Consider the following 57,671-nt stretch of genomic DNA (forward strand, 5'->3'; position numbering starts at 1 on the left):
GACGATGCCCTCGGTGCGGGCGAACTGCACCGCCGCCTCGAAGCAGGCGGTCTGGTCGACGCTGGTCGCCGTCATCAGGCCGAGCTCGTAGACGTGGCTGATCAGCGGCGCCATGCCGTGGTAGCGCAGGCCGCCGGCGTGGATCGGGTCGGGCACGAAGTCGTGGCCGAGGGTGTGCATCTTCATCAGGGGGGTGAGCCCGGCGGTGTCGCCGAAGTCGTACCGGTACTCCCCGCGGGTCAGGGACGGCGCGGAGGCCGGCTCGACGGCGCGGATCTCGGGGTTGATGCGCCCGGCGAGCTTCTCGCGCAGGAACGGGAAGCACAGCCCGCCGAAGTTCGAGCCGCCGCCGGTGCAGCCGATGACGAGGTCGACGTCGTCCTCCCCCGCCTTGGCCAGCTGGAGGAGCGCCTCCTCGCCGATGACCGTCTGGTGCAGGAGGACGTGGTTGAGCACCGAGCCCAGGGCGTAGTTGGTGTCCTCGCGCTGCGCGGCCACCTCCACGGCCTCGGAGATGGCGATGCCGAGGGAGCCGGTGTGGTCCTCGGGGTAGGCGCGGCCGGCCTCGGTCAGGCGCGACGGCGAGCGGTGCACGGTGCCGCCGAAGGTCTCGATGAGGGTGCGGCGCCCCGGCTTGGCGTCGTAGGAGCCGCCGACCTGCCACACCTCGCACTCGAGGCCGAACAGGGCCGACGCGAAGGACAGGGCGGTGCCCCACTGGCCGGCGCCGGTCTCGGTGGTGAGCTTCCTGATGCCGGCCTTGGCGTTGTAGAAGGCCTGGGGCACGGCGGTGTTGGGCTTGTGGGAGCCGGCGGGGCTGACGCCCTCGTACTTGTAGTAGATGCGGGCCGGGGTGCCGAGGGCCTTCTCGAGGTTGACCGCCCGGTGCAGGGGCGAGGGCCTCCAGAGGCGGTAGACGTCCTGGACCTCCTCGGGGATGTCCACGTACCGCTCGGTGGTGACCTCCTGCGCGATGAGGTCCGCGGGGAAGAGGCCGGCGAGGTCGTCCGGGCCGATCGGCTCGTGCGTGCCGGGGTGCAGCGGCGGGGGCGGCGGCTCGGGCAGGTCGGGGATGATGTTGTACCAGCGGGTGGGCATCTCGGACTCGTCGAGCACGAACTTGCGCTGCTGGCCCGGCTTCTTCGTCGCCATCGGCGCAGCGTAGTGAGCGGCCGCTCCCACACTGCTGGCAGGATCAGGGGCCGTGTCCAAGGTCCTGACCTCCCTGCCCGTCGGCGAGCGCGTCGGCATCGCCTTCTCCGGGGGTCTCGACACCTCCGTGGCCGTCGCGTGGATGCGCGACAAGGGGGCGGTGCCCTGCACGTACACCGCCAACATCGGCCAGTACGACGAGCCCGACATCGACGCGGTGCCCGGCCGCGCCGGCGCGTACGGCGCGGAGGTCGCCCGCCTGGTCGACTGCCGCGACGCCCTCGTCGAGGAGGGCCTGGCGGCCCTGACCTGCGGCGCCTTCCACATCCGCTCCGGCGGGCGGGCGTACTTCAACACCACGCCGCTGGGCCGCGCCGTCACCGGCACCAAGCTGGTCCGCGCGATGCTGGAGGACGACGTCCAGATCTGGGGCGACGGCTCCACCTACAAGGGCAACGACATCGAGCGGTTCTACCGCTACGGCCTCATGGCCAACCCCTCCCTGCGGATCTACAAGCCGTGGCTCGACGCGCAGTTCGTCACCGAGCTGGGCGGGCGCAAGGAGATGTCGGAGTGGCTGGTGGCGCACGACCTGCCCTACCGCGACTCGACCGAGAAGGCGTACTCCACCGACGCCAACATCTGGGGCGCCACCCACGAGGCCAAGTCGCTGGAGCAGCTCGACACCGGCATCGAGATCGTGCAGCCGATCATGGGCGTGCGGTTCTGGGACCCGTCCGTGGAGATCGAGGCCGAGGACGTCACCGTCGGCTTCGAGCAGGGCCGCCCGGTCTCCATCAACGGGCGCACGTTCGCCTCCGCGGTCGACCTGGTGCTGGAGGCCAACGCCGTCGGCGGGCGCCACGGGCTGGGCATGTCCGACCAGATCGAGAACCGCATCATCGAGGCCAAGAGCCGCGGCATCTACGAGGCGCCCGGCATGGCCCTGCTGTTCGCCGCGTACGAGCGCCTGGTCAACGCCGTCCACAACGAGGACACCGTCGCGGCGTACCACTCCGAGGGCCGCCGCCTGGGCCGCCTGCTGTACGAGGGCCGCTGGCTCGACCCGCAGGCCCTGATGATCCGCGAGTCGCTGCAGCGCTGGGTCGGCACCGCCGTCACCGGCGAGGTCACCCTGCGGCTGCGCCGCGGCGAGGACTACTCCCTGCTCGACACCACCGGCCCGAACCTCAGCTACCACCCCGACAAGCTGTCGATGGAGCGCACCCAGGACGCCGCGTTCGGCCCGGTCGACCGCATCGGCCAGCTGACGATGCGCAACCTCGACATCGCCGACTCCCGCGCCAAGCTGGAGCAGTACGCGGCCGTCGGCCTGGTGGGCCCGGACGCCCCCGGCGTCGGCCTGGTCGGCGGGCTCGAGGCCGCGGCGCTGGAGCCGGGCGGCGCCGAGGAGATCGCCTCCTCCGGCCAGCCCTCCCCCGACGACCGCCCGCTCGACCGCGCGGCCATGGAGTTCGGCACCGACTGACGTCCCCCCACCTCGCAGCCGGGCGCCCGGTTGCGGTTCCCACCCCCTCCGGAACCGCAGCCAGGCGCCCGGTTGCGGTTCCGACCCCCACCGGAACCGCAGCCAGGCGCCCGGCTGCGTCACGGGGGCGAGAGGCGGGAGACCCAGGTCGCGAGGTGCTCCCTCAGGGCCGCCGGCTCCACGTCGCTGACGTCGCACCGGGCCCGGACGAGGGCGAACGCCGCCCAGTCGAGGTCCTCGGTGCTCATGAGGAGCCGGCACCGCTGGGGAGGGGGCCCGCCGTCGTCCTGCGCGGCGAGCGGCTCGACGTGGGCCCAGCCGCCGAGCCGGCTCCGCGCCTCGTCGGCGGAGCAGTGCAGCACTGCGGTGACCGCGTGCAGCGCCGGCGCGGTGCGGATGCTCCGCTCGACGACGGCGGCCGCGTCCGGGCCGGGCAGCTCGCGGGGGCGGAAGCGGCCACCCCGCGCCGCGGCGTCGCGGACGCGGTCGACGCGCAGAGTGCGCCAGTCGCCGCGCCCGAGGTCCCACACCACCACGTACCAGCGCCTGCCGAGGCGCACGAGGCCGTGCGGCTCGACGCTGCGCTCGGTCCGGGCGCCGTCGGCCGCGGTGTAGGCCAGCGCCAGCCGCTCGGCGTCGCGGCAGGCCTGCGCCACGGTCAGCAGCACCGCCGGGTCGGGGCCGGCCGCCGCCGCCCACGGCGCCCGCACGGACGCCGCGCTCAGGGCCTCCACCCGGCGGCGCAGCCGCGGCGGCATCACCTGCACCACCTTGGCGAGGGCCCGCAGCGCCGGCTCGGCCGCGCCGTCAGCGCCGTCGGCCCCCTCGCTCCCGCTGGCCGCGCCCTGGAGGGCGACGGCGAGCGCCACGGCCTCCTCGTCGTCGAGGGCCAGGGGCGGCAGCGAGGCGCCTGCGGCCAGGCGGTAGCCGCCGTCGGGGCCGGACGTCGCGTCGACGGGGTAGCCCAGCTCGCGGAGCCTGTCGACGTCGCGCCGCAGGGTCCGCGGCGAGACGCCGAGGCGGTCGGCCAGCTCTCCGCCGGGCCAGTGGCGGCGCGCCTGCAGGAGCGACAGCAGGCGCAGGGTGCGTGAGCTGGTGTTCGCCACGGTCCTCATCGTGCCGCCGATCGCGGACGAGAAGTGACCGCAACCCCTCCTAACGTGGTGCTCACCAGGGCGGGGACACCGCCCGAGCAGCAGAGGAGACCACCGTGTTCGCTCCCGGCACCCACTCCGAGTCCGAGGCCCTGGCCGGCTTCCTCGACGACCAGCTCGCCGCGCTGCGCACCGCCGCGCACGGCCTCACCGACGCGCAGGCCAAGCAGCGGCCGTGCCGCAGCACCCTGTCGGTGGGAGGGGTCCTCAAGCACGTCACGCACGTGCTGCGGGGGCGCACCCAGCCGCGGGTGGTCGACGCCGACGGGTACGCCGTCTTCGCCGACAGCTTCGTGCTGCGCGACGACGAGTCCCTCGAGGGTGCTCTGGCCGCGTTCGACGAGGTGCGCACCGCCTTCCTGGCCGACGTGCGCGCCACCGACCCCGGCGCTCCGATGACCGAGCCGCCCGCCCCCTGGTACGGCCGCCACGAGCCGACGCCGTCGGTCCAGCGGTACGCGCTGCTGCACCTCGTCGAGGAGCTGGCCCGGCACGCGGGCCACGCCGACGTCATCCGGGAGGAGCTCGACGGCGCTCAGGCCGCGTCGCTGCACCTGGCCGTCGTCGGCGCTCCGGGCAACGACTTCGTGCGCCCCTGGCAGCCCGCCTGACCCACCCCCTCGTGATCATGGGCGTCCGCCACCCCGCGAGGGGGAGCGGACGCCCAGGACCACGGGAGCCGGTGGTCAGTCTCCGGCGTCGCGGGCGCCCGCCCACAGGTCGACGCCCGACTCCACCGCGTGCTCGTCGATGGCGGCGAGCTCGGCGTCGGTGAAGTCGACGCGGGTGGCGGCGGCCACGTTGTCCTCGACCTGCTCCACGGAGCTGGCCCCGATCAGCGCCGTCGTGATGCGCTGGTCGCGGAGCACCCAGGAGAGCGCCATCTGCGCCAGGGTCTGGCCGCGGTCGGCGGCGATGGCGTTGAGCCCGCGGATGCGCGCGAGGTTCTCGTCGGTGAGCGCCGACCTGTCGAGCGAGCCGCCGCGCGAGGCGCGCGACCCCTCGGGCACGCCGTCGAGGTACTTGTCGGTGAGCAGCCCCTGGGCGAGCGTGGTGAAGGGGATGCAGCCGACGCCCTCGCGCTCCAGCACGTCGAGCAGCTCCGGCTCGACCCACCGGTTGAACATCGAGTACGAGGGCTGGTGGATGAGCAGCGGCGTGCCCAGCTCGCGCAGGATGCGCGCGGCCTCCGCGGTGCGCTTGGGCCCGTAGGAGGAGATGCCCACGTAGAGGGCCTTGCCGGCGCGGACGGCGTCGGCGAGCGCCGTCATCGTCTCCTCGAGCGGCGTCTCCGGGTCGGGGCGGTGGTGGTAGTAGATGTCGACGTAGTCGAGGCCCATGCGCTGCAGCGACGCGTCGAGGCTGGCGCGCAGGTACTTGCGGGAGCCGTGGTCGCCGTAGGGGCCGGGCCACATGTCCCACCCGGCCTTGGTGGAGATGACGAGCTCGTCGCGGTACGGCGCGAGGTCGGTGCGCATGAGGTGCCCGAAGTTGACCTCGGCGGCGCCGTAGGGCGGCCCGTAGTTGTTGGCGAGGTCCATGTGCGTCACGCCGAGGTCGAAGGCGCGGCGCACGATGGCGCGCTGCACCTCCAGCGGCCGGTCCTCGCCGAAGTTCTGCCAGAACCCCAGGCTGACCAGCGGCAGCTCCAGCCCGCTGCGCCCGGTGCGGCGGTAGGTCATCGACTCGTAACGGTCATCAGCAGCGATGTACGTCATGCGTTCCATCGTTGCAGGACCGCTCGCGGCGGCTGCGCGGCCACCCTCGCGCCTCAGCGGGCGGTGTGCTCCGCGAGGACGTCGACGCCGGTGAGGGCCGCGCTCGCGCGCCACAGGTCGGCGGCCAGACCGAGGTCGCTGGCCAGCTGGGTGCGCCCCACCAGGCGCGGGGCCCCGCGCACCTCGCCCGGGCCCGACGGACCGGTGAAGCTGCCGCCCGGCAGGTCGGCCGTGGCCGCCAGCAGCGTCGGCTGCGCACCCGCCGCGGCGCTTTGCGCGAAGACCCGGTTGCCCACGCCGGTGAGCCGGTCGGCCAGGGCGTTGCCCGAGCGCCCCTGGAGGTTGGTGGCGGCCCAGCCGGGGTGCGCCGCGAGCACCCGCACCGGCGAGGAGGCGGCGTGCAGGCGCCGCTGCAGCTCGAGCACGAACAGGAGGTTGGCCAGCTTGCTCTGCGCGTAGGCCGCGGCGGCTGAGTAGCGGCGCCGCTCCCAGTCCAGGTCGTCCAGGTCGATGCGGCCCGCCTTGTGCACCAGCGAGCTGAGGACGACGACGCGGTCGCCCACGTGCTCGAGCAGCCGGCCGACGAGGGCGTGGTGCCCGAGGTGGTTGGTGCCGAGCTGCGACTCGAAGCCGTCGGCCGTACGGCCCAGCGGCACCATCATGATCCCGGCGTTGGCGACCAGGACGTCGATGCCGCGGCGGTCTGCCGGGCGCTCGGACCACCGCTGCGCGAAGGCCTCGACGCTGGCCAGGTCGGACAGGTCGAGGCGCTGCACCTCGCTGCTGCCGGGCAGACCGGCGGCGACGCGCTCGCCCTTGGCGGTGTCGCGGACGGCGAGGACCACGTGCGCGCCCCGCGCCGCGAGGACCCTCGACGTCTCGAGCCCCAGCCCGCTCGTCGCTCCGGTGACGACCACCGTGCGGCCGCTCTGGTCGGGGATCTGGGCGGTCGTCCACGGGGTGGCCATGGGGTGACGCTAGGCGTGTCGGGTGCTGACCGCTGACCACGGGGCGTTCGCGGCGCTACGTTCCGGCGTGGCTAGTGAGAAGACCTACACCGTCGAGCGCCGGACCGTCGTCGCCGCCCCGCCGGAGCGGATCCGCGCAGAGATCGACGACCTGCGCCGCTGGCAGGGCTGGTCGCCCTGGGAGGGACTCGACGCCGACCTCCAGCGCACCTACACCGGGCCACCGTCCGGCCCTGGCGCCGCCTACGCCTGGAGCGGCAACAAGAAGGCCGGGCGCGGGCGCATGGAGGTGCGCTCGTCGACGCCGGAAGCCGTGGCCATCGACATCGTCTTCGAGAAGCCGTTCCCCTCCACCAGCACCTCGACGTTCTCGCTGCTGCCGTCCGGAGGCTCGACGGAGCTGGTGTGGAGCATGGTCGGGCCGCGGCCGCTGGTCCTGCGGCTGCTCGGACCGGTCATCAGCATGGACAAGATCGTCGGCAAGGACTTCGAGCGCGGGCTCGCGCAGCTCAAGGCGCGAGCCGAGGCTGCCCCGGCCTGAGCGCGGTCCGGGACGGGCCGAGGTGCCCGACCGTGGGACGATCGGCGGGCCAGGGCCTCTAGCTCAACTGGCAGAGCAGCGGACTTTTAATCCGCGGGTTGTGGGTTCGAGCCCCACGGGGCCCACCGTTTGACCAGTACTTTCACGCCCTCGCGGCCGCCGCGAGCCCCCGGGGACGGGCGATGTGGTCACACGATGGTCACGATCTTGGTCACGGCGGCGCGGGACCAGCGCCGCTGCGCGCTCGGCGGCGTCACGGCCGACGCCCGGCAGCAGGTGGCTGTACGTGTCGGACGTGAGGGTGATCGAGGAGTGCCCGAGCCGCTTGGAGACCACGGCGATCGGGACGCCAGCGGCAAGCATCAGCGAGGCCTGGCCGTGGCGAAGGTCATGCAGGCGGACCCGGCGGAGGCCGGCTGACGCGGTCAGCTCCGCGAAGCGCGTCGTGACGTGGTTGGGCAGCACCGGCGTGCCGTCCTCCCGGGCGAAGACGAGCCCGTGGTCGTTGTAGGCGTCGGCCCACAGCGCCTTCTCGGCGTCCTGGCGCAGACGGTGCTCAAGCAGCACGTCGAGCGTGGCGGAGTCGAGGTCCACCAGGCGGTGGTCGCCACTGGCGGTCTTGGGAGGGCCGAAGGCGATGCCTCGGTGCCCCTGGGCGCAGGAGGGACAGGGGTGCTGCCGCCCGTCCTCGACCTGCAGCACTTGCTGGCGGACCGTGATGACGCCACGCGGGATGTCGAGGTCGGTCCACCGCAGCCCGAGCGCCTCACCGCGGCGCAGGCCCGTCGCTGCCATGACGTCGAAGAGCGCCCCTAGCCGGTCTGCGGCGACATGGTCGAGGAAGGCCCCGAGCTCAGCTGGGTCCCACGGCACGACGCGGGGCCGGGTGACCTTGGGCAGCTCGAGGTCAGTAGCAGCGTTGAAGGCGACCAGCCGCCTGCGCTTGGCGCTGGCCAGGGCTGAGCGCAGGGTGGCGCGCACCCGCTGCACGGTGGCCGGCCCGGCCGGCGGGCGCCTGGAGTCGGTCGACCGCATCACCAGGGCCAGGGCCTCTTCGACGTGGACGTGCCTCAGGTCACCGAGCCGAAGGTGCCCGATGGTCGGGACGAGGTGGGTCCGGACGTGCTGCCGGTAGGAGCGCAGGGTGGTGGGGCGCAAGCCGCTGGCTTCCTTCACGTCGAGCCAGCGCAGGAGGTAGGCCTCGACCGTCAGACCGGTGTCGTGGGTGGCAGTCCCCCCGGCCACCCCGTCGACAAGAGCGGCGAGCGCGGTCTCGGCCTCTCGACGCGTCGCGAAGCCGCCTCGCTTGACTTGGCGCCGCAGCTGCCAGCGACCGCCCGAACCCGCCCCGGGGCCAAGGTCAGCGACGAAGCACCAGGAGCCGTGGTCGATGCGACACGACTTCTTACGACCCCGAGCATCTGATTCTTAAGGGCACGCACACCGCTTGAAAACAGACCCCTTCACGCCGACCCTCCTCCGCGCTTTGCACTACACGCCCATGCCCTCTGACCAGCGACGACCTACCTTGACGAAGTCACCGCGGATTTGCAAGGTGTTCTCGTGACACTTTCACGAAACGCCTCCCCGACTTCCTTGTCCCTGTCGTTCCACTTCGCCTCTCCTCGCCTCAGGAGTGTCCTTCTCGTCTCACTGAGTCCGGCCTCGTCCGGCTGCGTCCGCCTGGTCCGGCCGTGAGCCGACACGTCGCGCGCCTGCCGCGGCCGCACGATGCCGGCCGCCGGGGCCGCTTCACGGGTCTCGTGCTGCCCCGCCCTAGGCCTGAGCGCTTCGCGATGGTTCCCGAGCAGCTGCTCGAGGCCGATCTGCCCGCCACCGCCGTGCGGCTCTACGGGCTGCTGCTGCGGTGCCCGGTGGTCGACGGCGCTCACGTGCAGTCCCGGGCACGCCTGGCAGAGCGTCTTCACCGCTCCCTCGACACGGTCGACCGGGCGGTCGCCGCCCTGGCTGACGCAGGCTGGATCCAGGTCGCTCACCGCTTCTCTGACGGACAGCAGATCGCCAACGCCTACGTCGTCATGCCGACGCCCACGGGTGGCCCCGATGAGGTTGCCGCACCAGGGGCCTCCATCACGGCCGCGCCTTCGGCGCCTGTGGACAACGCTGCGGCGACTGCGGGGGTCTACGCACCTGTGGACGTTGGGCAAGGCAGTAACGACGGAAGCGCTCCGCTCAGGGGTAGCCGCACATCTGCGGCCCGGGGGGCCGCACTGATGCGGCACGGAAGAGAGTCCTTGACCCGAAGAACCTCCTCCCCCTCCCCTCCTCACCACCTGCACCGCGACGTTGGCGACTCCTCGGCGGCGGTACAGCGGCTCGAGCAGCCGGCGCAGCTACGGCTATCGATGGACCCCACAGACGCCCGCCTGACACAGCGCCTTGTTCGCCGACAGGCGTGGGAGGAGCTGGCAGCCAGTGGGTTGCCGGTGTCCCGTGCGGCGGTCACTCGCCGCGCTTGCGAGTTACTCGGCGCCCGCGTCGCACCACCGTGAGTTCCAACGACCCTTGTCGCCGCGGCTGCTCACGCGACCGGAAAGGCGGGAGCAAGATATGCATCTGGTACCCAGATGCGACGGCGCTGCAGCGCCAGAGTCCGCTCGCTACGCAGCGGGCCCCGGCGGGGGCGATGGTGACCGTGCGCGGTCGCCATCACGAGAGCCTCCGAAGCTTTCGCGGTCATGGGTCGGGTCGTCCACTTAGAGGTCTTCATAGGAATGCGTCGGAATTGATGCCTCTCGCCCGCCGCCCAGATGGCGATCCGAGAAGGAGACGGCTCGCGGCCCACGTCGTCGAGGACCGGTGGGCGCCTCTAGGCGCCCGGTCGACGGTCCCCAACCGGGCGGCGAGGCCGGTGGTGGCGGCCGCTGCTACCCCTCGCACCACGGGTCAGACGCGGGACCGTCGGCCTGCCACTTCTGAGGCCGGGGTGACTCTCGATCCCCTCACGCCTGTGAGGCTCACATGGATGCTGGACGGCTTCGCAGCGCGTCGCGAACGACGGGGAAGAGGTCTCCCCAGCAGTTGACGATCTTGCCGTCGGTGACGCGGTAGACAACCAGCTCCTGGACCTCGATCCGCCGTCCGGTCGGCGCGACACCGCTGAAGAGACCGGTGTGCGTGCCCCGACCGGTCAGGCGGACCGCGATGGTGTCGCCCTGGACGATGCGGTCCTGCACGTCCCAGCGGTAGTCGGGGAAGGCCTTGCACACCTCCTTGACACCTGCGGTATAGGCGGCCAGCCCGTCCACGGGCCCGGAGCCGCTGACGTCCTCGGAGATGAACTCGCCGAGGTCGTCGACGCGGTGCTCGTTGCACCGGGACAGGTAGCGCGCGTACAGGTCGACGACGGCGTCCTCGTGGGGGGAGGTCACCCGACGATGGTGCACCGGAGGGCGTCGGCCGGCGAGGTGTTCTGAGAGGACAGGTCCTTGCGGGGCCAGGGCTGCTGATGGCCCTTAAGTCGTCAGGCCCCCTGAGTCGTCGTTCGAAAGCCGACAGGGGGTGAGGTGTCGCGGGGCCGCCGCAGGGCTGCCTGTTGCTCGTGATCCTGCTGCGGCGACCGGTCGACGATCGTCTGCAAAGCAGCCCGGAGAGCAATTCCGATTGACACTCACCGGCACAGCACCCACTCGATGCCAGAGTCACGATGTCGTGCTTGTGATCGCCTGACTCCAGTCGCCGCGCAGGTAACTGTCGACCGCGCGCGAGAGAACCGGGGCGCCTACGGTCAGCAGGCTCCCAAGGGCTGAAGAAGCACCGGCCGGTTGGGCCGCACCCTTGCAAAGGCGCACCAGTGACTCCTCTCCCCCGCATGGCCTCGGCCGGTCAGCGGTGACCGCCTTCGTCGTCTTCCTGCTCGCCGGAGCCAGCGCCCTGCTGGCAGCAGTGCTGCCCCGCGTCCTCCGAGGCCGGGCCTTCAGCCTGCCGATGGCCTTCCTGGGCCTGGGCGTGCTCATCGGGTTCCTGCCCGGCCTGCCGAGCGTCGACCCGCTCGAGCACGAGGCGGTCACCGAGCACCTCACCGAGGTCGTCGTGATCATCTCTCTGATGGGCGCGGGCCTGGCCATCGACAGGCCCGTGGGGTGGCAGCGCTGGCGCACCACCTGGCGGCTCCTGGCGGTGGCGATGCCGCTGACGATCGTCCTGGTCGCCCTCACCGGCAGCATCCTGGGCGGGCTGCCGCTGGCCGCGGCCGTCCTGCTGGGCTCGGCGCTGGCGCCCACCGACCCGGTGCTCGCCGGGGACGTCCAGGTCGCCGAGCCGAGCGAGGACACCGACGAGGACGAGGTCAGGTTCGCCCTCACCAGCGAAGCCGGTTTGAACGACGGCGCCGCCTTCCCCGGCGTGTACCTCGCCATCGCCCTGGCCGCCCACGGCGGCCTCTTGGGCGGCTGGCTGTGGGGCTGGGCTCTGGGTGACCTGGTGATACGCCTGGCTGTCGGGGTCGCGGTGGGGTTCGGCACCGGGTGGGTGCTGGGTCGGGTCTTCTTCCACTCCCGCGTCGAGGCGCTGCGCCTGTCCCAGCAGGTGGAGGGGTTCACGGCCCTGGCCGTGACGTTCTTGGCCTACGGCGCGGCACAGCTGTTGCACGGCTACGGCTTCGTGGCGGTGTTCGTGGCCGCCGTCACCCTGCGCGCAGCTGAGCGCTCCCACGGGGCGCACCAGGTGGCGCACAGCTTCGTGGAGCAGACCGAGCGGATGCTCACCGCCTGGGTGCTGCTGCTCCTGGGGGCCGCGATGAGCGACGGCTTGCTGGGCGGCTTGACCTGGCAGCTGGCGCTGGTGGCGGTGCTGCTCGTCGTCGTGGTCCGGCCCGTGGTGGGGATGGTCTCAACGGTCCGCACCGACGGCGGGTGGCGCGAGCGCGCGGTGATCGCCTTCTTCGGCGTGCGCGGCATCGGTTCGCTGTACTACCTGGCGTACGCCCTCTCCCATGGTGACTTCCCGGATGAGTCGCTGTGGGCGGTGGTGGCTCTGGCGGTGGCCTCGTCGGTGGTGGTGCACGGGGTGCTGGCCACGCCGGTGGTCGGGTGGCTGGATCGCCGTCGCAGCGAGCACGCCCACCGCGTGCACGGTCGGGAGCAGGGAGACCCCGCCGTGGATGTTCACCTGTGACGCACCTGCTGCAGGGGCGCCTGCGCTGATGTGCGGGACCGGGTCCGGGTGTGGATCGCCAGCCGAGACCAGGGCGTCACCTCCCGGGACAGGTGAGGCGGTACCGCCTGCTGTGACCACACCCCGGGTGCGGGGTGAGCGGCGAGGGTGAGGGGTCACCGACGGCACCGTGGCGTCGTCGGTGACCTGGCGTCCTACAGGCCGAGCTTGCCCTTGAGGCCGCCGAGCCCACCGGCTGCCCCCCCGCCGTTACCTGCACCGCCGGAGACCATGCCGATCAGATCGGTGGGGTTGACACCGAACTTGCTGAGCAGGCCAGCGTCCTTGTCGGTGTCGACCTGGTCGGGGAGCTCCTGGCCGGCTTGGTCGGCCTGCGGACCGCCGATCTTCGACATGATGAACTGGATGACGAGGTCCTTGGGGATCTGCATGGTCGCTCCCGAGTTCGTGGGTGGGCTGCTCTAGCCCTGTACCCGGCAGCTGGACGTTGACGCGGCGACTCGCGGGATGGGCTGTCCCGGGTAGCCATCGGCGAGTGACACACCATCGCGGCTGACGCACTGGCTCGTCCGCGAGAGTCCCGTTGTGGGTCTTCTGATGCGACCGGCCGCCGAGTGGCTCGACGCTGCAGCATCATGGAAGCCCGAGTAGCGGCCTACTCCTGACCCATCAGCTGTTGACGGTGGGCGGGCAACATCACCGCATCTCGGAGGCATCCGAGCGCGACCACCGCTGTTCCGAGGGTGGCGTGGGCCACTGCCATCGGCATGCCGGCAGAGCAGTGCGCCCCCTTGTTGCGGACTGCCCCACCAGAAGCACCGCCCAAGAACGGCTGCGCTGCGGTGCAGAGCCTCACCACGGTGCACCGGTGCGCTCAGGGTCGGAGCTCGCCCAAACGGTCTCGCCGCCACTAGTGCGAGCTCCAACACCCCCGAGGCGCCCATTGAGCGGTCGGTTGTGAGACGAGTAGCCCTCCACGACACGTGCCCGACAGTCGCCCGTTGCGGCCTGCTCCCTACATGCCCTTCGCGGTCGGCACCAGCAGCTGCCGTCGCCGACCGAGGCACCTCTCAGACGCCGAGCTACGTCAGGACCGACCTCGTCGTGGCCACCTGCTGGGTCAGCACCCCAGCGATGATGGTCTGCGTAGTGTTGATCTCATCAACCACCCCGGTGATCGAGACCAGCCGCTCGACCACCGCAGCCACCTGGGCCTGGATGTCCCGCACCCGCTCATCAACCTCCGTGGTGGCCCGTGCGGTGCCCGCGGCGAGCTCCTTGACCTCGTTCGCCACGACCGCGAAGCCCTTGCCGGCCTCTCCTGCCCGAGCAGCCTCGATGGCGGCGTTCAGCGCCAGCAGGTTGGTCTGCGCGGCGATCGCCGAGATGGTGGAGACCACCTTGGAGATCTCCTCGCTCGACGTGCCCAGACCAGCGACCTCTGCGTTGGCCTGCTCGGTCAGCGCGTGGCCACGCCCAGCCACCGCTGAGGCCGCCTGCACGTTGCGCTCGACCTCAGCGATGGACGTCACCAGCTCGCTGCCAGCCGCCGTCAGACGCTCCTGCGCGGAGATGCGCGCCAGCGCCTGCCCAGCAGGAAGGCGGTGTTGGTCAGTGCGCTGCGGCGGCTGTCGGACATGGTCAGGGTCCGCGTGGCGAAGAAGTCCACCGTCCCGACCACCTGCTCGTCCACGACGATCGGCAGGCACACCCCCGACCTCACCCCGGCGCGCTGGGCGGCCGGAGCGCGCACGCAGTCGGTGACCTGGGACAGGTCCTCCACGAACACCAGGCCCCGACTCGCCCAGGCTCGACCCGCGACCCCGACCCCGCGAGCGAAGGTGGCACTGGCGGTCACGCGGCGGAACTCCTCCCCCGCTGAGCCGACCTCCTGGTCGAAGCGCAGCACCGGCTCGGAAGACCCGGTGGTGTCCAAGGCCCAGAAGGAGCCGTAGTCCCAGTCGAACTCAGCGCGCACGACCCCCAGGGCAGCCCGCACCGCTGCGCCGGCGTCCTGGGCGCCGGCGAGCTGTCGCAGCACGGTGTTGACCGCTTCGACGTCCTGGGCCGCCCGTCGCTGGCGGTGCTGCTCACGGGTGCGCTCCAGTGCCTGGGAGACCAGCACGCCCACCGAGCGCAGCGCGCCCAGTCGCCCGGCGCAGGGCGTCAGCGTGGAGGTGGTGAAGAAGTCCATGGTGGCGACCACCTGGCCGTCTTCGAAGATGGGGAAGCAGATGCCGCTCTTGACTCCCGCGCGCTGCGCGGCCGGGGCGCGCACGCAGTCGGTGACCTCGCCGATGTCGGGGACGAAGACCAGGTCGCGAGAGGCCCACGCCCGCCCGGACAGCCCCACCCCCTGGCGGAAGGAGGCTGCCAGAGTCACGCGGCGGAACTCCTCACCGGCATCCCCGGTCTCCTGGGCGAAGTGCAGCGCAGCCGACGGCCCGCTGCCTTCGATGCGCCAGTAGGAGCCGTAGGCCCACCCGAAGTGGGAGCGGACCGCCTCCAGGGCGGCGTCAATGGCGGTCTCGGGGTCGCTGGCACTGGAGAGGGCTTGGACGACGGCGACCACGGCGCGCAGGTCGGCTTCGGCCTCGGCCACCGTCCTGGTGGGTGTGGGAGCGGGGCGGCGGGAGGCTCTGGTGAACACGGTGACCTTTCGGTGGTGCGATGCGCACAGGTGCAGCGCAGTACCAGTTGCATCGACAGCACCGCAATGAACTCAAGGGCGAAGGCGCACGCATGTACGCCCGCACCGGCGGTGTCACAACGAGTCAGCTGCTACCACCAGCCGCGGTGGGCCAGACGCTGTTGGCACACACGACGTCGCTCGAGCCGCGTCTGCCGCGCTCGAGCCGGGAGGCTGCCTGCTCCAGGCACTGGAGAGGTTGCTCGCCGATAGGAACCGGTGGCCGTCGAACACACCGTCGGCGGGTGATAGGCCACGAACAGCGCTCGGCGTGTCGTGCTGCGTGGCGCCAGATGGGTTGCCGATGGAGCACCATGGCCACGCGCGCTCTCCTGTTCACCTCCGACATCCGCTGCCTGGCCACAGGCTTGGTGGCCTTGGCCTCCGGCGCGCTGGCGTTCCTGCTGCTGGCTGCACTCGCCCTGGTGGCACCCGCCGTGAGCGGGACCTGGCTGATGCTGCCGTGCTTGGTGATGGTGGTGGGCCTGGCTGCGGCGGGTGCATGGCTGGTCTTCGGAGAGGGTGCACGGCGCTTCGACCCGGTACCGGTCACCGCCGAGCAGTGGCCCTGGAGCCCTACCGAGCGCTGAGCGAAGCTCCGCGCCAGCAAGCCTTGCAGGTACGACTCCTACATGGCCGTCTTGTGCCGGTGATGTCGACCTGAGGAGGCCTCTGGCGATGAGCGGCACCGACAGCACCTCACACATCGGGCTGGCAGAGGAGCCGGGTAAACCAGGTGCCGCCAGGTGGCGCGTCGGTGAGCCATGGGGCCATCACGCCAGCGGCGCTCAACCCTCTTGAGAAGATGCCGATGGCAACGTATGCACCTTGATGAGCCGTCTCACCCACCGCTTGGTGCTGACCCGACCCAAGGCCGACTGCTGCGGCCCGTCTCCCGAGCCCGGGATTTGTGGAACGCCTTGATCCTGCGCGTGGGACTAGCCGCAGCGGCTGGCCTCGGGCTGCTGCTGAGCACGGGGCTGATCGTGGTTGTCACCGCGCCCCTGCAGGCTCCCGGCCACCATGGTTGGCACGCGGTGGGCGCTGTCACGACAGCCATGACGGCCGTCATCGTCGTGGCCGCCCTCGTCCCCTGGCGACGTCTTCCGGCGATCGCCCCCTTGGCTTTTCCCGCCGCCACGCTCCTCGGCGTGTGCAGCCTCAGCGTCTACGGAGACGGCCTGGGTGCCGCCTACGTGGGCGTCTACGTCCTGGCCTTCGTCTACGTCGGGCTCTACACCCCCCCGCGCACGTGCTGGTGGCTCCTGCCGCCTGCGCTGCTCCTTTACGGCCCCACTGCCGGGGGTGGAACAGAGACATCGCCGTGCGCCTGGTCGTGGTCGCCCTGGTGTGGGTGCTGGTCGCTGAGGTGCTCGCGGTGCTGACCGCACGCCAGCGCTCAGCCCTGTGCTCCCTGAACGCCGCGGCCCGCACCGACGCCCTGACGCAGCTGGACAACCGACGTGCGCTGCACGACCACCTCACGTCCGTCGCCGCGGGCACGGTCGTCGTGGTCTGCGATCTGGACCACTTCAAAGTCGTCAACGACACCCGAGGTCACCTCTACGGCGATCAGGTCCTGGCCGACTTCGCCGCGGTGCTGAGCGAGGCACTGCGCCCCGACGACCACGCTGCCCGCTACGGCGGCGAGGAGTTCGTGCTCCTGCTGCACGCTGACGAGCGCGCGGTGCCGGCGGTGCTGGCGCGGCTGCGCCAGCGCTGGGGGCTGGCCTACCCAGCCATCACGTTCTCCAGTGGGTGGGCCATCCACACCGAGTCTCGCCAGGCCCACACCACGGTCGGCGCCGCGGACCGAGCCCTGTACGAGGCGAAGACCTCCGGGCGCAACCGCGACATCCGGGAAGCCGACACCGCACGCGTCAGCCACCCACCTCACTCAGCCGCACAGGCGTCGGCTCCGCCGGGGGGGCCCTTGCACCCGAACCGCGCAGACCGGACGACCCCGTCTGTCATGACCACCGGCCGCACGCCAACGCCTACCGCCGGTGCCATCACCGCTGCAGGGCATCACCGCCCTACCCCCGTGTTGGAGGACATCAGCTCATGACCGCTCTCGACTTCCCCAGCCCGATGGACGCTGCGGGTGAGCTGATGCACCCGGCCCCACCCGTGATCCCGCACGACTCTTTGGGCGCTGGTGGTCCCGCGGCTCCTGCGCAGGTCCTGGCTCGTCACCACGTCACCGAGCACGGCGACCCCAACGGCCCGGTGCTCCTGCTCGCGCACGGCTTCGGCGCCGGGCAAGGCGCCTGGGGACGCCTGCTGCCCCACTTCCCCCGCCACCGCATCATCACCTTCGACCACGCCGGCTCGGGGGCCACAGACATCGCTGACTTCGACCATGACCGTCACGGCTCCCTGACCGGGTACGCCGAAGACGTCCTTGCCATCTGCGCAGCCCTCGACCTGCATCAGGTCACCTACGTCGGGCACTCGGTGAGCTCCATGATCGGTGTCCTGGCGGCCGCTGCAGAACCCGACCGCTTCGCCTCCCTGGTGCTGGTCGCCCCCTCGGCGCGCTACATCGATGACCCGGGGTCCGGCTACATCGGCGGGTTCTCCTACGAGGACATCACCGAACTGCTGACCTCCCTGGACAGCAACTACTACGCGTGGTCCTCAGCGATGGCACCGGTGGTCATGGGCACCCCGGATACCCCCGAGCTGGGCGCTGAGCTCACCAAGAGTTTTCTAGGCACTCACCCCGATGCAGCACGCACCTTCGCCCGCGCCATCTTCCTGTCCGACACCCGCGCCGTCCTGCCCCGCATCGCCGCGCCGGTGCTGGTGCTGCAGTGCCGTCATGACGCCCTGGCACCAGAGGCCGTCGGTCAGAGCGTCGCAACGGCACTACCCGCAGGTGAGCTGGTGCACCTGACGGCCACCGGGCACTGCCCGCACGTCAGCGCCCCCGCCGAGACCGCCGCCGCCATCCACCACCACCTGCTCACCCGGCCTGAGCGGCCAGGCATCACCGAGCTGACGCCACCGACCACGCAGCTGCCTGCCCCTCGGCAGGCCTGAGCGTGGTCCACCCACCAGCCAGTACAGCCTCCAGCACCGTTGCTCCACCCCCGGCGGGGCAGTCCGCCCGCCCAGACGCTGCTGCTGGTCTCACGCAGACAACCGGAACCGGGCCATCCACCGCCGTGGAGTGGTGGCAGAACTCACCGTGCCCACAGCTGGTCCTGGACGCCGACGCCGCGACCGTCGAGAGAGCCAACGACACCTTCTGGGCCTGGAGCGGGCTGCGCGAGGAGGACATCCTCGGCACGTCCTTCGCGCGCCTGCTGCCCGTGGGTGACCGCATCCTGTGGAGCACCCACTGCTTACCCAAGCTCGAGAGCAGCGGGCGGGTCAGCGAGGTTTCTCTGCAGGTCATCGGGGCTGGCGGTGTGCGCCGAGCGGCCTTCCTGACCGCATCGCGCCTCCCCGCAGCAGCGCCCCCTCCAGTCCCTGGCCTCGTTGAGACTGTCGACGGTGATGAAGCGCACCCCGAGGCCGGCCAGGTCCTGGTGGCACTGTTCGGTGCCGCTGAGCGACGCCGCTATGAAGAGGACCTGCTGGAGACCACGAGGCGCGCTGAGGCCTCTGAAGCGCGGCGCGCCCAGGCTGAGGCGGGTCTGCAGCACCTGGCCCACCACGACCCGGTCACCGGGCTGCTCAACCGCCGCGGCCTCCAGGTAGCGCTGCTGGGCCTGCTGACCGGTAACGCCACAGCCGGGGCGACCGGCCACCACCCCGACACCGACGAGGTTGTCACCTCGCTGGGGTGCCCGGTGGTGTTCTTCATCGATCTGGACGGCTTCAAGGCCGTCAACGATGCCATTGGCCACGCCGGCGGGGACACGCTGCTGAACACCGTCGCCGAGCGCCTGCGCACCAGCGTCCGCGCGCAGGCGCTCCTTGCGCGCTTCGCTGGGGATGAGTTCGTCATCGCCGACCACCTCGCCACCCGCGACGACATCGACGCGCTTTGTCAGCGGCTGCTCGCCGCGCTGGCTGAGCCGGTGGTGATCGCTGGGGTAGAGGTGGTCGTTTCGGCGAGCATCGGTGTCGCACGCTGCGCCGATGACCCCACCGGCCGGCTCGGTGAGACAGCCACCCGCGCTGAATCGCTCCTCCACCGCGCTGATGCGGCGATGTACCAGGTCAAGCACGGGAGCCGGGCCGGTGGTGCTGGTGGCTGGGCGGTCCACGACCCCGGTGCCCCTGACCCTGCTGCCGACCGGCTGAGGCTGCTGGAGCAGCTGCGCCACGCCGTCACCAACGGCCAGCTGCGCCTGCACTACCAGCCCCGGATCGACTTGTCCGACGGGTCAACCAGCGGCGTAGAGGCCCTGGTGCGCTGGGCCCACCCCGAGCGGGGCCTGCTCTCCCCGGCCCACTTCATCGAGGCCGCTGAGAGCTCCGGTCTGATCCGTGAGCTGGGGGCATGGGTCATCGACGCCGCGGTGGCTCAGACCGCGGCGTGGAACGCAGCAGGCCGCCGTCTACAAGTGGGAGTCAACGTCTCCGCTCGCCAGCTCAGCGACCCCGCCCTCGTGGGGGTGGTCACCGCAGCGCTGGCGCGTCACGGTGTCCCCGCCAGCCAGCTGGTCATCGAGATCACCGAAACGGCGCTCATGGTTGACCCCGAAGCAGCTGCGGCGAACCTGCAGCAGCTAACCGACCTGGGCACGTTGGTCGCGGTGGACGACTTCGGCACCGGGTACGCCAGCTTGACCTATCTGCGGCGCTTCCCGGTGCACGAGTTGAAGATCGACCAGTCCTTCGTCGCGGGCGTCGTCGTGAGCCCAAGGGACCGGGCGATCGTGGCCGGGTGCATCCAGCTGGCCCACGCCCTGGGCTTGGTGTCGGTCGCCGAAGGGGTAGAGACCAGTGCTCAGCGGGACGTACTGATCGATCTGGGGTGCCAGGTGGTTCAGGGCTACTTCTACGGGCGACCGCAGTCCCCGGACTCACTGCAGCCCTGATGAGCCGGTACTAGAGGCCTGATGAGCCCGCACTTGAGGCGCAGACACTCGCCCTAGATCGCGATCCCCGAGTGACATGGCCGACCTCGCCGCGACTGTCGCTGCCAACGCCCCTCCTGGCACGCGATGAGCGGTCATCGTGACGGGCATACCGGAAGCCGGTCCCCTTGCGCAACGCCATATCCGTCCAGCTGCGGAGGCGCGCGGCGCCCTACCCACGACGGCGCCGCCTTGAAGGCGGCGCCGGGACATCGCCGCGCCGGTGTTGTGCGGTGATGTCCCGGCGCGGGTCGGCGGTGCACTAGGCCGCCGGTGCGGCGCGAGTGACCACGTCGCAGGGCAGCGGGCGCACGGTCACTGCACTGGAGGCGTTCCCGGTCATGCTGTCATCCACGTCAAAGCCGAGGAACGTTCGCCGCAGTTGCGCCGGCGTCGACCTCTTGCACAGATCACGCGGTCTTCGCCCAGTCCATACGTCTTCCTCGACGCCGAGCCCCGCGTCCACTCGACAGTCCGGGCCATGGGTCCCCCGTCGGGTGGACTTTCCGCTTGCCTGGGCTCAGGTGGTCACCACCTGCGTCGCCTCGGCGCCGCGCTTGTTGGCGAACATGCGCTGGTCAGCTCCATGCATCAGCGCGATGACGCTGTCCCCGTCCACCGGGTGCACCGCGATACCAGCACTGACCTGTACCGATACGCATGAGCCGCCGGCAGCTGCACTCAACTGCACGGGTCGAGACATCTCGACTCGCAGCCCCTCGACGATCGACCTGGCCTGTGAGGCGGCATCTGCTGCTGCCAAGCCGGTCAACGCCACGATGAACTCATCCCCACCCAACCGGCACACCAGGTCACTCCGCCGCAGTCGCCGCCGCAGACGCTCGGCGACCGCCACCAACAACTCATCACCGGCAGCATGACCGTGGGTGTCGTTGACCGCCTTGAACCCGTCCAGGTCGCACACCACCACCGCCAAAGCCTCCCCAGCTGCGCGGGCACTCCACAGCGCAGTCTCGGCGTGCTCCTCGAAGCGACGCCGGTTGGCCAGCCCCGTCAACGAGTCGGTGTAGGCCAGCTGCTCGATGCGGGCCAGGTACACCGCTGAGCGGTCCCGCTCGATGAGCAGCTCCCGCTCGGCACGGACTCGGTCGCTGACGTCGGTCTGGATGCCGATGTACTGCACCAGCACCCCACTCTCGTCGTGCACGGGGGCCAAGTGGATCTCGTTCCACCACGGCGTGCGCCCCGGACCGCGGTGGTTGAGCAGCACCCCGGTCCACTCCCGCCCGGTCTTGATCGCACTTCGGATCGCGTCCACGGTGCGAGCGTCCGTGTCTGGGCCCTGCAGGAAGCGGCAGTTGCGACCCAGCACCTGCTCCGGAGTCAGGCCGCTGAGGCGGTAGAAGGCGGGGTTGACGTAGATCAGGGGCTGGTCGGGGCGTCGGACGTCGGCGATGGTGACACCACTGGTACTGGCAGCTAGTGCCCGGTGCAGCAGCTCCTCTCGGGCGCTGCCGGGGGCAGCGGCCGTGGCAAGCAGGTCACGGACCTCATCAGCCAGCTCGCCAGCTCCACGGCCTGGGACGGTGACCATCAGACCGGTGCCTGCCAAGCTGGCTGCCGCGCTGGTGGTCGGTGCCTCGACGGCCTCAGCAGTGCGGTCACTGGCTTGGCCGTCGGCGGCGCTGACGCGCGCCAGCAGCGCTCGACCGGCAGCAGCCACGGTGGCGCGCTCGTAGGTCAGCGCGTACTCGAAGCGGCGCTGAGCATCAGGGCCCTCATCACCGAGGTCGCGAGCCAGCAGCGCAGCGCTGAAGTGGGGCGCCAGGACCACCACGTCCCACTCCCCGCGCACCGGGTCATCAGGGGCCAAGGTGGTCCCCCGCAGCCCGGGAAGCGGCTCAGCAGACAGGTCTTCTCCTAGCGCGCAGACGAACGCGGTGCGCTCGACCAGGTCGCGGTAGCGCCCGGTGGTGGCGGGGGTGAAGTGGCGTGCTTCCTGGAAGGTCGCGGCGACCAGGCAGGTGTTGCCCAGGCGCAGGGCCTCGCGCTCGAGCTGCTTGCTGAGCTCGATGAGCAGCTTCTTGGGCGCCTGGCGCAACGTCGTGCCAGCAGGCAGCAGGGAGAAGGGACTGACCTCGGCAGCCGGGCGCGGCACCTGCTGACGCTCCATCGGCGCTCCGGCGGATGTCAGGGCTACCGGAAGGGCCACAGGAAGCGCCACTGGGCGCGACGCTGGGAGGTGGAGCTGGCCGGTGGCCCGACCGGCAGCCGGGCCGGCCTTGGGGCGACCGAAGTGCCAGCCCTGCCCCAGGCTCGCCCCCAGGGCCAGAGCCAGCTGCAGGTGACGCTCATCTTCGATGCCCTCGGCCAGAACGACAGCGCCGCTGTCCTCGGCGTAGGCGTTGACAGCGTTCATCACCTGGGCCACGTCGGGCCCGGGCGCGTCTTGCACAAGGCGCAGGTCGAGCTTGACGACGTCGGGACGCAGCAGCGGCATGAACGCCAGTGACATCGGGTCTGCGCCGACATCGTCCAGGGCGATCGCCCAGCCGGCGGCGCGGACCTTGTCCACGGTCGCGAGCAACTCCGCGGGGCGGTGGGCCAGGGCGCGCTCGGTGAGCTCGACGACCACCCGCAGCCGGTCAGGCACGGAGGCGGCGATGCTCAGCAGCTCATCCAGGGGGGCGCTGTGCAGGACCTCCGGTTCGACGTTGACGAACAGGGTCAGGGGCTCGACCAGGCCGTGCTCGATGGCGCCGTGGAAGGCCGCGGTGCGGCAAGCGCTGTCCAGGGCGGCCAGCAGACCATGGGCCCGGGCTGTGGAGAAGAGGGCGTCGGGGGTGTGCAGCGAAGAGCCCAGTGGCCCGCGAGCCAGGGCCTCGTAGGCGACCACCGCGCCGGTGGCCAGGTCGATGATGGGCTGGAAGACGCTGTGCACACCTCCGGCGCGCAGGGTGGAGGCGAGCTCCTCGCGGGGGCGGACCAAGTCGCTGGTGAGGTCCATGGCGGGCTCCTGTGGTCAGCAGACGCGCCGAGGGGGCTGGGGCGTCACGGGGTGGGTCGCTGGATGGGCGACCCCTGCATGCGTCGACAGGCATGCATCACTTCTGAAGCGGTTTCCAACGGTTGGGCTAGCCCGTGGTGGATTAGAAGCCGACCCACCCGGGCAGGCATCGTCCGCGTAGCAGCGCAATCGATGACTGGCTGCGAGACGCTGCCAGTCGTACGGCGCGGCCGAGTGCGTACGGGCCTGATGGCCGCTTGGAGCGACCCGCCGTCATGCCATCGCGCTGGCGTGCTGGTCACGGCCACCGCGCTTGGCCCGGTACAGAGCAGCATCAGCTGCTGCGTACAACTCACGAAGACCCATCGCGTGCCGTGGCACCTGCGCCACCCCGACGCTGACCGTGATCACCAGCGAAGTGCCGTCCGGGAGCACCAGGGGACGATCGCGTACTGCCTGGACGAGGTCGCCGGCGCGAGCGGCAGCGACCTGCGCCGAGCAACCCGGCAGCAGCACCGCCAGCTCATCTCCGCCCATGCGGCTGATCACCGCGTCATGATCGCGCACGCAGGAGGCCAACACCCGTGCCAGGTGGCGTAGGGCGTCATCGCCCACGGGGTGGCCGTGGCTGTCGTTGATGGTCTTGAAGTTGTCGACGTCGACCAGGACCAGCGCGGTACCAGCCGCAGAGGCCGCCGAGCTCAAGGAGGCCGCCAGGGCGTCGTCCAGAACACGGCGGGTCACCAGCCCAGTGAGGGTGTCCACTGCGGCCAGACGGGCCAGTTCGGCCTTGTCCGCCTCCTGGACGTCGAGCAAGCGCACCAGCACCAGGGACACCACGGCCAGGGTGGTGCCGACGAAGACGACGTCGGTCAGCGCCGCCGACAGCGGCAGGAACCGAGTGGTGAGCACGAGGTCACCGGCGACTGCGGTGGCCACGGCAAGAGCTGCACCGCCGGCGCGCAGCTGGGTGGCAGCGGCGATGACGGGCAGGGCGAGGAACACCTGCACCGAGGCGGAGACGTCACCGGTGTGCCAGGCCTGCGCGCAGATCAGCACGGTGCCCAGCGCTGGCGCTGCGGTGATCACCCCGGCGCGGTCCAGGCGGTCAGCGTCGCCACACCAGCACCAGGCGGCGAGCGCCGCCGCGGCCGCGGCCACCGCCCAGCTGGGGCCACGCTGGATCAGGGTGGGAGTGGCGGGGTCGATGAAGGAGTACAGGAGGAGCACAGCAGCGCCAGCAGCGAGGACCGCGGCGGCGGTGCGGGCGGCGGGGCGGGGGTGGCGAGCGCGCAGAGTCGTGGGCAGAGGCACCTGGGTGGCATCGTCAGATCAGCTCGCTGCGAGGAGTGAGGAAGGAGTCGGTCACCCGAAGAGATGATCGAAACTCGGGTGGACGGCCGTGAGTACGCCGAGCTGTAGCGACAGATCAGCAGGACCACGCGAGTGACATCAGCGCTCGAGGCGACCGCACTGCTGGATCGCCGCAGCGTAGCGGCCGATGCACCCCGTGTAGGTGCTGCCGCGTTCCAGACCGGGCCGGGTGCCGCCGCTAGTCCCTCACTGGGACTGAGGAGAGGGGACCTGGTGCCAGTCGCTGTAGTCGTTGCCGCCGTGCTCGGGCTCACCGCGTCCACGGCGGCCCTGCGCCGGGCCCGCAGAGTCCGGACGGAACGCCCCCTGTGGCGGCGCCTAGCGCTCGCCGCAGCAGTCATCGCGCTGGGCGCCATCGCCTGGGATCTGCTCCGAGAGGCCGGCGCACCGGTTCCGTGGACGGCTGTGGTCGTGGTGGGCCCGTGGGTGGTGGCCTTCCTGGCGCTGTACGGCGCGCTGGTCCGCTGGAACCGCTACCCCACGGCGCTGGCCGATCCGCACGACACCTTGAACGGCTTGAGCAGTGTGCTGGTGGCCACGGCCCTGGCAGACAGCCTGTTGCGGCTCCTGTGGTCACCCGCGGCCGATGCGACGTGGTGGGAGCTGCCTGCCCGGGTGTTCCCCTTGGCGGTGCTGACGGTGTGCCTGGGGACAGCGGCTTCGCTGCCCGCCTTGGCGGGGCTTGCCCGCGACCGCCGGTTCTGGGTGCTGAGCGCAGCCCTGAGCGGGCTCTTGGCCGCCGCCGCAGCATGGCTGACGCAACTGGACGAGCCCACCGCCGGACTTCCTGTATGGGTTCAGGTGTGCGCGGCGGGTGGTGCGGTGCTCCTGGTGGCTGCTGCCATGGACCGCCATGAGGCCACTACCCCGTTTCCGACCAGGGCGAGCGACTCCACCCAGGGCGCCTTCGGGGTGCTGGTGGTCTCCCTGGCCACGCTGGTGCTGACCCACCTCAGCGGGGGTACGGGCGCGGCCACGGCGATGGCGGTGGCCGCCGGAGTAGGTTCGGGTCTGCGTCTGCGCAACAACGTGGCAGACCTCGCCCACTTGGCGCAGGTGCGCCAGCAGGCTCTCACTGATGACCTGACGGGCTTGGCGAACCGGCGAGCGCTGCTGGGTGCGCTGTCCGAGCAGCTCGCCGCAGGACGTCACCTCCTGCTGGCGCTGTTGGACCTGGACAGGTTCAAGGAGGTCAACGACGGCTTGGGCCACATGGCCGGTGACGCTTTGATCACTGCCGTCGCCGAACGTTTGCGGAGCCAGCTGCCCCCAGGTCATCTCCTTGCCCGGCTGGGTGGGGATGAGTTCGCGGTCGTCCGGACAGCGGCGAGCGATGGCGCTGCCCCTGCGCCTTCCGCACTCGATGCGGCGCAGCTGGGCGAGCTCATCGTCAGGGCCGTGGCAGCGCCCTTCAGCATCGGTCCCGCCGACATCCACGTCACGTGCAGCATCGGGGTCGTGCTCACCGACTTCGAAGCACTGTGCGAGGACGGCAGCCTCGACCGGCGCAGACAGGATGACGGCGTCGACGGTGACCGGTACGCCACGGAACTACTGCGCCGGGCTGACGCGGCGATGTACCAGGCCAAGCGGACCAGGACCGAGGTGGCGGTCTACGACCGCGCGACTCACCTGGAGTCCTCCGGTGAGCTGATGCTGGTCGAGCAGCTGCGCCACGCGCTCGTAGCTGGGGAGCTGGTGCTGCACTACCAACCTCAGGTCGCGGCCGCTTCGGGGGTCGTGAGTGGAGTGGAGGCGCTGGTGCGTTGGCACCACCCCTCCCGCGGCCTGCTGCCGCCCGGTGCGTTCCTGGCCTCAGCAGAGGCCCACGGGCTGATGGGGCCGCTGTCCGAGGTGGTCCTCGGCCTGGCGGTGGAACAGCTCGCGGCGTTTCGTTCTGAGGGCACCGACGTGAGGATGTCGGTGAACCTGTCGGCGTCCAACCTGTTGGACACCGCTCTGCCGCAGCGGGTGGCGGCTCTGCTGCACGCCAGCGGTGTCCCCAGCGCCGCCTTGGTCCTCGAGGTGACCGAGAGCGTGCTCATCAGCGACCCCGAACGCAGCCTCGCGGTCTTGAGCGACCTGGCCGACCTCGGTGTGGGCCTGAGCATCGATGACTACGGAACGGGCTACTCCTCCTTGGCGTACCTGCAGCGGCTCCCGGTGCACGAGCTCAAGCTCGATCAGTCCTTCACCGTGGAGCTGCTGAGCAACCCCAGGGCTGGTGCGGTGGTCGCCAGTGCGGTGGCTCTTGCCCATGCCCTTGGTTTGCGGGTAGTCGCCGAAGGCGTCGAAGACGAGGCAACGCACAGGCAGCTCGTCGAGATGGGATGTGACGAGCTGCAGGGGTACCTCCACTCTCCAGCCCTACCGGCTGACGAGCTCACGCGGTGGGTGGCAGCACGAACGATCCACGGCCGGCTGACCGAGCTCTCGGCTGCAGGTACCTCGTCGACGACCTCGTCCAGCCTCGGGTACTGAGATCCTGCCGAGCACGACTGGGTCCCGCGCGGAGCATGAGGTCGCCCACGGCAAACCGAAGCGGCTTCAGCAGGCGGTCCTGGAGCGCATCAAGCCGTTCTCGGGGTGACCGCCCGGATCATGGGCGGGCCAGTAGGGGCGGGTGGTTGTGAGGCTGGCCCGCGGGCAGTCTGGACCGGGTGATGAAAACGCTGGAGGACGGCCGATCGCTGTTCCGGCGTCTTGTCGAACTTGGGAGGGACGAGCGGGACAGACTGTGTCCAGGGGCGATGCCTAGGCGACGGCTGCCTCTGCCCGCACGTCCCAGGCCCGCATCAACCCCATCAGGGTGAAGGTGCGTACCACCGAGGGTGCACGCACGAGCACCTTGGTGGTGCGCTGCTCGGCCTGCGCGGCCTTCACCACCTTGACCAAGGCGCCCACTCCTGCGGAGTCGATGAAGGTCACCGCTCGCAGATCCAGTACCAGCACTTGCCGGTCGGTGGAAGACAGCGCCTCGCGGCCAGCAGCTAGAACACGCGCGATATTGGACAGATCGATCTCACCGGCGATGTGCACGGTGACCTCGGCGTCATCGTGCTCGCTGTTGATACTCAGGTCTTCGTCCAACTCAGCCCCTTCACGCCGCCCCTGGTCAACGCTCGTCGCTCGAGAGAAGGTAGCGGGTTCCGGGGGTAGCGGCAGTATCTGCAGCTGAAGACCACCGTTGGCTCACCGCCCGCAACGGGACCACTGACCCGTCAGCGTCTCGCCGTGCACCCCATGACCGAACGCCGCTGTACTCAGCGCCTCCGTCGACGACGCGAGCCACCCAGCCGTCGGACGGGAGGAGGTGAGCAAGTCCTTGCCGTCGCCGTACTGGAGACAGGCCAGCTCAGCTGGAGCTCGGGCGAGAGAGGGGACGCGGAAGGTAGCTGCCCAGGGCGCGGCTGTCCCGTGGCTGTCCCGTGAGGGGCTGACGGGCGCGCCTGGTTGGGCGGCGCGTCGGGCTACGCCTGGCGCCAGTCCCAGGCCGACTCATCGGTCAGCCTGCCGCGGCTGGCGCCGGCGACCTTCAGCAGCAGCCGGTTCAGCTCCGAGCCCTCCGCGGGACTCAGGCCCGCGTCGGTCAGGTCATTGCTGCCCTCAGCGGTGCGCCAGGCCCCGGCCAGCACGCGGCGGCCTTCCTCGGTGATCGCCACCGGGTTGCGCCGCCCTCGCACGCGCTCACCGGTGCGCGCCACCAGACCCCGCCGCTCCAGGCCGTCGAGCATGGCCGCGATGCTTTGCGGCCGCAGCAGCACCGTGCGCGCCAGGTCCGCCTGGGACAGCGCCCCGTTGATGTCCAGCTGGGCGAGCACCCCGAAGTGCACCGGATGCAGACCCTGGCCGGCGAGGCGCTCACCGAGCCGCTGGCCCAGGAAGCGGGCCACGCGCACCACGTTCCAGGTCACCACCTGGTCCAGGTCCGCCTCGGTCACCACGTGCTGCTCGTTCACTGAGGCATGGTCCCAGCAGCCGTGGCTCCAACCTACTTGCAGATATCTGTTAGCAGGCGCAGGGTGGAGACATGGCTACTCACGACACCGTCCACGGCGACGCCCGCACCCACGTCGCCCAGCTGGTCAAGAACGCCCAGGTCGCGATGCTGACCACCACGGACACCCACGGACGCCGCGTCAGCCGCCCCATGGGCCTGCAGGACGCCGACTTCGACGGCGACCTGTGGTTCTTCGCCTACGCCGACTCCGCCAAGGCCGCCCAAATCGCCACCGACCCCGAGGTCGGGATCTCCTTCACCGACTCCAAGGACCACACCTGGACCTCCATCACCGGGCGCGCGCAGGTCGTGCGCGACCGCGCCAAGGCCGAGCAGCTGTACACCCCCTTCCTCAAGGCCTGGTTCCCTGACGGCCTGGACACCCCCGGCCTGGTCCTCATCAAGGTCGAGGCCGACAGCGCCCAGTACTGGGAAGCGCCCAGCAGCACCACCGCCTTCGTGCTGGGCAACCTGCGCGCAGCGGTGACGGGCAACCCCCACAAGGACCCCATCACCACCGACACCGTCGACCTGTGACCACCCCGGGCACCCCGGCATCCCCAGCCCCTGACGCCAGCGGTCACCGCACCAGCGGCCCTCGTCACCGCCGGCTGCTGGTGCTGGGGGCCAACGGGCCCACGGGGCGGCGTCTGGTGCACCAGGCCCTAGTCCGCGGCCACCAGGTGCAGGCCCTGACCCGTCACCCCGAGACCTTCCCCCTATGCGACGACCGGCTGCAGGTCATCGCCGGGGACGCCACCAACCCAGCGGTCATCGACACCGCCGTCGCCGCGACCGACGCGGTCATCTGCACGATCGGCACCGCCTTCACCCGCCACCCGGTGCAGGTGTACTCAGCCAGTGCCCGCCTGCTGGTGCAGGCGATGAGCGGCCACGGCAAACGGCGCCTGGTGGTGGTCACCTCCGGTGGGGTCGACACCACCCACCGGCCTCAGGGCATCGCGGGGCGCCTGTCGCGGTCAGTGCTGCGCAACCGCATCGGCAAAACGGTCTACGACGACATGGAAGCGATGGAAGCCGTCGTATGGGCCAGCGACCTGGACTGGACGGTCGTGCGCCCACCGGGGCTGACCGAGGAACCGGGTACCGACTACGCCATCGCACCAGAGCGCATCCAGGACCCGTTCATGTCCCGTGATGACCTCGCTGCAGCACTGCTGGATCAGCTGCAGGATCACCGCTACGTCCGCAAGGTCGCCGCTGTGGCTACCCCGGGGCTTCGGGTGAGCGGCTGGTACATGTTCCACCGCGAAGTCCTCAAGCGCTGAACGGAGCGGGCCGACCCGCATCTGGGCGCTCAGCACCTGCGGCCAGGAACAGTCAAGACTGCCCGTAGCAGCTCTAGCAGCGCCGCAGGACTGCTGTCGGTGTCATCCACCCATGTGACAGCCCCCAGAGCTAGCCCACCCACGCCGCGCACCAGGCAGACGTGCCAGCCACCCTCAAACCGCGGGCCCATGTTGAGGCGACCGATCCGGAGCCATCCCCCTTCCGGCAGGCGAACGTCCACTCGGTGCGGCAACCACACCGATGCGGCATCCGGGCCCAGTCCCACCGACTGCAGCGTCGGCTCGACCTGCGCACGAAAGACTCCGGAAAGTGGCCTGCCCGACAAGACCATCAACGGCTTCACCAGCGCGCCCGTTGCTCCCGCCCGCACAGGCCGCACGATCAAACCGCCTTCTCACAGCCCCTCGTGTTCTCGAGGGCTCGCCGTCGCGGTGACTCACGCTGGAGCATCCGTCACGCTACGACGCACACCATGATCGCGCGCGAGGTTGCCAAAGTCAATGATCCGGTCGCTGCGGCGGCGCGGAGGGTTCGCCAAGCGGACCGAGAGACGTCCAGCGCAGGGGCCGAACGATGTCCATTGGGGCCCAGCAGTCGTAGGCCGGGGTGCAGCGCGGCTACCCGCGGGGCACCGACGCACCTGACTACCTGCCAGTGGCCGTCGTCCTGCGACACACCTGATCTGTATGCCTAGTCTCAGCGGATGGGGAGCTGGGTGATTCAGTACAGCAATCCCACCGGTAACCATCACTACTACTGGCTCGGTCCCCAAACTTCGACAGGGCATGCCCGCTCGCGCTGGGTGTGGGTGCCCATACTGAGCGAGAGCGTCGCCCGCTTCCCCAGCCGGGCACACGCCGAGCGCGCAGCATCTATCTTCGCCGGACCCGACTGGCCTCGAGGCGGTCTGCGGCGTGCGGTTTCCAAAACGACCTCCGCACAGTCCGCTCAGCCATTTGCCCCCCATTCGGCGACCAACGGCGCTCACGAGCCCTCCACGTAGCCGCAACTGAGCATGGACGACGACCCACCGGCCACAAGACGCTTGTCCGAAAGCAGCCAGTGGTGCGGGTCCTCGGTCGTGGTGGGCGCTCGACGCACCGTCCCTGAAGCGGATCTTGCTACTGCGTTCTCCCGGAACTGAACACGGGCTTCTCTGGCACGTTGCACTCGAGCGTTGGTTCCGGTCATCGGGACGCCGACGTTGCGGCGGAAGTTGGTCACATGATGGTCACAGACGCAGGACAACGGGACGGCACGAGCCCGAACTCCGCGGACGTCTATGAGACATCAGCCCTGCTCAGCGGACTGAGCGGCATCAGACGACACGGGATGGGACGCCTCTCGGCCGTCTTTCAATCCGCGGGTTGTGGGTTCGAGCCCCACGGGGCTCACCGTCTGACCGTGTTGTTCCGGGTCCTGCTTGACGCTCCCTGGATGAGGGAGCACACCGTGGCCGAGCAGCGCTACAACGCCGTCCACGCCGTCCTGTTCGACGGCCGCACCATCACCGACGTCGCCGCCGCCACCGGCGTCTCACGCCAGAGCCTGCACACCTGGCTGGCTCGCTACGAAGCCGGCGGTATCGACGCCCTGGCCAACTGCACCAGCAGGCCCCGCACCAGCCCGATCCAGATGCCCACCCACGTCGAAGCGGCGGTGATCCAGCTGCGCAGCCGACGGCACCGACCACCCCACCTGGGGCGCGCTCCGCATCCTGTACGGGCTGCGCACCCGCGCGCTGGTCACCGACACCGACCTGCCCAGCGAGTCAGGGATCTACCGCGCCCTCGAACGGGCCGCCCTGATCGACCCCGCCACCCGCCGCCGCCGCAGCCAGGTCTGGAAGCGCGGGGAACGCGCCCGCCCGATGGAGCTGTGGCAGATGGACCTGGTGGGGGGGGCGCCCTACCTGATGGCACCAGCGCCAGAGTGACGCGTCCCGGGTTCGCGAGGAGCCTGCGAGCGGACGGTCAGCGGTCGGTGACCGGGCGGCGGTCGTCACTCAGCAGCTGGTCGGAGAGCGTCCCGGAGCACGAGGGTCACGAAGCCGTACTGCTGACGCCACCCATCGAGGTACTGGCGTCGGTGCTCTCTGGCAACAGCGAGGACCTCCTCACGGTCCTCCGCGGAGGTGGCCTCCTTCAATGCCCAGTCCACCAGGGAGCCTGACCAGCTGAACTGGTAGTCGTCCCACTCCGCCGTCGTGCTCACGTGGGCGAATGACGGCTCGAAGCCGTAGCTCTGCACTGCGGTGACGAGTCCGGCCAGGTCGGGTAACGCGTCCGGGGTCACCTCCAGCGCCGTCAGCGCTGCTTCGGATGGCTGCGCCTCCCAGATGCTGTCTCCCAGGAGCACCTGCCCGCCGGGTACGAGGTGACGCCCGACCGCGCGCAGAGTCTCGTGAAGCCCTCCGAAGGCGTGAGTAGCACCGACGCACAGGACGGCGTCGAACTGGCCGTCCGACCACCGACTCGCGTCGGTCTCGATCCAGCGGACGCGATCCTGCAGGCCTCGACCGACGGTCCGATGGGCGGCGGTCGCCGGCAGCATGTGGTCGACGCCGACGCCGGACACCTCGGGGTGAGCCAGTAGGAGCTCCTGCAGCCACTCGCCCTCGCCGCACCCCAGGTCCACCACGCGTCCGGTCGGGGGTGGGGTCATCCAGGAGATGAGCTCTCTGAGCCGGTCCCGTCCGACAGGAGCCGCGATGGGGTGGCGTCGATGGGCGATGTCGAAGATCGCGGATCGTTCCACTCGCGGGACGGTAGGGCACGCAGGATCACAGGAGCCTGCGCGCGCAGGGATGGTCAGCGTGCCGCTGACCGGTCGGGATGGTCATCGGGCCGGTCCCGTGGCCGGGGTCAGCGGTCGTAGACCTCGCGGCGGTGAGCGACGCGGATGACGGTGATGGTGAGCACCTCGTCGACGACCTCGTAGATGACTCGGTAGTCACCGACGCGGATGCGCCAGGCGACGTCTGCGCCGACGAGCTTCTAGGCGCCGTGCGGCGCGGGTCCTCAGCGAGGTCCTCGATGGCGACGAGGACCCGGTCCCGAGCAGGGCGCGGGAGCTTCTCCACCTCTCGTGCCGCCGCGCTGGTGAAGTCCAGGCGGTAGCTCACCAGCCGGCATCCCCGGCGCGCCGTGCGCCAGGAGCCTGGTCACCGTCCTCGACGTCGCCGTCGTCAGCAGCCTCCTCGGCGTCGATCTCGGCGCGCAGCTCCTCGAGGCTGACGCGGGTGCCGTCGTCGTCGGCCTTGGCAGCGCGGTAGGCGGCGCCGTCCTGGGCGAGTTCGAAGGCCTCGAGGGTCTCGAGGTCCTCGACGCTGATGACGACGGCAGCGAGCTTGCCGTTCCGCGTGATGCCGATGCGCTGGCCGCCGTAGCCGGCTCGGCCGAGGACGTCGGCGAGCTGGGCGCGCAGCTCGCGGATGCTGACGGCGCTGGAGAGAGTGTCCACACCGCAAGTGTCGGCAGGTTCAACTGTGTACACAAGTGCCGGGTGACCCGAAGTCTCACCGGCTCCAGCGGGCACGGGCCAGGGGCCCTGACACGGCGGTCCGGGAATTCGCAGAGGTGCTCACACGATGGTCACAGACGCAGGACGACAGGGTCGGACGAGCCGTGTCTCCGCGGACACCCGTGAGACATCAGCCCTGCTCATCGGACTGAGCGGCATCACACGACACGGGACCGCACGCCTCGGCGGCGTCTTCTGATCCGCGGGTCGTGGGTTCGAGCCCCACGGGGCCCTCCGTCTGACCAGCAACGACGCCGGCCGAGCCTGCAAGGGCCAACGGCTGCCCCTCCACAACCCCTCTCGCTCCCGCAGCACCGGCGACCAGGGCTCCGGGCGGGCGGTCCCGGACGGCTCGAGGCGCCCGATCGACGGTCGTCAGCGAGGCTCATCTGTAGGATCGTGGGCGCAAGCCGTGCAGCTCCCCGCGGCGCCCTGCACTCACCGCGGAGTGCCTGCACCTGATCTGGACCGCCATGCGTCTCTCTCCACCGGCGAACCCTGCGTCGTCGTGGTGACCGCCGAGCAGGGGTGGCTGCGTCCCTTCCACTGGGACCTGGCCCACCTGGCGACCTACCGCGGTGAGCGCTCCAAGCCGCTGCTGGAGGAAGCCGTCGACCTCGCCGTGCGGATGACCGGGGCGTCCTACGGGGCCTACTTCAAGACCGTCGGCAGCGAGCGCCTGGACGCCTTCGCCCTGTCCGGCGTACCCCGCGACGTCTTCCCGCGCCCGGCCGAGGCGGACCTCCCTCCGGTGCGCATCACCGACGTCTTCGCCCCCACGGTCTCCGGTGAGGGCACCACGGTGCTCATCGACGACCTGTTCACCGACCCTCGCTACGGGCAGGTGGGCGGGATGCCGCCCGGGCACCCGCCGGTCCGCTCCTACCTGGCGGTGCCGGTCAAGAGCATCCAGGGCGTCATGCTCGGGGCGATCCTGCTCGCCCACGTCCAGCCCGGGCGCTTCAGCGACGCCAGCCGCCACCAGGCCGAAGCGGTGGCGACCTACGCCGCCGTGGCGATCGAGAACGCCCGCTCCTACGAGGCCGAGCAGCTCGCGATGGCCCGCCTCGGCGAGCTGGCGCAGGTGCTGCAGCGCTCCCTGCTGCCGCGCACGCTGCCCCCGCTGGACCGGGTGGAGGTGGCCGTGCGCTACCTGCCCGCCGAGGCCGGGCAGGAGATCGGCGGGGACTGGTACGACGTCGTGGTCTCGGAGCACCAGGTGACCTTCGTCATCGGGGACGTGCAGGGGCACTCCAGCACTGCGGCGGCCCTGATGGGCCAGCTGCGCACCGCAGTGCGCGCCTACGTGTCCGAGGGCCACGCTCCGGGGGCGGCGCTGGCACGCACCAACACCCTGCTGGGAGACCTGGGCCCAGACCTCTTCGCGACCTGCGCGCTGGTGCAGCTGGACCAGCGCACCGGCGCGATGCGGGTGGCCACCGCCGGCCACCCCCCACCGCTGGTCGTGCGCGAGGGCGCCGTCCGCGAGGTCGAGGTGGACCCGGGGATCCCCTTGGGCGTCGAGCTCGGCTCGACCTACGCCGAGACCATGGTGCAGCTGACCGGGCGGGCGCAGGTGCTGCTGTACACCGACGGGCTGGTGGAGACCGTGGCCGGCGGGATCACCGCCGACCTGCCGAGGGTCATGTCCATCGCCGGGGGGCCCCACCGCGACATCGAGGCGCTGGTGCACGCCGTGATGTCCGGGGTGGCCTCCGACCTGAGCGATGACGCGGCGCTGCTGGGCCTGTCGTACGCCGGCCCGGTGGGGCAGGCCGCCGAGCTCGACGTGGAGGGCTCCCCCGGCGCCCCGGGCCTGTGCCGGCGCTTCCTGCACCGCCAGATGGACCTGTGGGGCGTGGGCGGGGACACCGCGGACTGCGCTGCGGTGGTGCTCTCTGAGCTGGTGACCAACGCCGCGATCCATGCCGAGGGGCGTGTGCGGCTGAAGCTGGAGGTGGACGACGGGCGCCTGCGGATCAGCGTCACTGATGCCTCCACCGGTCTGCCGCGCCAGCGCCAGGCCGAGGAGGGGGCGCTGGGTGGGCGCGGGTTGGCGATCGTGGAGGCGATGAGCGAGGACTGGGGCGTGGTGATGCGCCCGACCGGCAAGACGGTGTGGTCCCAGCTGACGATCTCCCAGCCCAGCAGTCCGGTCGCCGGTGGACCAGGCGACGGTGGCCAGGGCACCTGCGCCTGACGCCTGCAGGTGCGCGGAGACGAGACGAGACCAGGCGGCCTCCGCGAGGGAAGAGCGACTGGTGCCCGGCCGCACCCCAGCCCGCACCCCCCACCAGCTGGCGCGGGCTCGTGGGAGCGGAGCGCTCCAGGTGCGAGCGATCGACGTCGATACGCCATGGTGTTCTACGCCAACCACGCCGGCGGCCGCTCACGCTGGCGCCCACCGGGCCTGCTGTCACTGCCCGAGGACGTCTGGCGCACCCGCCACCGCTGGGTCACCACCGTCCTGCTGGCCCACCTGCCCCTCCTGGCGGCCTACAGCCTCTACCTGCAGACCACGCTGATCGCCGCTGCGCCGTTGGTCGTCCCGGTGGTGCTGTACCTGCTCGCCACCGCTGAGCAGCTCACCCGCGGCCGCCTGCGCCTGCCCCGAGCGCTGACCTCCAGCGCCGCCGCCGCTGGGCTCATGGCGTGCTCCTCCTACCTCGTGTCCGTCTCCGGGGGGTACATCGAGGCCCACTTCCACTTCTTCGTCATGGTTCCCGTGGTCGCGCTGTACGAGGCCTGGGCGCCGTTCTCGGTCGCTGTGGCCTGGGTGCTGCTCGAGCACGGTCTGGTCGGCACCGTGTGGCCCCACGCCGTCTACGGCCACAGCCACGCCCACATGGACCACCCCTGGGCCTTCGCCGCCGTCCACGCCGGCTTCTTCGCCGCCGCGTGCACCGGGTCCCTGACCGCGTGGACCCTGGCCGAGCGCGCCCGGGGGGTCCAGGCCGACCTCGTGGAGCAGCTGCGCCACCAGACCCTGCACGACGACCTCACCGGCCTGGCCAACCGCGCCCACCTGGCTCAGGCCCTGGACGCCGCCCTGACCAGCGGTGACCAGGTCGCCGTCCTCGCCCTGGACCTGGACCGTTTCAAGGAGGTCAACGACACCCTGGGTCATTCCGCTGGTGACGAGCTGCTGCGCGCGGTCTCCGCACGCGCCACCACGGGAGTCGAGCGCCCCGGACTGCTGGTGCGCCTGGGTGGGGACGAGTTCGCCGTGCTCCTGCCAGGGCTCGACGCCCAGGAGGCCCTCAGCGTCGCCCAGCGGCTGCGGGCGACCATCGGACGAGTGACCACGCTGAGGAGCGGAGTCAGGAGCGCCGCGACCGACGTCTCGACCGACCTCTCAGCGCAGGCCCCGGACCAGAACGTCGCGATCAGCATCGACGTCAGCATCGGCATCGCCCACCGCCCGGCCCGGGGCACCGCCGCACCCCTCACGACCGTCGAGCTCACCCAGACCGCCGAGGAGCTGCTGCGTGAGGCTGATGTCGCCATGTACGCGGCCAAGCGGTCGGGGGCGGGCACTGCTGTCTACGAGGTCGACGGCGATGAGCACACCGCGTGCCACCTGGCCACGCTGAAGGACTTCCGCCGCGCTCTGGACGCCGATGACGAGATCGTGGTCCACCTCCAGCCGAAGGTCTCCCTCGCCGATGGGCGCCTGCTCGGGGTCGAGGCGCTGGCGCGCTGGCAGCACCCCGTGCGCGGCCTGCTGCCCCCGGCGGAGTTCATCGCCATGGCCACCAGCGCTGACCTCGCCGCACCCTTCACCCGCAAGGTGCTCACCGAGGCGCTCTTCCAGTGCCGCACGTGGCTGCGCCAGGGCCACCGGGTGCCGGTCTCGGTCAACATCACCGCGCACTGCCTCACGCGTCCCTCCTTCGCCTTCGAGATCGCCGACCTGCTGACCCGTCACGGAGTCCCGGCGGACCTGCTCTGCCTGGAGATCACCGAGGACACCCTCGTGGTCGACCCGGCAGCGGCTGCGCAGGTGCTGGCGACGTTGAAGGCGACAGGGGTGCGCACCTCGATCGACGACTTCGGGACGGGGTTCTCCTCGCTGTCCTACCTGCGTCAGCTGCCCATCGACGAGCTGAAGATCGACAGGTCGTTCGTGCTGGCGCTGTTCCCCCGCGGTCTGCACGAACCCGCCGACGACACCTTGGTGGCGACCATCGTGGACATGGGACACCGCCTGGGGATGCACGTGGTCGCCGAGGGCGTCGAGCGCCTGGAGGAGCTCGCGGCACTGGCCAGCGTCGGCTGTGACAGCGTGCAGGGCTACCTGCACTGCCCGCCGGTACCGGCGGCACGCTTCCCGCGCGACCTCCTGGCCACGGCTGCGCGCACCACTCCCTCAGCCGGCTACCAGCTGCACGCCTGACGGCGGCCGCACCCCTCGGCCCCCCGGCCAGCAGGTGCGGACGACGGGAAGGTCTGGTCGGCTGCCTCGGCAGGTCCGTCGGGACGTCGCGGGCCCCGGCGGGCGCTCGACCGGGCACCGCGGGCTGCGTCCACCGGTGGTGAGGAGCGGTACGACTCGGCGTGCCCTCCAGCGGTGCACGGCGTCGAGACGGCGTGGGAGCGGACCCCGGAGGTGCAGTCGCCGGGCACGACGGCCAGCCCAGGAGGCACACCCCGCACCCGCGTCGGGATGCCCGACACGGCTCTCGTCGTCCTGCCCGCAGCCGTGCGCCCGGCCTGGTGGACTCCGATGAGCTGCTCCCGCGTCCGTGAGACACCAGCCCCGGTCAGCGGGCTGAGGCGCATCAGACGCAGGACGACGGGACGGGACGCCTGCCGGCCGTCCCTCGATCCGCGGGTCGGAGGTCGACGGGGCGCACCGCCTCACGCTGCCGTTGCGGGTCGTGTCCGACGGACGTCAGTCAGCGCGCCCTCGACGGCTGGGCCCAGCTCGTCGTCGCGCGGGGCCGCACCTGGGCCCTCGCTCGAGACTGCGAGCGCAGGGGGCGCTCACGCCTCGATCTCGGTGAGGACGTGCGGCACCTCCGCGCCCAGCTCGCGGGCGAGGAACCCCAGGCGACCGACGCTCGCCGCGAGGCGGTCACCGGCCCGCCCGTGCAGGTGCACCCCCCACACCGCGGCCTGCGCCGGGCTGGCGCCCCGGGCCGCGAGCCCGGTGACCAGCCCCGCCTGCACGTCCCCGCTGCCGGAGGCGCCCAGACCCGCCCCGCCGGCCTGGTCGACCCACAGGCGGCCCTCGGCGTCGGAGGTCCACGACTCCTCCCCGCCCGCGGCGACGACGACGCCCTCGCTGGTGGCCAGCTCGCGGACGTGGCTCGCCGGGTCGGCCGTGACCGCGTCCCGCTCCACGCCCAGGGTGAGCGCGAGCTCGGTGGGGTTCGGGGTCAGCAGCGCCCGCGCGCCGGTGCGGCGCAGCGCGCCGCGCGAGGCGCCCACCCAGGCGTGCGCCGCGGCGTCCAGCACGAGCACCCCCACGTCGCCGAGGCGCGGCAGCACGCGCTCGCACAGCTCCCGGGCGACGTCCACGTCGCGGATGCCGGGGCCCACCAGGACGGCCGCCGCGCCGTCCGCGGTGGAGACGACCTCGTCGGCCGCGTCCGGGTCGACGTCGCCACCGGGGCCCTGCGGCAGCCCGACGACGAGGGCCTCCGGCAGCGCCACCGCGAGCGCGGGGGCGACGGAGGCGGCCGTGACGACCTGCAGCTTGCCGGCGCCCGAGCGCAGCGCGGCCTCGGCGGCCAGCAGGACCGCCCCGGGCGTCTGGTCGCTGCCGCCGACGATGACGACCCGCCCGCGCGCGTCCTTGCCACCGCCGGCGGCTGGGAGGGGCCACGCGCGCAGCACGGCGGAGGTGACGGTGGTGGCCTCAGTGGGGGACATCGGCGCCGGGCTCCTCGGTGACGGCCGCCGTCGAGGCCTCGACGGCGGCGGTGTCGGCGTAGCGGACCAGGCGGACGCCGTCCGGCCCCGTCGCGTAGCGGGTCAGGGCGCAGTTGGGCTGCGGGTCGTCGTGGTCGATGCGGACCGCCTCCTCCGGGTCCAGCCCCTCCAGCACGATGCGGAAGGCCATGACCACGGCCTGGTGGGTCACGAGCAGGAGGCGCTCGCCCTCGTGCCGGGGCAGGGCGGTGGCGACCACGCCGCGCACCCGGCCGACGACGTCCGCCCAGCTCTCCCCGCCCGGCGGGCGGTACCAGACCTTGCCCAGGCGCCGGCGGCGCTCGGCCTCCTCGGGGTGGCGGGCGAGGATGCCGTGACCGGTCAGCCCGTCCAGGACGCCGAGGTCGCGCTCGCGCAGCCGCTCGTCGCCCGTGACGGGCAGGTCGAGGCCCCCGGAGGCCAGCGCGCTCGCGAGGGTCTCGCGCGCGCGGCGGTAGGGGGAGACCAGGACGCGCGTGGGGCGCTCGGACTCCGGCAGTCCCGCGAGCCAGCGGCCCACGGCACCCGCCTGGTCGCGCCCGCGGGCGCTCAGCGGCACCTGGGAGTCGGGGGTGTCCAGGTCCAGCGCCTCCGCGCCGGCGGCCCAGGCCGCCTCGCTGGCGAGGTTGCCCTCGCTCTCGCCGTGGCGGAGCAGCCAGAGGGCTGCGGGGAAGGGGTCCCCGGGGCGCACCGCCGGCTCGGCGGGTACTTCAGGCAACACCCGGTCGACGCTAACGGCGGCCGAGCGGGTGCGCCCGGCGACTCCGCACCCGCGGGACCGCCACCGCGTCCCCCGAATGAAGTACGCAGAGGCAATCAAGATCTCGCCGGAGTCGCCGATGGATGTGGTGTCGGGCTGGGGGGCCCGACGATCGGGGGGAGAGGCGCCCTTCGCCACCAGGCGGAGGGCGCCCACCCGGGCGCTCGAGGAACCCCAAGATCGTTTGACAGGGCAACTAGCCTTCGCTCACCACCGGCGACGACGCCGGTCTGAGTCCGGGGGGACCCTGTGCACCGCTCGATCCGACGCATCCTCGCCGCGAGCGCCGCCTCGGCCGTGGCGGCAGCCGGCCTGGTGGCCGGGGCGCTGCCGGCGTCCGCGGCGACGGCGCTGCCCACCGACCTGCTGCGCCAGCTCGTCGTGGAGCCGGAGTCGAACAGCCCGGCCTACAGCAGGGACTACTTCGAGCACTGGGTCGACGCGGACCGCGACGGCTGCGACACCCGCCGCGAGGTCTTGGAGCAGGAGTCGACGGTCCCCGTCCGGCAGGGCTCCCGCTCCTGCAGCCTCACCGGCCAGTGGGTCAGCTACTACGACGGCGCCACCACAGCGAACACCGCCGACCTCGAGATCGACCACGCCGTCGCGCTGTCCGAGGCCTGGCGCTCCGGAGCCCGGAGCTGGAACGCCGACCAGCGCCGCGCCTTCGCCAACGACCTCGACTCCGCCCCCACCCTGGTGGCCGTCTCCTCCGCCTCCAACCAGGCCAAGGCCGACAAGGACTTCGCCGAGTGGCGGCCCCCGGCGGGCGGTGCCGCGACCTGCCGCTTCGCCGTCGAGCAGGTCCAGGTCAAGTACCGCTGGAACCTGTCGGTCGACACCGCCGAGCGCGACGCCCTCGCCGCCTTCCTGCCCTCCTGCGGCTCCTCCCCCGTCGAGGTGCCCGCCCGGGCCGCCGTCCCCGCCCCCGGCGGCGGCAGCGGGAACCAGGGAGGTGGCGGCGACCAGGGCGGCGGCGCCGGCACGAACCTCGGTGACCGCCTCAGCGCCGGCCGGTCGATGAGCGGTGGGCAGTGGCTGATGGCGCCGAACGGCCGCTACGGCCTCGCCTTCCAGGCCGACGGGAACCTCGTCGCCTACGGCCCGGACGACCGCCCGCTGTGGCACGCCGGCACCCACGGCAACCCCGGTGCCCGCTTCACGCTCCAGCAGGACGGCAACGCCGTCGTCACGGCCTCGGACGGTAGGGTGCTGTGGCACAGCTACACCTGGGGCAGCGGTGGCTCGGTGCTGCGCGCCCAGTCCGACGGCAACGTCGTCGTCTACCGCAGCAGCGGGGGTCCTGCCTGGTGCTCGGGCTGGGACCAGGGGCAGCGCGCCGGCGCCGGCTCGCGGGGGGTGGGCCTGCTCGGCCGCTGAGCCGCACCTGGGCCGGTCGGGGGCTCCGCTGCAGCGCCCCCGTGGGCCTGGTGGCACGATGGGGGCACGTCCTGCTCCTTTCGCCAGGTTGCAGGGCCAGGTCCCCGTCGGCTTCCACCCGGCGGGGATCGCCTTCTCGTCCGGGAGATCACGTCCGTGCCCCGTCGGCGGTCACCCCGGCCCCGTCAGTGGCATCCTGGGGACGGGACGGGCCGAGCACCGCACAGCTCGGCGTCAGGCGCCCGTCCGCGCCGGCTCCCGGCGCAGGCCGCGCTGGGCCCCCGCTCAGGGCGGAGACCGGTCCTGCCGATGGGACCGTGCGGCGCGCTGCGGCGCTCCGCACGCCGATCGGCTCGTGTGGCACCCCCGTGTTGGAGGACGTACTTGGCTCGACCCGGCCAGCGCCGAGCGGACACCCGCCGTGCTGCTCCCACCAAGAAGCAGCCCGCACGCCGCCGCGACGTCGTCTCCGTGATGACGGACACGGTGCGCGACGTGCAGAACGCCGTGAAGAACGGGCGCGTGACGCCCGCGGTGCGCACCAAGTTCCAGGCCGTCGCGCTGATCCTGCGCGAGGAGCGCGCCCGCGTCCGCGCGTCCGGCACCAGCGAGGGCCGCCGCAACGAGCAGCTGAAGCGCCTCGACGGGATCGCCACCACGCTGGCGGTCGCCGCCGTCCGCGACGCCGACCTGCTCGCCCTGCTGGAGGAGGACGCCGTCGTGTCCTCCGCGGCGCTGACCTACAAGCGGGACCTGCTCTCCGCCGCCGGCGTGGCCCCCGAGCCGGAGCCGGAGGAGGAGCCCGAGGACGTCGCGGCCACCCCCGTCGCCGCTCCCGAGCGCCGCGCCGTGCCGCAGTCGGTCATCTCCCGGCAGCTGGCCAACCCGTTCCTCGCACCCGACTTCTCCGCGGTCGCCGCCGCCCCGCAGCGCTCCACCCGACCGCGCCGCCTGGGCCGGTGGGACCTCGTCCCCGCGCTGCTGAGCTCCTTCGAGCGCGCCTCCGGCGGTGACGTGGCGTGCATGCCGCTGCCCCCGCCCTCGTCGGCGCACACCCCGCGCGGCCTCGAGCTCATGCAGCACCAGGGGCAGGTGGTCGCCGCGGCCGCGGAGGGCCACCGCACCTTCCTCCTGGCCGACGAGCCCGGCCTGGGCAAGACCGCCCAGGCGCTGCTCGCGGCGGAGGCCGCTGCGGCGTACCCGCTGCTCGTCGTCGTCCCGAGCGTCGTGAAGACCAACTGGGCCCGCGAGGCCGGCCTGTGGACGCCCCACCGCGCCGCGACCGTGATCCAGGGCAGCGGCGAGAACATCAACGGCTTCGCCGACGTGGTGATCGTCAACTACGAGGTGCTCGACCGGCACATGGGCTGGCTGGGCGGCTTCGGCTTCCGCGGCATGGTGGTCGACGAGGCGCACTTCATCAAGAACACGACCTCGCAGCGCTCCCAGAACGTGCTGGAGATCGCCGACCGGATCCGCTCGCGCACCGTGCGGCCGCTGATGATGGCGCTGACCGGCACGCCGCTGATCAACGACGTCGACGACTTCCGCGCCATCTGGCGCTTCCTGGGCTGGATCGACGCGGACCGGCCGCTGCCGCCGCTCATCGACGAGCTGGAGGACGCCGACCTGACCCCGGCGGACCCGGAGTTCTACCCGAACGCCCGGCACGCCGTCATCGACCTGGGCATCGTGCGCCGCCGCAAGGTGGACGTGGCCGCCGACATCCCGGCCCGCCGGGTGGCCGACCTCCCCGTCGACCTCGACGGCGCCGAGGCCCGCTCCATCCGCGCGGCCGAGGCGGCCCTCGCGGCCCGGATGGTGGAGCGCTACGAGCGGGCCATGGCCCACCGCGCGGCCTCCGGCATCCCCGTGCACGCCCCCGCCGACCCCGAGGCCGACGACGACGCGGGCGCGCCCCTCGCCGTCGACCAGCACGACGCGGACGGCTCCGACGCCACCGACACCACGGACCCCGCCGGCACCGGCACCTCCGAGGTCGTGGACGTCGAGGGCCTCGCCGCGGCGGAGGGCCTGGACGTGGCCGTGGCCGAGGTCGCCGCCATCGACCACGACCTCGTGCGCCGGGTGGCCAGGGCCGAGCTCAAGGACTCCGCCACCGACACCGGCGAGAACGTCTTCAGCGTGGTGCGGCGCATCGGCCGGGCCAAGGCCGGGCTGGCCGCCGACTACGCCGCGCAGCTGGCCCGCAGCGCCGGCAAGGTCGTGTTCTTCGCCAAGCACATCGACGTCATGGACGCAGTCGAGGAGTCCTTCACCCGGCAGGGCGTGCGCTTCTCCTCGGTGCGCGGCGGGCAGACGCCGAGCGCGCGCCAGCAGCAGGTCGACGCCTTCGTCAACGACCCCGACGTCGCCGTGGCGGTCTGCTCGCTGACCGCGGCCGGCGTGGGCCTCAACCTGCAGGTGGCCTCGAACGTGGTCCTGGCCGAGCTGTCGTGGACCGACGCCGAGCAGACCCAGGCGATCGACCGGGCGCACCGCATCGGCCAGACCGAGCCGGTGACGGCGTGGCGGATCATCGCGGCGCAGACGGTGGACGCGCGCATCGCGAAGCTCATCGACAGCAAGGCGGGGCTCGCGGCGCGGGCCCTGGACGGCTCCGACGAGGAGGTCGCCGCGACCACCGACGTGCAGCTCGAGGTGCTGGTGGCCCTGCTGACGGACGCGCTGCGCGGCTGAGCCCCCAGCGCCCCCGGCGCTCCAGGTGCAGCCGGCGTCAGGTCCGGCTGCCGGCGAGGACGCCCGCCGGCTGCGGCGCCCCGCCCCGCTGCTCGGCGGGGCGACCGGCCAGCAGCGCCCAGGTGCCCCCGGCGAGACCGGCCCCGGCGACGACGTCGAGCAGCCAGTGGTTGCCCGTGCCGAGCACCACCAGCGCGGTGGTCACCGGGTACAGCGCGACCAGGCACCGGGCCCACCGGGAGCTGACCACCTGCCGCAGCACGAGCGCGCACCACAGGGCCCAGCCCACGTGCATGGACGGCATCGCGGCCAGCTGGTCGACGCCGGCCGGGGCCCCCGCGGCGCCGGGGGCCGGCAGCGCCGCCCACCACCCGTCGGCGGCGGCCGCGGCGACGACGTCGGTGTAGCCCGCGAGCAGCCGCGGCGGGGCGGTGGGCAGGGCGAAGTACCCGACCAGGGCCAGCGCGGTCATCGCGAAGAAGGCGTTGCGCACCCCGCGGTAGCGCTCCGGGAGGCGCCACAGCGCCAGCGCGAGGACGGCGGGGGTGACGGTCAGGTGCAGCGCCTGGTACCAGGACGCCGCGGCCAGCGACGCCCACCGCGACCCCGCGAGGAGGTGGTCGAGCGCGCGCTCGGGGGCGAGGCCGAGCGCCTCCTCCACCTCGCGCAGGGCCCGCGCGCGGGCCAGCGCCGAGGCGAGGTCGGCCCCGGCGAAGCGCTGGACGGACTCGTAGGCGAGCAGGAACGCCACCACCAGCAGCGCCTCGGCCCACAGCGCCGGCCGGCGGGCCCGTCGCGGGGCCGGTGGCTCGAGGGCGTCGGAGGGCACGTCGGGATCCTGCCCCACGCGGCCGGGTCCCCCGTGCACCCGACGCGGACCCACCACCGGGGGCGGCCCGTAGGGTGTGCGCCGACTGGTGATCTTGCTCGTCCGACCGGAGCCGCCCGTGCCGCACCGTCCCGCCCCGAGAGACCTGACCGCCACCCCCGCCGACTGGGCGGCCCTCCTCGACGAGGTGTCCCGCGGGGAGGTCCGCGTGCTGCTCGACAGCAGCACCGGCGGCCAGGTGGTGCTCGTGAGCGCGGGAGACCTCGACCGGCTGGAGCGCGCGGCGCAGCGGGGGCTGGCCCGGGTGGAGCTCACGCCCCGGGAGCGCCAGGTGCTGGAGCGCGTGGAAGCGGGTGAGCGCGCACCCGCCATCGCCGAGGCGCTGGGCCTGGCGCGCGGCACGGTGGTGCAGCACCTCGCCTCGGCGCGGCGCAAGTACGGGGTGCGCACGAGCCGCGAGGCCGCGGCCCGCGCCCGGGAGGCCGCCGCCCTCGGCGGCGCCCCGACCACCGGCTGAGGGCCTCCCCGCTGCGGGGGCTCAGCGCGAGGCCACCGCCCCCGGGGCGGCGAGGGCACCAGGGGCACCGGACGCGCCAGCGGCGCCGGGGCGCACCAGCCGCGCGGCGAGCTGGCGGCGGCCGGTGATGCCGAGCTTGGCGTACACGTGCTGCAGGTGGTGGGCCACCGTGCGCGAGCTGATGCCGAGGCTGAGGGCGACCTCCGCGTTGCTGGCCCCGGACGCCGCCAGCTCGGCGACCACCTGCTCCTGGCTGGTGAGGGTGGAGGACCCGACCCGGCGGGGCGGCCGCTGCGGTGCGGTGGCGGCCAGCTCGCGGCGGGCTACGACCGCGAAGGCGTGCATCCCGATGGCCTCGTAGGCCGTGGCGGCGCGCTCCAGCGGCTCCCGGGCCGAGACGCCACGGCGGGCGCGGCGCAGGAGCATGCCGAGCGCCAGCTGGGCGGGGCCTGAGACCACGGGTCCGCCGGGGGTGGCGGCCGCCTGCTCGATGAGGGCGAGCCTCTCGGCCGCGACCGGGGTGCGCACGGCCCGGCAGAGCAGGTCTGTGACGACCGCGAACGGGGCGCCGCTGCCCCGGGCCCAGGCCGAGACCTCCTCGCCGACGCGCCGCAGCAGCGGGCCCTCCCCCCGGGTCTCGGCGAGGGCGTGCACCAGGGGCAGCGCGTGCGTCAGCGCGGCGGGGCTCGCGACGGCGGGGGTGTCGGGCCACAGCAGTGCGAGCGCGTCCGCCGCCTCGCCCATCTCCCCGCGCAGGCGGTGGCGGTAGGCGGCGCTCCACAGGGCGCTGGCCGCCTCGGTGGTCGGCGCGAGGCGGTGGACGGGGACGGCGGCCGCGTCCGCGTCCACCGGGGCGACCCCGGGAGCGGTCCCGGTGGCGGCACCCGCCAGGACCCCTCCCTCCTGGAGCACGCTGACCAGCTCCTGCGCCTGCTCCACCGCCGCGGCGCGCCCGGGGGCGTGACGGACGGCGGCCCGTGCGCGCCGCAGGTGGTCCGCCCCACGGGCCACGGAGGTCTCCAGCAGCGCGGCGCAGCCCGCCAGGTGCAGGTCGACGGCACCGGGCCCGGTCGTCGGCAGCGCCGCCGCCCGCCGCTCGACCACCTCCACCACGGGACCGAGGCGCCCGAGCACCCGCGCGAGGGCGACGGCGCGCCGCAGCACCGGCAGCGAGGTCGCACCGAGCACCTCCGCGAGATCGGTGAGGGCCTCCTGCTGCTCCGCGGGCTCGCAGGCGTCCCACAGCTGGGTCAGCCGCGCCAGGGACCGCACCCGAGCGCCCGCCGCGCCGGGCAGCAGCGCCGCCGCCCGGTCCAGGGCGCGGCTCGGGACGGCCCGGCGGCCGCCGACCACCACGAGCGCGGCGGCGGTCGCCACGGCCTCCGCTGCGGCGGCCGCAGCGGCGCCGTGCCCGGCGGGAGGAGCGGCGGCGTCCACCTGGTGGTCCAGGGCCCGCTCCAGGTGCCCGACCGCCGCACCCGCGTCCTCGCGGTCGAGCGCCTCGAGGGCCCGGAGGCGCTCGGCGGCGCCGAGGACGTGCGGTCCCGACGCGCCCTTCGCCCCCGCGCTCAGCGCTGCTGCGACGCCGGCGCGCCCGCAGACCAGGGCCTGCTCAGCGGCCAGCAGCAACGACGTCGCACGGGAGGCGGGGTCGTCGTCGACGGCGGCGGCCAAGGCGAAGAGGTCGCCGGCGCGGCGCCCGTCGTAGCCCCGCAGGGCCCCGGCGCTGCGGCGCAGCCCGGCGGCGAGCGCCGGGTCGGCGCCGGTGGAGAGGTGCGCCCGGTGGCGACGGGCCTCCGCCGCGAGCCTGAGGGCGCGCTCGTCGGCCCCCGAGGAGGGGCCGTCCACCCCGGAGGCGCGGCAGAGCACCTCGTGCCAGGCACCCCGGGCGCGGGCGACGTCGTCGGGATCGGCCTCCGCGGCGGCCACGGCGGCGAGGAAGGGGTCCGGGGCGCTCGTGGCGGAGGGTGCGGTCACCTCGAGACCGCTCCGGACCGCGCCACCGCCTCCCTCGGGGCCGAGGTGCCTGAGCACCGCCTCCACGTGGACGGCGGCCGCCGGCTCGTCGAGGAGCCCGAGCAGCAGGAGCCGCTGCCGCTCGCGCGGGGCGAGCCCGGCCAGCTCCTCGCGGACCCGGTCGAGCCACGGCCCCGAGCCTGCGCGCAGACCGGAGGCGAGGGCCCCGGAGCCCGTGACCGCGGAGCCCGCCGACGCGTCGTCGAGGAGGTCGAGGAGGTCGGTGAGGCGGCCCGGACGGCCCTGCGCCAGGTCGACCAGCCGCTCGCGCTCGAGCGGGTCGAGGTCCGGCGAGCGCTCGTCGACCAGGGCGGTGACCGCCTCGCGGCCCAGGGGCGTCAGGGGCACGACGACGTCGGCCTCCACCGCGCCCCGGGCGGGCTGGTGGCCGGGGGCCGCCCCCACCACGCAGACCGCCGTGCGCGACAGGCGGCGGCCGAGGAAGCGCAGCACCGCCGTGGAGGACGGGTCGGCCCACTGGACGTCGTCGACGACGACGAGCACCGGCCGCCTGCGCCCGACCGCCTCCAGCACCAGCAGGACCGCCATGGGCAGGGGCGCCAGCCCGGGCAGGGGGGCGCGCCGGCCCACCGCCACCTCCAGCGCCGCCCGCGGCGCGGCGTCCAGGGCCACTCCCAGGGCGTCGACCTCGTCGAGCAGCGGCAGCAGCACCTGCTGCAGGAGCGCGTTGTCCAGCTCGACCTCGTCGGGAGCGCCGCGCGCGACCAGCACGAGCCAGCGCCCGCCGGCGGCCGCGGCGGTGTGCGCCGCGTCGTCGAGGAGGGCGCTGGAGCCGTCTCCCGGCTCGCCGGTCACGAGGACCGACCTCCCCCTGCCCGCGGCGGCGCTCGCGAGAGCACCACCGATCGCACGGCGCTGCACTGCCCGGTCTAGGAGCATCCCTGAGTATTACTAGAATTTGCGCTGGGACGCCCCCGCGCGGGGCGCACCCCGCAGGACCTCGACGCGGTCGCCGCCGCGTCATCGTCACCTCACCGGACGAACCCGTCCGGGCCATCGGCCGCGGCGCGCGCGGACCGCGCTCTTCGCCTGCCGCCCTCCCACGAGTCATGGGCAGCGACCTGCGGCACCCACCGCAGGGCTCCGACACCTACTGGACGCCGCGGTGGAGCGGCTCACTCCTGAGGAGGGGCGATGACGATCACGGCGGTGCGCGCGGAGCGACCCACCGAGCTGTCCGGCGGGCGGACCTCGGAGCTGGCGGTGCAGGACGACCACCTCTGGTCGCCCGTGACGCAGTTCACGCTGGCGGGCCTCACGGCCGACGCCGGGGACGCCTTCGAGATGTGGGGCCTCGCCCGGGTGGCCGACCGGAGCTGGACGCTGCTGTCGAGCACCGGGGCGACGGCCTCCGCGATCGGCACCGAGGCGCGCTGGGACGAGACGATCTGCAGCGTCGCGCAGACCGGGTCCGACGCGGTCCACGTCGCCGACCTCCGCCGCCGCAGGGACCCGGTGCTGCGCACCGCCTCGGAGCGGTGGGGGCTGCGCGCGTACGTCGGCGCCCCCGTCCTCGCGCCCGGCGGTGAGCGCCTGGGGAGCCTGTGCGGCTGGTCGACCACGCCCACCCAGGACGACGAGCGCCTGCGCGCCCGGGTCACCCGCCACGCCCACTTCCTCGGCACGACGCTGGCGCGCGAGCTGCGTGAGGTCCGCGCCACGCGCCAGGCGGCGTGGGCCACCCCGCCCGCGAGCAGGGACGCGCTGACCCGCCTGCCCGACCGGCGCGCCTGGGGCCGGCTGCTCCACGACGAGGACGAGCGCGGCCGCTCCCTCGCCGAGCCGGCCGCCGTGACCCTCGTCGACGTCGGCGCCGTCAGCTCCACGCGCGGGCTGCGGCGCGCCGCCCAGGCGCTCACCGAGGTGGCCGGCTCCTCCAGCACCGTCGCCCGCACCGGCCCCCGGCAGTTCGGCCTGCTCAGCTGCGCCGTCGAGGGCCAGCACGCGGGCGCCGTCGCCGACGCCGTCCTCGCCGGGGTCGCCGACGCGCTGCCGCAGGCCCGGTCGGGCCGCGCCCTGCGCCGCGGCCAGAGCACGCTCGCCGACGTCTGGGCCGCGGCCGAGGGCGACCTGCTGGTCGCGCGCCGCGGGACCCGCTGACGTGAGCGCGACCACCGCGGTGGAGGCGCTCCCCGGGGGCTCCTCCGGTGGCGTCGACGACGACCTCGACGTCGGCCTGGCCCGCCCCGCCGTCGCCGTCCTCTGCGCTGCGGCCCTCGTCGCCGTGCTGGCGGCGGGCCGCTGGATCCAGCTGGGCGAGGCGGCGCTGTCGACGCTGGTGGCCCGCGCCACCGGCGTCCACGACGCCCACCGGGTCGGCACCGCGGTGGTCTTCGAGCTGGACGGCCGCGCCGTCGGCTACGGCATCACCCTGGGCTGCACGGTGGCCTTCCTGCTGCTGCCCTTCGTGCTCGGGACGGCGGTGGTCCTCACCGTGCAGCGCACCACCGCGCTGCGCGCGCTGGCGGCGCTGGCGGCCGCGGTCGCCGTCGTCGCGGCGTGCAACCAGCTGCGCCTGCTCGTGATCCTCTCCGGGATCCGGCTGCTGGGCCTGGAGCGCGGCTACTCCGCCACGCACGTGCTGGTGGGCACCGCCCTGAGCACCGTCGGCGTGGTCACGGCCGCGCTGCTGTTCCTGCACATCATCACCCAGCCCACCCGCCGGCGGCTCCAGCGGCGCTCCGAGCGGGCCCAGGAGGCGCCCCGCCCCCCGGCCGCCGCTCCGGTGGCAGCTCTGGGAGCAGCTCCGGTGACGGCCCCGGCCGTGGTCGTCCTCCCGGCCGCGTCCGCCATCCCGACCCAGCGCTCAGCGCGGACGCAGACCCCGGAGGACCGCCGTGGATGACCCCCGCACCTGGCTCGCGCTGCTGAACACCGCCGCGTTCCTGCTGTGCGTCGCCTTCCTGTCGTACGTCGGGCTGATCACGCGGCGCTTCGTGCAGCCGCGGCGCGCGGCGCGCACCGGGCCGGTCGACCACGCCGTCCACCTCGTCGTGCCCTGCCTCGACGAGGAGGAGGTCGTCGCCGGCACGGTCCAGCACCTGGTCACGGCCTTCCCCGACGCCACGGTCTGGTGCGTCGACGACGCCTCGGAGGACGCCACCGGCGAGCTGCTCGCCCAGGCGGCCCGCGTGTGGCCGTCCGTGCGGGTGGTCAGCCGCCACGCCCCCGAGGCCCGGCAGGGCAAGGGCGCCGCGCTGAACGCCGCCTGGCGCGCCATCGACGCCGAGCTCGGTCCCGACGTCGACAGGTCGCGGGTGCTCGTGGGCGTCGTCGACGCCGACGCGCGGCTCGACCCCTCCTGCCTGGCCGTGGTCTGCGGCCCGGAGCTCTTCGGCGACCCGGCGGTGTCGGCGGTCCAGGTGCAGGTGCGGGTGGTCGAGGACGTCGACGCCCTCACGAGCACCTGCCCCCTGGCGCTCGTCGACGCCGCCGACCCCTCGGGCGACCGGCTGCTGGTGCAGCTGCAGGACCTCGAGTTCACCGGCCCGATCGCCGCGATGCAGACCCTCCGGCGCGCCACCGGCAGCGTCGGGATGGGCGGCAACGGGCAGTTCACGCGCCTGTCGACCCTCGACAGGATCGCCGCCGAGCACGACGTCCCCTGGCACGGGGCGCTGCTGGAGGACTTCGAGCTGGGCCTGCACGTGCTCCTCACCGGCGGGCGCACCGAGTACACCGACGACACCTTCGTGGCCCAGACCGGGCTGCTGTCGGTGAAGCCGCTGCTGCGCCAGCGCAGCCGGTGGGCCCAGGGCGGCATGCAGTGCGCCCGCTACTGGCGCAGCGTCGTGACCTCACCGGTGGTGCCGCTGACCGCCGCGCTGGAGATCACCTACTACCTGGCCGTGCCGTGGTCGCAGCTGCTGGGCGCCCTCGTGTTCCCCGCCGCGATCGGCGTCGACCTCCACTACGCCTTCACCACCGCGGGCGGCGCCGCCGGCTGGTGGGTCAGCGGCGCCTGGGGCCTGCTGCCCCTGGCGCTGGTCTTCGGCGTGGTGCCCCACGTCATGTGGGGCCCGCTGTACCGCCACGCCTCCGGCGGGCACGTCAGCCGCCGCCGGGCCCTCGCGCTCGGCCTGGCCAACGCCGCCTACGCCTACCTGCTGCAGGCCGCCGTGTGGTGGGCCCTGTGGCGGGTGGTGCGCGGGCGCCACGACTGGAAGAAGACCGCGCGCACCACCACCGCCCGGTCCGCCCACCCGGTCGAGACCCCCCTCCCCCGCACCCCCGTCCCGGCAGCGGCCGGCGCCACCTCAGGAGCGCAGCGATGACCTCGTGGACCCGGTGGACGACGACGGCGGCGCTGGCCTCCGCCCTGGCGCTGGTCCCCGCGGCGGCGCACGCCGACACCGCGAAGGCGTCGGCGCGGGCCCTCGGCGTGACCACCTCCCTGGGCGCGTCGGTCGGTGCCGGTGCCGCGAGCGCCACCAGCGACGGCACGGACCCCGACACCGGAGGCGGCTCGGGCGGGGCGCCCTCCTCGCAGGACGTCGTGACGGCGGGCCTGGTGGTCTCGAAGGTCCGCGCCCTCGCCGACGGGACGTCGGCGGCCTGCGCCGGCCTCGTCGGCAGCGGCGGCAGCATCCAGATCGGGGCCGACGGCTCGTGCGCCGTCAACGCGGGCGGCGGCGGCGTCCGCATCGCGCTGACGCCCCTCATCACCGTCACCGCCGACGCCCTGGTCGCCAGCTGCACCGCCAGCAGCACCGCCCGGGGGACCACGAAGACCGTGGTCACGAACGCGCGCCTGACCGCACCGCTCGTGAGCACCGGCCTCAGCGCCGGACAGGCCTCGGCGGGGATCAGCGGGGTGCTCGCCCTCGGCACCGGGGGGAGCTCCACGTTCGCCGCGGCGGGCTCGGGCGGGACCACGGCGCTGACCGCGTCGGTCGTCGGGGGCACGGTGGCGGTGGACGTCGGCCAGGTGTCGTGCGGCGAGAACGCCGTCGTGGTCCCCACCCCGGCGCTGCCCCTCGAGGGGTGGCCGGTCGCGCTCGCGGGGGCGGCCGTCGCCGTCGTCGCCGGTCGCGCCCTGCTGCGCCGCGCCGCGACCACCGGGAACGGAGCCCCCGCGTGAGCCGCCCCGGCCGCCAGCCGGTCGTCGCCGCCGTCATGGGGACGCGCCCGGAGATCATCAAGCTCGCACCCGTCGTGCACGAGCTCACCGGCCGAGGGGCGCGCGTGCGCACCCTGCTGACCGGTCAGCACTACGACAGGGCGCTCGCCGGCGACGTCGTCGACGCCTTCGGGCTCACCGACGTCGAGCCGCCCGCCGCCCCCGTGGGCGGCCTGGCCCGGGCCGACCAGGTCGCCGCGATGATCACCGGGCTGGCGGCGTCGCTGCGGGAGCTGCGGCCCGACGCCGTCCTCGTGCAGGGCGACACGAACAGCGCCAGCGCCGGCGCCCAGGCGGCGCACTACCTGGGCCTGCCCGTGGTGCACGTCGAGGCGGGGCTGCGCTCGCACGACCGGCGCATGCCCGAGGAGGTCAACCGGCTCGTCATCGGCGCCCTGGCCGACGTGCACTGCGCCCCCACCCCGGAGAGCGCGGCCAACCTGCTGGCGGCCGGCGCCGACCGCGCCGCCGTGCACGTCACCGGGAACCCGGTGGTCGAGGCCACCCTCGCCTCCCTGCAGCGGCCCCACCGCGCCGCCGAGGTGCTGCGCTCGGTGCACCTCGCGGGGATGCTCTTCGTGCTCGCGACCGTGCACCGCCCGGAGAACACCGACGACCCGGTGGCCCTCGCCGCGCTCCTGCGGGCGCTCGACCTGCTGCCAGCGCCCGTGCTCCTCCCCGCGCACCCCCGCACCACGGCGCGCATCGCTGCCGCGGGGCTCACCACGCCCCGCTCGCTGCGGGTGGTCGAGCCCCTCGACCACGCGACGTTCCTGGCGCTCGCCGCGCAGGCGCAGCTGGTGGTCTCCGACTCCGGCGGCCTGCAGGAGGAGGTCACGGTGCTGGGCCGGCCGATGGTCGTGGTCCGCACCAGCACCGAGCGCCCCGAGAGCGTCAGCGCCGGCTTCTGCCGCCTCGCACGCCCCGCGGGCGTCCCCGGTGCGGCCGCGGAGCTGCTCGACCCGGACCACCTGGCGGCGCTGGCGCAGCGCCCCAGCCCCTACGGCGACGGCTCCGCCTCGCGCCGGATCGCCGACCTCGTGCTCGACCTCGCTGCCCGCAGCGGGTCCCCGGGCGCTCGGGCGCGGCAGGACCCAGGGCTCGTCGCGCTCTGAGCGCGCCCTCCGCCGACGGCGCCCGCGGCAGGACCCGTGGCAGGGTGGCGGCGTGCGCGAGGCAGCCCGGTGATCCCCTCCCTGCGCGCGCGGGCCGTCGAGCCCTTCCACGCGATGGCCTTCGCGCAGCGGGCCGCCGAGCTGGAGGCCGCGGGGCACGACGTCGTGAAGCTCAGCCTGGGCGAGCCCGACGCGGGCGCCCCGCCCGACGTCCTCGCCGCCGCCCGCGAGCTGCTCGACGGGCGCCCGCTCCCCTACACCTCGGCGCTGGGGCTGCCCGCGCTGCGCGAGGCGGTGGCCCGGCGGTACGGGGAGCGCCACGGCGTCGACGTCGACCCGCGGCGCGTCGTCGTCACGGCCGGGGCGTCGGCGGCGCTGCTCCTCGTGGTGGCGCTGACGGTCGACCCGGGCACCGGCGTGCTCCTGGCCGACCCGAGCTACCCCTGCAACCGGCAGATGGTCGAGGGCGCCGGCGGGCGCGTCGTCGCGGTCCCGACCACCCCGGCCACGCGGTACCAGCTCGACACCGCGAGCGCTGCGGCCGCGTGGACGCGCTCGACGCGCGCGGTCCTCGTCGCGAGCCCGTCCAACCCGACGGGCACGTCGGTGCCGGAGGCCGAGCTGGCGGAGCTGTGCGCGCTGGCCCGCGAGCGCGGGGCGTGGCGGGTGGTTGACGAGATCTACCTCGACCTGGCCGACCCCGTGGTCCCGCCCGGCGGTGGGGCGCCGCGGCCGCCGCTGAGCGCGCTGGCGCTGGACGACGACGCGGTGGTCATCGGCAGCTTCTCCAAGCACGTGGGGATGACGGGCTGGCGGCTGGGCTGGTGCGTGCTGCCGGAGGCGGCGGTGCCCCTGGCGGAGCGGCTGGCGGCCAACTACTTCATCTGCGCCTCGACGCCCGCGCAGCACGCGGCCGTGGCGGCGTTCACGCCGTCGTCGCTGGCGCTGGTGGAGGAGCGCCGGCTCGACCTGCTGGGGCGGCGGGCGCTGGCGCTGGACGGGCTGGCCCGCCTGGGGCTCGAGGTCCCGGTGGCCCCCGACGGCGCCTTCTACGCCTGGGCCGACGTCTCGAGCACCGGGCTGGGCGCCTGGGAGCTGTGCGAGCGGGCCCTGGAGGAGGCGCACGTGGCGCTCACCCCGGGGCGCGACTTCAGCGAGCACCTCGCCGGCACGCACGTGCGCCTGTCGTACGCGGCGTCGCGGGCCGACCTGGCCGAGGGGCTGGAGCGCCTGGCGCGGTGGCTCCCCGGAGCGCGGCGGGCCTGAGCCGCGCCGGTGCCGGCGGGGTGCGTCAGGGGCAGGCCTGCCCGCCGAGGGCGGCGTCGCTGAGCGCGGTGGGGCCCCCGAGCGCTGTCACGTCCTGCACGCGGAGGGCGCTGTACGCGGCGGCGGTGGCGCCGGGCAGGCACCCGCGGCTCGTGAGCAGCAGCGGGCGGCCGAGCGCCGCGCCGGCGAGCGCGTCGGGGAAGGCCTCGCCGCTGGCGAGCAGCGCTGAGGGGGCGCTCTCCCAGGTGTCCTGGGCCACACGCGCGGCGGTGGCGTAGCGGTCGGCGCCCTGCAGGCGGACGACGGCGCCGGGGGCGAGGGCCTCCAGCTGCTGCTGCACCTGCGCGCTCACCACCGCCGTCCCGCCCACGAGCGTGATGCGGGTCGGCCGGAGCTCCGCCACCGCGTCGCGCGTCGCCGGCGGCAGCGCGTCACGGCCGGTGAGGAGCAGCGGCGAGCCCACGGCGGCGCCCGCCGCGCCGCCCGCGAGGGCGTCGGGGAAGGCCTCGCCGGAGGCGATGACCACCTCGTCGGCGTCGTCGGCGAACTCGGTGCGCGCCACCCGCGCCGCCGTGGCGTACCGGTCGTCGCCCTCGATCCGCTGCACGCTCGGCGCCAGCCGCTGCAGCTCGCGCAGCACGTCGTCGCTGACCGAGACCGGCCCGCCGACCACCCGCACCACCTCCGGCCTCAGCCGCTCCAGCTCGGCGCGGGTGGCGGCGGGCACGGAGCGCGCGTCGACGGTGAGCAGCGGGCCGCCGTGGAGCGCGGCCAGCGGCGCTCCCGCCAGCGCGTCGGGGAAGCGCGAGCCGTTGACGACGACGACGTCGGACGCGCCGTCGGGGAAGGACTCCCGGGAGACCCGGGCCGCCGTGGCGTAGCGGTCGTCACCGCCCCACCGGGCGCTCCCGAGGGCCTGCGCCGGGGCCGCGGTGGTGACCAGCGCCGCCGCCACGAGGGCGCCGGCGGCGACGGCGGTCGCAGCCGCGGCGCGCGTGCGGCGCGCGGTCGCCGCGCTCACCCGCGCCACGCGCCCGTCGTCGCCGGGGGCGTCGCAGGGATCTCCACACGACCACCGTCGCACGGCGGCGGGTCCTCACCGCGGTGGACACGCGGGGGGCGGTCGCGCGGCCGGGCGCGGAGTGGGCCAGCATGTCCACGTGCCCCTCGACGAGCCCGCGCACCCGCAGGCGGGCATGGCGTTCGACGCAGCCGACCCGAGCCGCCTCGTCCTGACGGGTGACATCGACGTCTACGCCGTCGCCGCCCACCGCTTCGAGCCGGCCGAGCTGGCCGCGACGCGCGTGGTCGACCTGCACGCCGTCGACTTCGTCGACTCGGCGGGCCTGGGCTTCCTCATCGGCCTGTCGCGGCAGGTGCGCCCGCACCGCCTGCGCCTGGAGGGCCTGCACGGCACCGCGCGCCAGATGCTGGTCGTCATGGGCGCGCACCACGTGCTCGACCTCTGACACCCACCGCCGGTCTCAGACGGGCAGGGCAGCGGCCTCGCGGTAGTGGCCCACGAGCTGGTCGCACACCGCGCTCCACGTGCGTCCGCGCGTGCGCTCCCGCGCAGCCTCACCGAACGCGCGGCGCTTCGCGGCGTCACCGGTGAGGTCGGCCACCCGCGCCCGCAGGTCGGTGGTGTCGCCGGGGGCGTAGAGCCAGCCGGTGCGGCTGGGGTCGACCAGGTCGAGCAGCCCGCCGGCCGCGGGGGCGACCACGGGCACCCCGCTGGCCAGGGCCTCCTGGGCGGCCTGGCAGAAGGTCTCGTGCTCACCGGTGTGCACGAAGACGTCGAGGCTGGCGACGGCGGCGGCGAGGCGCTCGCCCGACAGCTGCCCGAGGAAGGCCGCGCCGGGCAGCAGGGACTCCAGCCGGGCTCGCGACGGGCCGTCACCGACCACCACGAGGCGGGTGCCGGGCACGTGGGCCAGGGCCGCGAGGTCCTCCAGCCGCTTCTCCGGGGCCAGGCGGCCGACGTACCCGACGAGGGCCTCGCCGCCGGGGGCCAGCGCGGCGCGCAGCGCGGGGTCGCGGCGGGCGGGGTCGAAGAGGTCGTCCACGCCGCGCGCCCACACCCGGGTGCGGGGGATGCCGCGCGCCCGCAGCTGCGCCGCGGTGGTCTCGGTGGGGGCCAGCGTCACCTCGGCGCGCCGGTGGATGGCCTCCACCCGCCACCAGGCGGCCTCCTGGGCGCTGCCGATGCGCGCCGTGAGCGGGTAGCGGCTCGCGAACCCGGCGACGTCGGTCTGGTAGACGGCGACCACCGGCACGCCCAGCCCGTTGGCGGCCCGCGCGGCGGTGCCCCCGAGGCCGAAGGGCGATGCCAGGTGCACGACGTCGGGCGCGAAGGCCGCCAGGACGGCGCGCAGCCGGGTCGCCGACGGCAGCGGCACGCGGACCTCGGCGTAGCCGGGCAGCCCCAGGGAGGGGACGTCGACCACCATGGCGCCGTGCACCTGCGCCGGGGCGCCGGGGCTGGCGCAGACCACCAGCGCGGTGTGCCCCTGCTGCTCGAGGTGCTCCAGCACCCGCAGCACGGAGCGCACCACGCCGTTGACGGCGGGCAGGAACGAGTCGGTGACGACGGCGACCCTCACGCCGCCCAGGGTGGCGAGCCGCCCCTTCCGGCGGGCCACCCGCCGGTGACGGGCGCCCGTCGGGCCGGTGACCGTTCGGGGCCCCCCCGCTAAGATCGGTTGCGCTGCGTTGACGAGTACGGTTCTCATCTGCACGTCGTCCCGCGAACCCGCGTCGCCCTGGAGGTCCCCCGTGGTCGGAGTCATCGCCCCGCTCGGCAAGCTGCTGCTCACCGCGGCCGCGTCCGCCGGCATCGTCAAGGCCGTCTCCGACGGCCGCGGGCCGAGCGCGCTGCGCCGCACCGCGGTGTCGACCACCAAGCTGGGCATCCGCGCGGGCCGTGCGGCCGAGGTGGGCGTCGAGAAGCTGCGCCTGGCCACCGGCGACGTGG

General features: G+C 73.4%; 45 protein-coding genes, 1 tRNA gene and 3 pseudogenes (2 of these 49 only partly in view). 27 read left to right on the forward strand and 22 right to left on the reverse strand.

What is annotated here, in order from left to right; all coding sequences use genetic code 11:
* On the reverse strand, nt 1-1,152 hold the 5' portion of the coding sequence (locus tag F1641_RS09475) for a TrpB-like pyridoxal phosphate-dependent enzyme (RefSeq protein WP_194904683.1). It extends 219 nt beyond the left edge of the window; the window shows 1,152 of its 1,371 coding nt (coding positions 1-1,152); the start codon lies at nt 1,150-1,152; its stop codon lies off the left edge, out of view.
* Nucleotides 1,153-1,204: 52 nt separating this feature from the next.
* Here F1641_RS09475 and argG point away from each other — a divergent pair, with 52 nt between their 5' ends.
* Nucleotides 1,205-2,641 carry an argininosuccinate synthase gene (gene argG / locus F1641_RS09480; protein ID WP_194904684.1) on the forward strand — a complete coding sequence of 479 codons (1,437 nt, stop codon included), beginning with the start codon at nt 1,205-1,207 and terminating at the stop codon, nt 2,639-2,641.
* Nucleotides 2,642-2,760: 119 nt separating this feature from the next.
* On the opposite strand, the gene F1641_RS09485 is transcribed toward argG, so the two are convergent.
* Nucleotides 2,761-3,747, reverse strand: coding sequence for a YafY family protein (locus tag F1641_RS09485; protein WP_194904687.1), 987 nt, complete (start codon nt 3,745-3,747; stop codon nt 2,761-2,763).
* Nucleotides 3,748-3,851: 104 nt separating this feature from the next.
* Here F1641_RS09485 and F1641_RS09490 point away from each other — a divergent pair, with 104 nt between their 5' ends.
* A complete protein-coding gene (locus tag F1641_RS09490) occupies nt 3,852-4,406 on the forward strand; it encodes a DUF664 domain-containing protein (RefSeq protein ID WP_194904689.1) in 555 nt (184 codons plus the stop codon).
* A 75-nt stretch (nt 4,407-4,481) separates the two neighbouring features.
* Here the strand turns inward: F1641_RS09490 and mgrA are convergent, their stop codons facing one another.
* Both mgrA and F1641_RS09500 read right to left on the reverse strand, forming a co-directional pair.
* Nucleotides 4,482-5,513: an L-glyceraldehyde 3-phosphate reductase gene (mgrA, locus tag F1641_RS09495; protein ID WP_194904690.1), complete on the reverse strand. Its 1,032-nt coding sequence runs from the start codon at nt 5,511-5,513 to the stop codon at nt 4,482-4,484.
* A gap of 53 nt (nt 5,514-5,566) precedes the next feature.
* On the reverse strand, nt 5,567-6,481 hold the full coding sequence (locus tag F1641_RS09500; protein ID WP_194904692.1) for an oxidoreductase: 915 nt from the start codon (nt 6,479-6,481) through the stop codon (nt 5,567-5,569).
* A gap of 22 nt (nt 6,482-6,503) precedes the next feature.
* Here F1641_RS09500 and F1641_RS09505 point away from each other — a divergent pair, with 22 nt between their 5' ends.
* The 3 genes from F1641_RS09505 (at nt 6,504) to F1641_RS21275 (ending at nt 7,442) form a co-directional block, all read left to right on the forward strand.
* Nucleotides 6,504-7,022, forward strand: a complete 519-nt coding sequence (locus tag F1641_RS09505; RefSeq protein ID WP_206690805.1) for an SRPBCC family protein — start codon at nt 6,504-6,506, stop codon at nt 7,020-7,022.
* 52 nt (nt 7,023-7,074) lie between these two features.
* Nucleotides 7,075-7,147: transfer RNA gene (locus tag F1641_RS09510), tRNA-Lys, on the forward strand.
* A gap of 70 nt (nt 7,148-7,217) precedes the next feature.
* The gene (locus tag F1641_RS21275; protein WP_255514211.1) at nt 7,218-7,442 is read left to right on the forward strand and encodes a hypothetical protein; all 225 of its coding nucleotides are present in this window, start codon (nt 7,218-7,220) and stop codon (nt 7,440-7,442) included.
* Here F1641_RS21275 and xerC read toward each other — a convergent pair.
* Both xerC and F1641_RS09525 read right to left on the reverse strand, forming a co-directional pair.
* Nucleotides 7,356-8,267 (reverse strand): annotated as a pseudogene (gene xerC / locus F1641_RS23795) (tyrosine recombinase XerC); the annotation flags it as partial. The gene F1641_RS21275 and the pseudogene xerC overlap by 87 nt on opposite strands.
* 1,733 nt (nt 8,268-10,000) lie before the next feature.
* Nucleotides 10,001-10,414: an ester cyclase gene (locus F1641_RS09525; protein ID WP_309225517.1), complete on the reverse strand. Its 414-nt coding sequence runs from the start codon at nt 10,412-10,414 to the stop codon at nt 10,001-10,003.
* A 460-nt stretch (nt 10,415-10,874) separates the two neighbouring features.
* On the opposite strand from F1641_RS09525, the gene F1641_RS09530 reads away from it, so the two are divergent.
* On the forward strand, nt 10,875-12,158 hold the full coding sequence (locus F1641_RS09530) for a cation:proton antiporter (protein WP_194904696.1): 1,284 nt from the start codon (nt 10,875-10,877) through the stop codon (nt 12,156-12,158).
* A 194-nt stretch (nt 12,159-12,352) separates the two neighbouring features.
* Here the strand turns inward: F1641_RS09530 and F1641_RS09535 are convergent, their stop codons facing one another.
* From F1641_RS09535 to F1641_RS21290, 3 genes are all read right to left on the reverse strand, one after another.
* Nucleotides 12,353-12,589: a hypothetical protein gene (locus tag F1641_RS09535; protein WP_194904698.1), complete on the reverse strand. Its 237-nt coding sequence runs from the start codon at nt 12,587-12,589 to the stop codon at nt 12,353-12,355.
* 651 nt (nt 12,590-13,240) lie between these two features.
* A complete protein-coding gene (locus tag F1641_RS21285) occupies nt 13,241-13,690 on the reverse strand; it encodes a methyl-accepting chemotaxis protein (RefSeq protein WP_309225518.1) in 450 nt (149 codons plus the stop codon).
* A gap of 20 nt (nt 13,691-13,710) precedes the next feature.
* Entirely contained in the window at nt 13,711-14,760 is a 1,050-nt protein-coding gene (locus F1641_RS21290; protein WP_309225519.1) for a GAF domain-containing protein, read from the reverse strand.
* Nucleotides 14,761-15,161: 401 nt separating this feature from the next.
* Between F1641_RS21290 and F1641_RS09545 the strand changes: the two genes are divergently transcribed.
* The 4 genes from F1641_RS09545 to F1641_RS09560 all read left to right on the forward strand — a co-directional run bounded on the left by F1641_RS09545 (nt 15,162) and on the right by F1641_RS09560 (nt 19,844).
* On the forward strand, nt 15,162-15,437 hold the full coding sequence (locus tag F1641_RS09545) for a hypothetical protein (RefSeq protein ID WP_194904700.1): 276 nt from the start codon (nt 15,162-15,164) through the stop codon (nt 15,435-15,437).
* Between the two features lie 788 nt (nt 15,438-16,225).
* Entirely contained in the window at nt 16,226-16,915 is a 690-nt protein-coding gene (locus F1641_RS09550) for a GGDEF domain-containing protein (RefSeq protein WP_194904702.1), read from the forward strand.
* Nucleotides 16,912-17,892, forward strand: coding sequence for an alpha/beta fold hydrolase (locus F1641_RS09555; protein WP_255514213.1), 981 nt, complete (start codon nt 16,912-16,914; stop codon nt 17,890-17,892). Before F1641_RS09550 ends, F1641_RS09555 begins: the two co-directional genes overlap by 4 nt.
* A 125-nt stretch (nt 17,893-18,017) precedes the next feature.
* On the forward strand, nt 18,018-19,844 hold the full coding sequence (locus tag F1641_RS09560; RefSeq protein ID WP_194904704.1) for a bifunctional diguanylate cyclase/phosphodiesterase: 1,827 nt from the start codon (nt 18,018-18,020) through the stop codon (nt 19,842-19,844).
* Nucleotides 19,845-20,403: 559 nt separating this feature from the next.
* Here the strand turns inward: F1641_RS09560 and F1641_RS09565 are convergent.
* Both F1641_RS09565 and F1641_RS23140 read right to left on the reverse strand, forming a co-directional pair.
* Nucleotides 20,404-22,851 (reverse strand): EAL domain-containing protein, encoded by a 2,448-nt coding sequence (locus F1641_RS09565; protein ID WP_194904706.1) that lies wholly within the window; start codon nt 22,849-22,851, stop codon nt 20,404-20,406.
* Nucleotides 22,852-23,124: 273 nt separating this feature from the next.
* The gene (locus F1641_RS23140; RefSeq protein ID WP_194904707.1) at nt 23,125-24,012 is read right to left on the reverse strand and encodes a GGDEF domain-containing protein; all 888 of its coding nucleotides are present in this window, start codon (nt 24,010-24,012) and stop codon (nt 23,125-23,127) included.
* Between the two features lie 453 nt (nt 24,013-24,465).
* On the opposite strand from F1641_RS23140, the gene F1641_RS09575 reads away from it, so the two are divergent.
* Nucleotides 24,466-26,706: a bifunctional diguanylate cyclase/phosphodiesterase gene (locus F1641_RS09575; protein WP_194904709.1), complete on the forward strand. Its 2,241-nt coding sequence runs from the start codon at nt 24,466-24,468 to the stop codon at nt 26,704-26,706.
* 273 nt (nt 26,707-26,979) lie between these two features.
* On the opposite strand, the gene F1641_RS09580 is transcribed toward F1641_RS09575, so the two are convergent.
* Both F1641_RS09580 and F1641_RS09585 read right to left on the reverse strand, forming a co-directional pair.
* On the reverse strand, nt 26,980-27,315 hold the full coding sequence (locus F1641_RS09580) for an STAS domain-containing protein (protein ID WP_194904712.1): 336 nt from the start codon (nt 27,313-27,315) through the stop codon (nt 26,980-26,982).
* A 380-nt stretch (nt 27,316-27,695) separates the two neighbouring features.
* Complete coding sequence (locus F1641_RS09585; RefSeq protein WP_194904714.1) at nt 27,696-28,184, reverse strand: MarR family winged helix-turn-helix transcriptional regulator; 489 nt, start codon at nt 28,182-28,184, stop codon at nt 27,696-27,698.
* Between the two features lie 71 nt (nt 28,185-28,255).
* Here F1641_RS09585 and F1641_RS09590 point away from each other — a divergent pair, with 71 nt between their 5' ends.
* The 3 genes and pseudogenes from F1641_RS09590 to F1641_RS23800 all read left to right on the forward strand — a co-directional run.
* Complete coding sequence (locus F1641_RS09590; protein WP_194904716.1) at nt 28,256-28,762, forward strand: pyridoxamine 5'-phosphate oxidase family protein; 507 nt, start codon at nt 28,256-28,258, stop codon at nt 28,760-28,762.
* Nucleotides 28,759-29,514 carry an NAD(P)-dependent oxidoreductase gene (locus F1641_RS09595; protein WP_194904718.1) on the forward strand — a complete coding sequence of 252 codons (756 nt, stop codon included), beginning with the start codon at nt 28,759-28,761 and terminating at the stop codon, nt 29,512-29,514. Before F1641_RS09590 ends, F1641_RS09595 begins: the two co-directional genes overlap by 4 nt.
* A 1,459-nt stretch (nt 29,515-30,973) precedes the next feature.
* Nucleotides 30,974-31,186, forward strand: a pseudogene (locus F1641_RS23800) (helix-turn-helix domain-containing protein); the annotation flags it as partial.
* Nucleotides 31,187-31,537: 351 nt separating this feature from the next.
* Here F1641_RS23800 and F1641_RS09600 read toward each other — a convergent pair.
* The 3 genes and pseudogenes from F1641_RS09600 to F1641_RS09610 all read right to left on the reverse strand — a co-directional run.
* Nucleotides 31,538-32,293 carry a cyclopropane-fatty-acyl-phospholipid synthase family protein gene (locus F1641_RS09600; protein WP_194904720.1) on the reverse strand — a complete coding sequence of 252 codons (756 nt, stop codon included), beginning with the start codon at nt 32,291-32,293 and terminating at the stop codon, nt 31,538-31,540.
* Between the two features lie 107 nt (nt 32,294-32,400).
* Nucleotides 32,401-32,502: a type II toxin-antitoxin system RelE/ParE family toxin gene (locus F1641_RS23805; protein ID WP_375541476.1), complete on the reverse strand. Its 102-nt coding sequence runs from the start codon at nt 32,500-32,502 to the stop codon at nt 32,401-32,403.
* Nucleotides 32,503-32,740: 238 nt separating this feature from the next.
* Nucleotides 32,741-32,998 (reverse strand): annotated as a pseudogene (locus F1641_RS09610) (type II toxin-antitoxin system Phd/YefM family antitoxin); the annotation flags it as partial.
* Nucleotides 32,999-33,569: 571 nt separating this feature from the next.
* Here F1641_RS09610 and F1641_RS09615 point away from each other — a divergent pair.
* Both F1641_RS09615 and F1641_RS09620 read left to right on the forward strand, forming a co-directional pair.
* A complete protein-coding gene (locus F1641_RS09615) occupies nt 33,570-35,258 on the forward strand; it encodes a SpoIIE family protein phosphatase (protein ID WP_194904724.1) in 1,689 nt (562 codons plus the stop codon).
* 156 nt (nt 35,259-35,414) lie between these two features.
* On the forward strand, nt 35,415-37,454 hold the full coding sequence (locus F1641_RS09620) for a bifunctional diguanylate cyclase/phosphodiesterase (protein ID WP_194904726.1): 2,040 nt from the start codon (nt 35,415-35,417) through the stop codon (nt 37,452-37,454).
* Between the two features lie 590 nt (nt 37,455-38,044).
* On the opposite strand, the gene F1641_RS09625 is transcribed toward F1641_RS09620, so the two are convergent.
* Together F1641_RS09625 and F1641_RS09630 are read right to left on the reverse strand one after the other, a co-directional pair.
* Nucleotides 38,045-38,935 carry an NAD(P)H-hydrate dehydratase gene (locus F1641_RS09625; RefSeq protein ID WP_194904728.1) on the reverse strand — a complete coding sequence of 297 codons (891 nt, stop codon included), beginning with the start codon at nt 38,933-38,935 and terminating at the stop codon, nt 38,045-38,047.
* On the reverse strand, nt 38,922-39,695 hold the full coding sequence (locus F1641_RS09630; protein WP_206690807.1) for a histidine phosphatase family protein: 774 nt from the start codon (nt 39,693-39,695) through the stop codon (nt 38,922-38,924). Before F1641_RS09630 ends, F1641_RS09625 begins: the two co-directional genes overlap by 14 nt.
* Nucleotides 39,696-39,983: 288 nt before the next feature.
* Between F1641_RS09630 and F1641_RS09635 the strand changes: the two genes are divergently transcribed.
* Nucleotides 39,984-41,114, forward strand: coding sequence for a DUF1524 domain-containing protein (locus tag F1641_RS09635; RefSeq protein ID WP_206690808.1), 1,131 nt, complete (start codon nt 39,984-39,986; stop codon nt 41,112-41,114).
* A gap of 384 nt (nt 41,115-41,498) precedes the next feature.
* Nucleotides 41,499-43,814 carry a DEAD/DEAH box helicase gene (locus tag F1641_RS09640; protein WP_194904730.1) on the forward strand — a complete coding sequence of 772 codons (2,316 nt, stop codon included), beginning with the start codon at nt 41,499-41,501 and terminating at the stop codon, nt 43,812-43,814.
* Between the two features lie 37 nt (nt 43,815-43,851).
* On the opposite strand, the gene F1641_RS09645 is transcribed toward F1641_RS09640, so the two are convergent.
* The gene (locus F1641_RS09645) at nt 43,852-44,643 is read right to left on the reverse strand and encodes a phosphatase PAP2 family protein (RefSeq protein WP_194904732.1); all 792 of its coding nucleotides are present in this window, start codon (nt 44,641-44,643) and stop codon (nt 43,852-43,854) included.
* A gap of 118 nt (nt 44,644-44,761) precedes the next feature.
* Here F1641_RS09645 and F1641_RS23145 point away from each other — a divergent pair, with 118 nt between their 5' ends.
* On the forward strand, nt 44,762-45,160 hold the full coding sequence (locus tag F1641_RS23145) for a response regulator transcription factor (RefSeq protein ID WP_194904734.1): 399 nt from the start codon (nt 44,762-44,764) through the stop codon (nt 45,158-45,160).
* A 21-nt stretch (nt 45,161-45,181) separates the two neighbouring features.
* On the opposite strand, the gene F1641_RS09655 is transcribed toward F1641_RS23145, so the two are convergent.
* Nucleotides 45,182-48,076 carry a LuxR family transcriptional regulator gene (locus F1641_RS09655; RefSeq protein ID WP_255514215.1) on the reverse strand — a complete coding sequence of 965 codons (2,895 nt, stop codon included), beginning with the start codon at nt 48,074-48,076 and terminating at the stop codon, nt 45,182-45,184.
* A 255-nt stretch (nt 48,077-48,331) separates the two neighbouring features.
* Between F1641_RS09655 and F1641_RS09660 the strand changes: the two genes are divergently transcribed.
* From F1641_RS09660 to F1641_RS09685, 6 genes are all read left to right on the forward strand, one after another.
* Nucleotides 48,332-49,297 carry a hypothetical protein gene (locus tag F1641_RS09660; RefSeq protein WP_194904738.1) on the forward strand — a complete coding sequence of 322 codons (966 nt, stop codon included), beginning with the start codon at nt 48,332-48,334 and terminating at the stop codon, nt 49,295-49,297.
* A 1-nt stretch (nt 49,298) separates the two neighbouring features.
* The gene (locus F1641_RS09665) at nt 49,299-50,042 is read left to right on the forward strand and encodes a hypothetical protein (RefSeq protein ID WP_194904740.1); all 744 of its coding nucleotides are present in this window, start codon (nt 49,299-49,301) and stop codon (nt 50,040-50,042) included.
* Nucleotides 50,035-51,471 carry a glycosyltransferase family 2 protein gene (locus F1641_RS09670; protein WP_194904742.1) on the forward strand — a complete coding sequence of 479 codons (1,437 nt, stop codon included), beginning with the start codon at nt 50,035-50,037 and terminating at the stop codon, nt 51,469-51,471. The genes F1641_RS09665 and F1641_RS09670 overlap by 8 nt, the downstream gene beginning before the upstream one ends.
* Entirely contained in the window at nt 51,468-52,277 is an 810-nt protein-coding gene (locus F1641_RS09675; RefSeq protein WP_194904744.1) for a hypothetical protein, read from the forward strand. Before F1641_RS09670 ends, F1641_RS09675 begins: the two co-directional genes overlap by 4 nt.
* Nucleotides 52,274-53,431: a non-hydrolyzing UDP-N-acetylglucosamine 2-epimerase gene (gene wecB, locus F1641_RS09680; RefSeq protein ID WP_206690809.1), complete on the forward strand. Its 1,158-nt coding sequence runs from the start codon at nt 52,274-52,276 to the stop codon at nt 53,429-53,431. Before F1641_RS09675 ends, wecB begins: the two co-directional genes overlap by 4 nt.
* A gap of 114 nt (nt 53,432-53,545) precedes the next feature.
* Entirely contained in the window at nt 53,546-54,697 is a 1,152-nt protein-coding gene (locus F1641_RS09685; RefSeq protein ID WP_194905127.1) for an aminotransferase class I/II-fold pyridoxal phosphate-dependent enzyme, read from the forward strand.
* A 25-nt stretch (nt 54,698-54,722) separates the two neighbouring features.
* Here the strand turns inward: F1641_RS09685 and F1641_RS09690 are convergent, their stop codons facing one another.
* Entirely contained in the window at nt 54,723-55,718 is a 996-nt protein-coding gene (locus F1641_RS09690) for a cell wall-binding repeat-containing protein (RefSeq protein WP_194904745.1), read from the reverse strand.
* 139 nt (nt 55,719-55,857) lie between these two features.
* Here F1641_RS09690 and F1641_RS09695 point away from each other — a divergent pair, with 139 nt between their 5' ends.
* Nucleotides 55,858-56,166: an STAS domain-containing protein gene (locus F1641_RS09695; protein WP_206690810.1), complete on the forward strand. Its 309-nt coding sequence runs from the start codon at nt 55,858-55,860 to the stop codon at nt 56,164-56,166.
* Nucleotides 56,167-56,181: 15 nt separating this feature from the next.
* Here the strand turns inward: F1641_RS09695 and F1641_RS09700 are convergent, their stop codons facing one another.
* Nucleotides 56,182-57,300 (reverse strand): glycosyltransferase family 1 protein, encoded by a 1,119-nt coding sequence (locus F1641_RS09700; protein WP_309225521.1) that lies wholly within the window; start codon nt 57,298-57,300, stop codon nt 56,182-56,184.
* 172 nt (nt 57,301-57,472) lie between these two features.
* On the opposite strand from F1641_RS09700, the gene F1641_RS09705 reads away from it, so the two are divergent.
* Nucleotides 57,473-57,671, forward strand: partial view of a DUF1490 family protein gene (locus F1641_RS09705; RefSeq protein ID WP_194904747.1) — the 5' portion only. Its footprint extends 86 nt past the window's final position; the window shows 199 of its 285 coding nt (coding positions 1-199); the start codon lies at nt 57,473-57,475; the stop codon falls past the right edge of the window.

The organism is Quadrisphaera sp. INWT6 (assembly GCF_015390235.1).
GTDB lineage: Bacteria > Actinomycetota > Actinomycetes > Actinomycetales > Quadrisphaeraceae > Quadrisphaera.

Excerpts from the sequence above, each read along its gene's own strand:
- mgrA (WP_194904690.1), bottom strand. The coding sequence starts at position 5,513 with ATGACGTACATCGCTGCTGATGACCGTTACGAGTCGATGACCTACCGC.
- F1641_RS09500 (WP_194904692.1), bottom strand. The coding sequence starts at position 6,481 with ATGGCCACCCCGTGGACGACCGCCCAGATCCCCGACCAGAGCGGCCGC.
- F1641_RS21275 (WP_255514211.1), top strand. The coding sequence starts at position 7,218 with ATGGTCACGATCTTGGTCACGGCGGCGCGGGACCAGCGCCGCTGCGCG.
- F1641_RS09535 (WP_194904698.1), bottom strand. The coding sequence starts at position 12,589 with ATGCAGATCCCCAAGGACCTCGTCATCCAGTTCATCATGTCGAAGATC.
- F1641_RS09545 (WP_194904700.1), top strand. The coding sequence starts at position 15,162 with ATGGCCACGCGCGCTCTCCTGTTCACCTCCGACATCCGCTGCCTGGCC.
- F1641_RS09555 (WP_255514213.1), top strand. The coding sequence starts at position 16,912 with ATGACCGCTCTCGACTTCCCCAGCCCGATGGACGCTGCGGGTGAGCTG.
- F1641_RS09565 (WP_194904706.1), bottom strand. The coding sequence starts at position 22,851 with ATGGACCTCACCAGCGACTTGGTCCGCCCCCGCGAGGAGCTCGCCTCC.
- F1641_RS09590 (WP_194904716.1), top strand. The coding sequence starts at position 28,256 with ATGGCTACTCACGACACCGTCCACGGCGACGCCCGCACCCACGTCGCC.
- F1641_RS09620 (WP_194904726.1), top strand. The coding sequence starts at position 35,415 with ATGGTGTTCTACGCCAACCACGCCGGCGGCCGCTCACGCTGGCGCCCA.
- F1641_RS09625 (WP_194904728.1), bottom strand. The coding sequence starts at position 38,935 with ATGTCCCCCACTGAGGCCACCACCGTCACCTCCGCCGTGCTGCGCGCG.
- F1641_RS09655 (WP_255514215.1), bottom strand. The coding sequence starts at position 48,076 with ATGCTCCTAGACCGGGCAGTGCAGCGCCGTGCGATCGGTGGTGCTCTC.
- F1641_RS09660 (WP_194904738.1), top strand. The coding sequence starts at position 48,332 with ATGACGATCACGGCGGTGCGCGCGGAGCGACCCACCGAGCTGTCCGGC.
- F1641_RS09675 (WP_194904744.1), top strand. The coding sequence starts at position 51,468 with ATGACCTCGTGGACCCGGTGGACGACGACGGCGGCGCTGGCCTCCGCC.
- F1641_RS09685 (WP_194905127.1), top strand. The coding sequence starts at position 53,546 with ATGGCCTTCGCGCAGCGGGCCGCCGAGCTGGAGGCCGCGGGGCACGAC.